This window comes from Actinomycetospora chiangmaiensis DSM 45062, assembly GCF_000379625.1.
GTDB lineage: Bacteria > Actinomycetota > Actinomycetes > Mycobacteriales > Pseudonocardiaceae > Actinomycetospora > Actinomycetospora chiangmaiensis.
Map to the genome: position 1 here is coordinate 100554 of NZ_KB903217.1, position 56122 is coordinate 156675.

Annotated in this window: 55 protein-coding genes and 2 pseudogenes (1 of these 57 running past the window's edge); 38 read left to right on the forward strand and 19 right to left on the reverse strand. The window is 74.2% G+C overall.

Going from position 1 to position 56122, the window contains the following annotated elements:
- From A3CO_RS0100590 to pknB, 7 genes are all read left to right on the forward strand, one after another.
- Window positions 1-384: FHA domain-containing protein (locus tag A3CO_RS0100590; protein WP_018330292.1), on the forward strand; the 384-nt coding region annotated here is incomplete at its 5' end.
- A gap of 10 nt (window positions 385-394) precedes the next feature.
- Complete coding sequence (locus tag A3CO_RS0100595; protein WP_018330293.1) at window positions 395-874, forward strand: FHA domain-containing protein FhaB/FipA; 480 nt, start codon at window positions 395-397, stop codon at window positions 872-874.
- A gap of 79 nt (window positions 875-953) precedes the next feature.
- A complete protein-coding gene (locus A3CO_RS0100600; protein ID WP_018330294.1) occupies window positions 954-2318 on the forward strand; it encodes a PP2C family protein-serine/threonine phosphatase in 1365 nt (454 codons plus the stop codon).
- Window positions 2318-3907 (forward strand): FtsW/RodA/SpoVE family cell cycle protein, encoded by a 1590-nt coding sequence (locus tag A3CO_RS0100605; protein WP_018330295.1) that lies wholly within the window; start codon window positions 2318-2320, stop codon window positions 3905-3907. Before A3CO_RS0100600 ends, A3CO_RS0100605 begins: the two co-directional genes overlap by 1 nt.
- Window positions 3904-5379 (forward strand): peptidoglycan D,D-transpeptidase FtsI family protein, encoded by a 1476-nt coding sequence (locus A3CO_RS0100610; RefSeq protein WP_018330296.1) that lies wholly within the window; start codon window positions 3904-3906, stop codon window positions 5377-5379. The genes A3CO_RS0100605 and A3CO_RS0100610 overlap by 4 nt, the downstream gene beginning before the upstream one ends.
- A gap of 4 nt (window positions 5380-5383) precedes the next feature.
- Window positions 5384-6805, forward strand: coding sequence for a protein kinase domain-containing protein (locus A3CO_RS39900; RefSeq protein ID WP_018330297.1), 1422 nt, complete (start codon window positions 5384-5386; stop codon window positions 6803-6805).
- Window positions 6802-8769: a Stk1 family PASTA domain-containing Ser/Thr kinase gene (gene pknB / locus A3CO_RS0100620; RefSeq protein WP_018330298.1), complete on the forward strand. Its 1968-nt coding sequence runs from the start codon at window positions 6802-6804 to the stop codon at window positions 8767-8769. Before A3CO_RS39900 ends, pknB begins: the two co-directional genes overlap by 4 nt.
- A gap of 150 nt (window positions 8770-8919) precedes the next feature.
- On the opposite strand, the gene A3CO_RS0100625 is transcribed toward pknB, so the two are convergent.
- Window positions 8920-9576 carry an aminodeoxychorismate/anthranilate synthase component II gene (locus A3CO_RS0100625; protein ID WP_018330299.1) on the reverse strand — a complete coding sequence of 219 codons (657 nt, stop codon included), beginning with the start codon at window positions 9574-9576 and terminating at the stop codon, window positions 8920-8922.
- A 101-nt stretch (window positions 9577-9677) separates the two neighbouring features.
- On the opposite strand from A3CO_RS0100625, the gene crgA reads away from it, so the two are divergent.
- Both crgA and A3CO_RS39905 read left to right on the forward strand, forming a co-directional pair.
- Window positions 9678-9935, forward strand: a complete 258-nt coding sequence (gene crgA / locus A3CO_RS0100630; RefSeq protein WP_018330300.1) for a cell division protein CrgA — start codon at window positions 9678-9680, stop codon at window positions 9933-9935.
- Between the two features lie 178 nt (window positions 9936-10113).
- Window positions 10114-10383, forward strand: a pseudogene (locus tag A3CO_RS39905) (PH domain-containing protein); the annotation flags it as partial.
- Between the two features lie 27 nt (window positions 10384-10410).
- Here A3CO_RS39905 and A3CO_RS0100640 read toward each other — a convergent pair.
- Both A3CO_RS0100640 and A3CO_RS0100645 read right to left on the reverse strand, forming a co-directional pair.
- The gene (locus A3CO_RS0100640; protein WP_018330302.1) at window positions 10411-11286 is read right to left on the reverse strand and encodes a rhomboid family intramembrane serine protease; all 876 of its coding nucleotides are present in this window, start codon (window positions 11284-11286) and stop codon (window positions 10411-10413) included.
- Between the two features lie 95 nt (window positions 11287-11381).
- The gene (locus A3CO_RS0100645) at window positions 11382-11912 is read right to left on the reverse strand and encodes a peptidylprolyl isomerase (protein ID WP_245561398.1); all 531 of its coding nucleotides are present in this window, start codon (window positions 11910-11912) and stop codon (window positions 11382-11384) included.
- 114 nt (window positions 11913-12026) lie between these two features.
- On the opposite strand from A3CO_RS0100645, the gene A3CO_RS0100650 reads away from it, so the two are divergent.
- On the forward strand, window positions 12027-12953 hold the full coding sequence (locus tag A3CO_RS0100650; RefSeq protein WP_157646899.1) for a hypothetical protein: 927 nt from the start codon (window positions 12027-12029) through the stop codon (window positions 12951-12953).
- A 34-nt stretch (window positions 12954-12987) separates the two neighbouring features.
- Here A3CO_RS0100650 and A3CO_RS29370 read toward each other — a convergent pair whose 3' ends face one another.
- Window positions 12988-14265, reverse strand: coding sequence for an alpha/beta hydrolase (locus A3CO_RS29370; protein WP_018330304.1), 1278 nt, complete (start codon window positions 14263-14265; stop codon window positions 12988-12990).
- Window positions 14262-14564 (reverse strand): type VII secretion target, encoded by a 303-nt coding sequence (locus A3CO_RS0100660; RefSeq protein ID WP_157646900.1) that lies wholly within the window; start codon window positions 14562-14564, stop codon window positions 14262-14264. Before A3CO_RS0100660 ends, A3CO_RS29370 begins: the two co-directional genes overlap by 4 nt.
- Window positions 14565-14780: 216 nt before the next feature.
- Here A3CO_RS0100660 and A3CO_RS0100665 point away from each other — a divergent pair, with 216 nt between their 5' ends.
- The 3 genes from A3CO_RS0100665 to A3CO_RS0100675 all read left to right on the forward strand — a co-directional run bounded on the left by A3CO_RS0100665 (window position 14781) and on the right by A3CO_RS0100675 (window position 16982).
- Window positions 14781-15374: a mismatch-specific DNA-glycosylase gene (locus A3CO_RS0100665; protein WP_018330306.1), complete on the forward strand. Its 594-nt coding sequence runs from the start codon at window positions 14781-14783 to the stop codon at window positions 15372-15374.
- Between the two features lie 51 nt (window positions 15375-15425).
- Window positions 15426-16718, forward strand: coding sequence for a hydroxyacid-oxoacid transhydrogenase (locus A3CO_RS0100670; RefSeq protein WP_018330307.1), 1293 nt, complete (start codon window positions 15426-15428; stop codon window positions 16716-16718).
- A 90-nt stretch (window positions 16719-16808) separates the two neighbouring features.
- Window positions 16809-16982: a hypothetical protein gene (locus A3CO_RS0100675; protein ID WP_157646901.1), complete on the forward strand. Its 174-nt coding sequence runs from the start codon at window positions 16809-16811 to the stop codon at window positions 16980-16982.
- Between the two features lie 40 nt (window positions 16983-17022).
- On the opposite strand, the gene A3CO_RS0100680 is transcribed toward A3CO_RS0100675, so the two are convergent.
- On the reverse strand, window positions 17023-18054 hold the full coding sequence (locus A3CO_RS0100680) for a zinc-dependent alcohol dehydrogenase (RefSeq protein WP_018330309.1): 1032 nt from the start codon (window positions 18052-18054) through the stop codon (window positions 17023-17025).
- Entirely contained in the window at window positions 18054-18590 is a 537-nt protein-coding gene (locus tag A3CO_RS37780) for a DinB family protein (RefSeq protein WP_018330310.1), read from the reverse strand. Before A3CO_RS37780 ends, A3CO_RS0100680 begins: the two co-directional genes overlap by 1 nt.
- 141 nt (window positions 18591-18731) lie before the next feature.
- Between A3CO_RS37780 and A3CO_RS37785 the strand changes: the two genes are divergently transcribed.
- Together A3CO_RS37785 and A3CO_RS0100695 are read left to right on the forward strand one after the other, a co-directional pair.
- A complete protein-coding gene (locus A3CO_RS37785) occupies window positions 18732-19643 on the forward strand; it encodes an SCO6745 family protein (RefSeq protein ID WP_018330311.1) in 912 nt (303 codons plus the stop codon).
- A gap of 29 nt (window positions 19644-19672) precedes the next feature.
- A complete protein-coding gene (locus A3CO_RS0100695) occupies window positions 19673-20530 on the forward strand; it encodes an SCO6745 family protein (protein WP_157646902.1) in 858 nt (285 codons plus the stop codon).
- Here A3CO_RS0100695 and A3CO_RS0100700 read toward each other — a convergent pair.
- Window positions 20527-21312, reverse strand: coding sequence for a carotenoid biosynthesis protein (locus A3CO_RS0100700; RefSeq protein ID WP_018330313.1), 786 nt, complete (start codon window positions 21310-21312; stop codon window positions 20527-20529). The two genes, A3CO_RS0100695 and A3CO_RS0100700, sit on opposite strands and share 4 nt — an antisense overlap.
- 96 nt (window positions 21313-21408) lie before the next feature.
- Here A3CO_RS0100700 and A3CO_RS0100705 point away from each other — a divergent pair, with 96 nt between their 5' ends.
- Window positions 21409-22530 (forward strand): glycosyltransferase family 2 protein, encoded by a 1122-nt coding sequence (locus A3CO_RS0100705; RefSeq protein WP_033413371.1) that lies wholly within the window; start codon window positions 21409-21411, stop codon window positions 22528-22530.
- The gene (locus A3CO_RS0100710; protein ID WP_018330315.1) at window positions 22527-24176 is read left to right on the forward strand and encodes a phytoene desaturase family protein; all 1650 of its coding nucleotides are present in this window, start codon (window positions 22527-22529) and stop codon (window positions 24174-24176) included. The genes A3CO_RS0100705 and A3CO_RS0100710 overlap by 4 nt, the downstream gene beginning before the upstream one ends.
- Here A3CO_RS0100710 and A3CO_RS40180 read toward each other — a convergent pair.
- Window positions 24160-24663, reverse strand: a pseudogene (locus A3CO_RS40180) (CDP-alcohol phosphatidyltransferase family protein); the annotation flags it as partial. The gene A3CO_RS0100710 and the pseudogene A3CO_RS40180 sit on opposite strands and share 17 nt — an antisense overlap.
- 18 nt (window positions 24664-24681) lie before the next feature.
- Between A3CO_RS40180 and A3CO_RS35165 the strand changes: the two are divergent.
- From A3CO_RS35165 to A3CO_RS35170, 8 genes are all read left to right on the forward strand, one after another.
- Window positions 24682-25554, forward strand: coding sequence for a YihY/virulence factor BrkB family protein (locus tag A3CO_RS35165; RefSeq protein WP_157646903.1), 873 nt, complete (start codon window positions 24682-24684; stop codon window positions 25552-25554).
- Entirely contained in the window at window positions 25551-26519 is a 969-nt protein-coding gene (locus A3CO_RS0100720) for an NADPH:quinone reductase (RefSeq protein ID WP_018330317.1), read from the forward strand. Before A3CO_RS35165 ends, A3CO_RS0100720 begins: the two co-directional genes overlap by 4 nt.
- Before the next feature lie 87 nt (window positions 26520-26606).
- Window positions 26607-27098, forward strand: coding sequence for a hypothetical protein (locus tag A3CO_RS0100725; protein WP_157646904.1), 492 nt, complete (start codon window positions 26607-26609; stop codon window positions 27096-27098).
- A 56-nt stretch (window positions 27099-27154) separates the two neighbouring features.
- Window positions 27155-28885 (forward strand): GMC oxidoreductase, encoded by a 1731-nt coding sequence (locus A3CO_RS0100730; protein WP_018330319.1) that lies wholly within the window; start codon window positions 27155-27157, stop codon window positions 28883-28885.
- 87 nt (window positions 28886-28972) lie between these two features.
- Complete coding sequence (gene pepE / locus A3CO_RS0100735) at window positions 28973-29674, forward strand: dipeptidase PepE (RefSeq protein WP_018330320.1); 702 nt, start codon at window positions 28973-28975, stop codon at window positions 29672-29674.
- Window positions 29644-30870, forward strand: a complete 1227-nt coding sequence (locus tag A3CO_RS29390) for an amidohydrolase family protein (protein ID WP_018330321.1) — start codon at window positions 29644-29646, stop codon at window positions 30868-30870. The genes pepE and A3CO_RS29390 overlap by 31 nt, the downstream gene beginning before the upstream one ends.
- A 20-nt stretch (window positions 30871-30890) precedes the next feature.
- A complete protein-coding gene (locus tag A3CO_RS0100745) occupies window positions 30891-33833 on the forward strand; it encodes an FAD-binding and (Fe-S)-binding domain-containing protein (RefSeq protein ID WP_018330322.1) in 2943 nt (980 codons plus the stop codon).
- Window positions 33826-34149: a DUF5313 family protein gene (locus A3CO_RS35170; RefSeq protein ID WP_157646906.1), complete on the forward strand. Its 324-nt coding sequence runs from the start codon at window positions 33826-33828 to the stop codon at window positions 34147-34149. The genes A3CO_RS0100745 and A3CO_RS35170 overlap by 8 nt, the downstream gene beginning before the upstream one ends.
- Here the strand turns inward: A3CO_RS35170 and A3CO_RS0100755 are convergent.
- Window positions 34109-34735: a TetR family transcriptional regulator gene (locus A3CO_RS0100755; protein ID WP_018330324.1), complete on the reverse strand. Its 627-nt coding sequence runs from the start codon at window positions 34733-34735 to the stop codon at window positions 34109-34111. The two genes, A3CO_RS35170 and A3CO_RS0100755, sit on opposite strands and share 41 nt — an antisense overlap.
- A 66-nt stretch (window positions 34736-34801) precedes the next feature.
- On the opposite strand from A3CO_RS0100755, the gene A3CO_RS29400 reads away from it, so the two are divergent.
- A complete protein-coding gene (locus tag A3CO_RS29400; RefSeq protein WP_018330325.1) occupies window positions 34802-36229 on the forward strand; it encodes an FAD-dependent oxidoreductase in 1428 nt (475 codons plus the stop codon).
- Here the strand turns inward: A3CO_RS29400 and A3CO_RS0100765 are convergent.
- Together A3CO_RS0100765 and A3CO_RS0100770 are read right to left on the reverse strand one after the other, a co-directional pair.
- Window positions 36190-36789 (reverse strand): GNAT family N-acetyltransferase, encoded by a 600-nt coding sequence (locus tag A3CO_RS0100765; RefSeq protein WP_018330326.1) that lies wholly within the window; start codon window positions 36787-36789, stop codon window positions 36190-36192. The genes A3CO_RS29400 and A3CO_RS0100765 overlap by 40 nt on opposite strands.
- Before the next feature lie 12 nt (window positions 36790-36801).
- Window positions 36802-38262, reverse strand: coding sequence for an alpha/beta hydrolase (locus A3CO_RS0100770; RefSeq protein ID WP_026204151.1), 1461 nt, complete (start codon window positions 38260-38262; stop codon window positions 36802-36804).
- Between the two features lie 142 nt (window positions 38263-38404).
- On the opposite strand from A3CO_RS0100770, the gene A3CO_RS40290 reads away from it, so the two are divergent.
- Window positions 38405-38980 (forward strand): GNAT family N-acetyltransferase, encoded by a 576-nt coding sequence (locus A3CO_RS40290; RefSeq protein ID WP_084681453.1) that lies wholly within the window; start codon window positions 38405-38407, stop codon window positions 38978-38980.
- Here the strand turns inward: A3CO_RS40290 and A3CO_RS35175 are convergent.
- Complete coding sequence (locus A3CO_RS35175) at window positions 38880-41342, reverse strand: HNH endonuclease signature motif containing protein (protein ID WP_051085791.1); 2463 nt, start codon at window positions 41340-41342, stop codon at window positions 38880-38882. The genes A3CO_RS40290 and A3CO_RS35175 overlap by 101 nt on opposite strands.
- 46 nt (window positions 41343-41388) lie before the next feature.
- The gene (locus A3CO_RS0100785; protein ID WP_018330329.1) at window positions 41389-42909 is read right to left on the reverse strand and encodes a glycosyltransferase family 39 protein; all 1521 of its coding nucleotides are present in this window, start codon (window positions 42907-42909) and stop codon (window positions 41389-41391) included.
- A gap of 73 nt (window positions 42910-42982) precedes the next feature.
- Between A3CO_RS0100785 and A3CO_RS0100790 the strand changes: the two genes are divergently transcribed.
- The 3 genes from A3CO_RS0100790 (at window position 42983) to A3CO_RS0100800 (ending at window position 44894) form a co-directional block, all read left to right on the forward strand.
- Window positions 42983-43753, forward strand: coding sequence for a BglII/BstYI family type II restriction endonuclease (locus A3CO_RS0100790; RefSeq protein WP_018330330.1), 771 nt, complete (start codon window positions 42983-42985; stop codon window positions 43751-43753).
- A 53-nt stretch (window positions 43754-43806) separates the two neighbouring features.
- Window positions 43807-44526, forward strand: a complete 720-nt coding sequence (locus tag A3CO_RS0100795; protein WP_245561399.1) for an MT-A70 family methyltransferase — start codon at window positions 43807-43809, stop codon at window positions 44524-44526.
- A gap of 140 nt (window positions 44527-44666) precedes the next feature.
- On the forward strand, window positions 44667-44894 hold the full coding sequence (locus A3CO_RS0100800) for a helix-turn-helix domain-containing protein (protein WP_018330332.1): 228 nt from the start codon (window positions 44667-44669) through the stop codon (window positions 44892-44894).
- A 231-nt stretch (window positions 44895-45125) separates the two neighbouring features.
- On the opposite strand, the gene A3CO_RS0100805 is transcribed toward A3CO_RS0100800, so the two are convergent.
- Window positions 45126-45641, reverse strand: coding sequence for an ester cyclase (locus A3CO_RS0100805; RefSeq protein WP_018330333.1), 516 nt, complete (start codon window positions 45639-45641; stop codon window positions 45126-45128).
- Window positions 45642-45731: 90 nt separating this feature from the next.
- Between A3CO_RS0100805 and A3CO_RS0100810 the strand changes: the two genes are divergently transcribed.
- Window positions 45732-46334, forward strand: a complete 603-nt coding sequence (locus A3CO_RS0100810) for a hypothetical protein (RefSeq protein ID WP_018330334.1) — start codon at window positions 45732-45734, stop codon at window positions 46332-46334.
- A gap of 10 nt (window positions 46335-46344) precedes the next feature.
- Here A3CO_RS0100810 and A3CO_RS0100815 read toward each other — a convergent pair whose 3' ends face one another.
- A complete protein-coding gene (locus A3CO_RS0100815; RefSeq protein ID WP_018330335.1) occupies window positions 46345-47211 on the reverse strand; it encodes an MBL fold metallo-hydrolase in 867 nt (288 codons plus the stop codon).
- 7 nt (window positions 47212-47218) lie between these two features.
- The gene (gene map / locus A3CO_RS0100820) at window positions 47219-47989 is read right to left on the reverse strand and encodes a type I methionyl aminopeptidase (protein WP_018330336.1); all 771 of its coding nucleotides are present in this window, start codon (window positions 47987-47989) and stop codon (window positions 47219-47221) included.
- A gap of 205 nt (window positions 47990-48194) precedes the next feature.
- On the opposite strand from map, the gene budC reads away from it, so the two are divergent.
- The gene (budC, locus tag A3CO_RS0100825; RefSeq protein WP_018330337.1) at window positions 48195-48959 is read left to right on the forward strand and encodes a meso-2,3-butanediol dehydrogenase; all 765 of its coding nucleotides are present in this window, start codon (window positions 48195-48197) and stop codon (window positions 48957-48959) included.
- Window positions 48960-48963: 4 nt separating this feature from the next.
- Here the strand turns inward: budC and A3CO_RS0100830 are convergent, their stop codons facing one another.
- Window positions 48964-50436, reverse strand: a complete 1473-nt coding sequence (locus A3CO_RS0100830; RefSeq protein WP_018330338.1) for a flavin-containing monooxygenase — start codon at window positions 50434-50436, stop codon at window positions 48964-48966.
- Between the two features lie 58 nt (window positions 50437-50494).
- Here A3CO_RS0100830 and A3CO_RS0100835 point away from each other — a divergent pair, with 58 nt between their 5' ends.
- Window positions 50495-50875, forward strand: a complete 381-nt coding sequence (locus A3CO_RS0100835; protein WP_018330339.1) for a thiol-disulfide oxidoreductase DCC family protein — start codon at window positions 50495-50497, stop codon at window positions 50873-50875.
- A gap of 1 nt (window position 50876) precedes the next feature.
- Here A3CO_RS0100835 and A3CO_RS29415 read toward each other — a convergent pair whose 3' ends face one another.
- Window positions 50877-52136, reverse strand: a complete 1260-nt coding sequence (locus A3CO_RS29415; protein ID WP_157646907.1) for an amidase — start codon at window positions 52134-52136, stop codon at window positions 50877-50879.
- Between the two features lie 109 nt (window positions 52137-52245).
- On the opposite strand from A3CO_RS29415, the gene A3CO_RS0100845 reads away from it, so the two are divergent.
- The 5 genes from A3CO_RS0100845 to A3CO_RS0100865 form a co-directional block, all read left to right on the forward strand.
- On the forward strand, window positions 52246-52656 hold the full coding sequence (locus A3CO_RS0100845; RefSeq protein ID WP_018330341.1) for a VOC family protein: 411 nt from the start codon (window positions 52246-52248) through the stop codon (window positions 52654-52656).
- 28 nt (window positions 52657-52684) lie between these two features.
- Window positions 52685-53839 carry an MFS transporter gene (locus A3CO_RS0100850; RefSeq protein ID WP_018330342.1) on the forward strand — a complete coding sequence of 385 codons (1155 nt, stop codon included), beginning with the start codon at window positions 52685-52687 and terminating at the stop codon, window positions 53837-53839.
- The gene (locus A3CO_RS0100855) at window positions 53839-54585 is read left to right on the forward strand and encodes an IclR family transcriptional regulator (RefSeq protein ID WP_018330343.1); all 747 of its coding nucleotides are present in this window, start codon (window positions 53839-53841) and stop codon (window positions 54583-54585) included. The genes A3CO_RS0100850 and A3CO_RS0100855 overlap by 1 nt, the downstream gene beginning before the upstream one ends.
- 67 nt (window positions 54586-54652) lie before the next feature.
- Entirely contained in the window at window positions 54653-55573 is a 921-nt protein-coding gene (locus tag A3CO_RS0100860; RefSeq protein ID WP_033413238.1) for a PDR/VanB family oxidoreductase, read from the forward strand.
- On the forward strand, window positions 55573-56122 hold the 5' end (the start) of the coding sequence (locus tag A3CO_RS0100865) for a cytochrome P450 (RefSeq protein WP_018330345.1). Its footprint extends 659 nt past the window's final position; only the first 550 of its 1209 coding nucleotides appear in the window; its start codon is at window positions 55573-55575; its stop codon lies off the right edge, out of view. The genes A3CO_RS0100860 and A3CO_RS0100865 overlap by 1 nt, the downstream gene beginning before the upstream one ends.

The window sequence follows — 56122 nt, forward strand, 5'->3', positions numbered from 1 at the left end:
TACGGCCAGCAGCAGGGGTACGACCCCTACGGCCAGCAGCAGGGTGGGTACGACCAGTACGGCCAGCAGGGCTACGGCGGCGTGCAGACCCGCCAGATGACCGCGACGCTGACGCTGGACGACGGCTCGAACCGCAGCTACCAGCTCGTGCAGGGCGCGAACGTCATCGGCCGCGGCCAGGACGCGCAGTTCCGCCTCGCCGACACCGGTGTCTCCCGCCGCCACCTCGAGATCAGCTGGGACGGCCAGCAGGCCACCCTGTCCGACCTCGGGTCCACCAACGGGACGACGGTCAACGGCACCCCGGTGCAGACCTGGCAGCTCGCCGACGGCGACACCATCCGGGTCGGACACTCGGCGCTGCTGTTCCGCGCCCAGGGCTGACGCGCGCCTCGTGCCCGAACTCGTCCTCCAGCTCACCCGGGCGGCGTTCCTCGCGCTGCTCTGGCTGTTCGTCTTCGCCGCGCTGCGGGTCGTGCGATCCGACCTGTATGCCGCGTCGGGACTACGGGCCGCGGTTCCAGGTCGACGTCCCTCCAAGGGAGGGGCGACGAAACCGGGCCGTGGTGGGGGTCGCTCGTCCGGGCCGAAGGCGCTCATCGTGACGGCGGGTGCGCTCGCCGGCACCCGTATCGCACTCGACGGGCGGCCGATCATGCTCGGTCGCGCCGACGACTCGACGCTCGTGCTCGACGACGACTACGCGTCGACCCGGCACGCCCGTATCTCCCAGTCCGGCGACGACTGGTACGTCGAGGACCTCGGGTCCACCAACGGGACCTACCTCGACCGCAACAAGGTCGCCGGCCCGACCAAGGTGCCCCCGGGCACGCCGATCCGCATCGGCAAGACCGTGATCGAGCTCCGCTCATGACCTGCGACGCCACCGTGATGACACCGCCGCCGCCCACCCGGGTGCGGGCGCTCCGTGCCCCTGAGTGCAGGATCGTCCCGTGACCCTGGTGCTGCGCTACTCCGCCCGCAGCGACCGGGGCCTGGTCCGCCAGAACAACCAGGACTCGGTCTACGCGGGCCCGCGTCTGCTCGCGCTCGCGGACGGCATGGGCGGCCACGCCGCGGGTGAGGTGGCCTCGAAGCTGGTCATCGCGGCGCTGGTGCCCCTCGACGACGACGAGCCGGGCGACGACCTGCTCGGAGAGCTCGCCGAGGCGACCGCGCAGGGCAACGACGCCATCACCGAGCTCGTCAACGAGGAGCCCGACCTCGACGGGATGGGGACCACCCTCACCGCCGTCCTGTTCGCCGGCAGCCGCCTCGGGATGGTCCACGTCGGCGACTCCCGGGCCTACCTGTTCCGCGACGGCGTCCTCACCCAGATCACGCGGGACGACACGTTCGTGCAGTCCCTGATCGACGAGGGCCGGATCACCGAGGACGAGGCCGCGAGCCACCCGCAGCGGTCGCTGCTGCTGCGCGCGCTCACCGGGCACGACGTCGAGCCGTCGCTGACGGTGCGCGAGGCGCGCGCGGGCGACCGCTACCTGCTCTGCTCGGACGGCCTCTCCGGCGTGGTCAGCGCGGAGACGATCGCCGACGCCCTCACCATCGCCGATCCCCAGAGCTGCGCCGACCGGCTGATCGAGCTCGCGCTCAAGGGCGGCGGACCGGACAACGTCACGTGCATCGTCGCGGACGTCGTCGACGTGGACTACGGCGAGCACGAGCCGATCTACGGCGGCGCCGCCGGTGACGGCCGCGCCGACCCGCCCCCGGCCGACTCGGCCGCCGCGCGTGCCTCGGCGGCCACGCTGACCCGCGCCGAGCCGTCGTCGCGCCCCGACCCGCTCGCCTCGCGCGCCGAGGCCGCCCGCGGCCATGCCCGCCCGCGCCGCGGTCGACTGGCCGTCGTCCTCGCCGTCGTCGGGGTCCTCGTGCTCGCCGGCCTGGGTCTGCTCGTCACCCGGCTGTGGATCGCCCAGCAGTACTACGTGGGGACGTCCGGCGACCAGGTCGTCATCTACCAGGGGGTCCGCGGGGACGTGCTCGGCGTGAAGCTGCAGGACGTCTCCGAGCAGACCGGGCTGAAGGTCTCCGACCTCACGCAGGTCGGGCGCACCTCGGTGCAGGGCGACTCGCTGCCCACCTCCGACCTCGACTCGGCGCACCGCACCGTGGACCGGCTGCGCACCGACGAGCTGCTGCCCGAGTGCCAGCCGCCGACACCGGTCCTGCCCACCCAGCCCGGTCAGCCGGCCACCCAGCCCGGCCAGCCGGCGGTCCCCGGCGCCCCGGTCACGGCGGCCGCCCCGTCCCCGTCCCCGCAGGTCCCGGGACGCGACTGCCGCGCGGTGCAGTAATGGCCCGCCCCGCCCAGGCCGCGTCCCGAGCCGGTCGGACCGGCGGGCCCGGCGTCGCACCCGCCGAGATGCCCGCGGACCGGACCGCGCTCCGGCCGGTCGTCGCCGCCGCCGTCTCCACCCGCCGCGGCATCGAGCTCCTGCTGCTCGCGTTCGCCGCCGTGCTCACCACGGGCGCGCTGGTGCTCGTCGAGGCCAACCAGAACCAGCAGCTCACGCTACAGCTGCTCTACCTGGGCCTCGCCTACCTCGCGCTGTTCTCCGCGGCCCACGTCGCCGTCCGGAAGTTCGCGCCGTACGCGGACCCGGTGATCCTGCCCTGCGCGGCCCTGCTCAACGGGCTGGGCCTCGTCATGATCCACCGGATCGACCTGGCACTCGCCCTGCGCGCCGCCCTGAACGGTGACCCCGCGCCGGACGCCAACGCCCTGCGCCAGATCGCCTGGCTGGCCCTCGGGCTCGCGCTCTTCGTGACCGTCCTCTGGCGCGTCCGCGACCACCGGGCGATGGCCCGCTTCGGCTACACGGTGGGCTTCGCCGGGCTGTTCCTGCTCGCCCTGCCGGCCCTGCTGCCCTCGGCGCTCTCCGAGGTCAACGGCGCGAAGATCTGGATCCGCGTCGGCGGTGTCGGCATCCAGCCCGGCGAGTTCGCCAAGATCCTCCTCACCGTCTTCTTCGCGTCCTTCCTGGTCTCCAAGCGGGACCTCTTCACGACGGCGGGCAAGCACGTCCTGGGCATGACCTTCCCGCGGCCGCGGGACCTCGCGCCGCTGCTCATCGCCTGGGTCGTCGCGATGGGCGTCCTGGTCTTCGAGTCCGACCTCGGCACCTCGTTGATGTTCTTCGGGATCGTCCTCGCGATGATCTACGTGGCCACCGAGCGGGCCTCGTGGGTGCTCATCGGCCTGGTCATCTTCGGGGCGGGCGCGCTCGCGGCCTGGACCTTCGTCGACCGCGTCCAGGTCCGGGTGGCCGCCTGGCTCGACCCGCTGTCCGACCCGTCGAACTCCACCTTCCAGGTGAGCCAGGGCCTGTTCGGCATGGCGACCGGCGGCATGCTCGGCACCGGGCTCGGGGCCGGCCGGCCCGAACTCGTGCCGCTGTCGAGCACCGACTTCATCTTCACCTCGATGGGCGAGGAGCTCGGCCTCATCGGGCTGATGGCCCTGCTGATGCTCTACTGCCTCATCGCCACGCGGGCGCTGCGGACGGCGCTGGCGGTGCGCGACACCTTCGGCAAGCTGCTCGCCGCGGGCCTCGGCTTCACCATCGCGATCCAGGTCTTCGTCGTCGCCGGCGGCGTGATCGGACTGATCCCGAACACCGGCCAGGCCGCGCCGTTCATGTCCTACGGCGGGTCGTCGCTGGTGGCGAACTACGTGCTCGTCGCGCTCGTGCTGCGGGTCTCGGACGCCGCCCGCCGGCCCGCGTCCGAGAAGGGCAGGCCCGAACCCGGCGTCGCGCCCGCCCCGCCCCGCACCCCGCTCGCGGAGGCCCACACCGAGATGGTGTCGCGCAGTGGGGTGGCGACCCCGCCCCACGGCCACAGTCCCCCCACCCCGCCACGCGGAAGGACCCGAGGAGAGTGAACACCCCGCTGCGTCGGGTCTCCCTCGTGGTCATGGGCCTGATCGTGCTGCTGCTGGGTCAGGCCACGTGGGTGCAGGTGGTCAAGGCCGACGAGTACAAGGCGAACCCCTACAACCAGCGCGTGCTGCTCGACGAGTACAACCGGCAGCGGGGCCAGATCTCCGCGGGCGGCCAGGTCCTCGCCGCGAGCGTCGCCACGGACGACCGCTTCAAGTACCTGCGGCAGTACTCCAACGGGCCGATGTACTCGCCCGTCACCGGCTACTACTCGCAGATCTACGGCACCTCAGGCATCGAGCGCTCGATGGACTCGGTGCTGAACGGCTCCGACGACCGGTTGTTCGTCCGCCGCATCTCCGACGTGGTCACCGGCCGCGCGCCCGCCGGGGGCAACGTCGCGCTGACGATCGACCCGAAGGTCCAGCAGGCCGCCTACCAGGCGATGGTGTCGCGGGGCTACCAGGGCTCGGTGGTGGCGATCCGGCCGCAGACCGGCGAGATCCTCGCGCTGGTGTCGACGCCCTCCTTCGACCCGAACCCGCTCGCGAGCCACGACGGCCAGACCCAGCGCAACGCCTGGCAGTCCTACAACCCGGACAGCGGGGACTCGCCGCTGGTCAACCGCGCGATCTCGGAGACCTATCCGCCCGGGTCGACCTTCAAGCTGGTCACCACCTCGACCGCGCTCGAGGCGAACATGATCACGCCGCAGACGCCGGTGACGGCGGAGCCGCGGATCACGCTGCCCGACAGCACCACCACGCTCGAGAACTACGACGGCGAGCGGTGCGGACCCGGACCGACGGTCGCCTTCTCCGTCGCCTTCGCGAAGTCCTGCAACGGCCCGTTCGCGCAGCTCGCCGACCAGGTCGGGGCCGACCGGCTGCGGGCCCAGGCCACGGCGTACGGCATGGAGAACCCGAACCTGACCATCCCGATGCCGGTCGCCGAGTCCGACGTGGGCGCGCTGTCCGACGGCGCGTCGCTGGCCCAGTCCGGCATCGGGCAGCGCGACGTGCGGCTCACCCCGCTGCAGAACGCGATGATCACGGCGACGATCGCGAACGGCGGCATCCCGATGCAGCCGCACGTGGTGAGCCAGATCCAAGGCCAGGACCTCTCCGTGGTCGACACCACCGAGCCCGACCGGCTCTCCCGCGCCATCTCGGGCAGCACCGCCTCGACCCTCACGCAGCTGATGATCGGCTCGGAGAACGGCGGGACGAGCGGCGGCAAGATCCCCGGTATCCAGCTCGCGTCGAAGACCGGTACCGCGGAGTGGGGGGCCTCCCCGAAGACCAACCCCCCGCACACCTGGTACGACGTGTTCGGTCCGGTGCCCGACCCGCAGGTCGCCGTCTCGGTGATCGTCGAGAAGGGCGGCAACCGCGGGGACGACGCCACCGGGTCCTCGGTGGCCGGACCGGTGGGCCGCGCGGTCGTCGCGGCGGCCCTGCAGGGAGGGAGGTAGCACCATGGCTCCGACCACGGGCACGCTCCTCGCCGACCGCTACCGGATCGGCCGGCGCATCGCGATCGGCGGCATGGGCGAGGTGTGGGAGGCCCAGGACACCCGCCTCGACCGCACCGTCGCCGTCAAGATCCTCAAGGCCGAGCTCTCCGGGGACCCCGAGTTCCTCCACCGCTTCCGCACCGAGGCGCGCACCGCCGCGTCGCTGAACAACCCGGGCGTCACCGCGGTCCACGACTACGGCGAGACCACCACCGACTGGACGACGGCGAACGGCACCATCCAGGTGCCCGTGGCCTACCTCGTCATGGAGCTGGTGCGCGGCGAGCCGCTGGCCCAGATCCTCTCGGTGCACGGCCGGCTCGGCGTGGACTACACGCTCGACATCCTCGAGCAGTCGGGCTACGCGCTCGACGCCGCGCACGAGCGCGGTCTGGTCCACCGCGACGTCAAGCCCGGCAACATCCTCGTGACCCCGTCGAACCAGGTGAAGATCACCGACTTCGGCATCGCGAAGGCCATCGACGCCGCACCGGTCACCCGGTCGGGCATGGTCATGGGCACCGCCCACTACATCGCGCCCGAACAGGCCGGTGGCGGCGACGCCGGGCCGGCCTCCGACGTCTACTCCCTCGGCGTCGTCGGCTACGAATGCCTCGCCGGCCGTCGGCCCTACCTCTCCGAGAACGCCGTGACGGTCGCGATGATGCACATCCGCGACCCGCTCCCGCCGCTCCCGCCCGACGTCCCCCCGGTGGTGCGCCAGCTCATCGAGCTGACGCTGACGAAGGACCCCCGCGGGCGCTACGCCAACGGCGGGGAGTTCGCGCGGGCCGTGGCCGCGGTGCGCCGCGGCGAGCCGGTGCCCCGCCCTGGGGCGGCCACCGCCGCGACCGAGGCGGTCAACCCGGCGACGCGCGTCGCCCCGGCCTCGACGTACGACGGACCGTCGTCGCCGCCCCCGCCGCGCCGTGACCGCTGGGGCGACGACCACCGCCCGGAGCCCGCCCGGCGCGGTCCCTGGGGGACCATCGCCGCCGTCGTCGCGGTGCTCGCCGTGCTCGGCATCCTCGCCTACGTGCTGGTGTCGAACACCGCGACGAGCGCGCCGCCGCCGGCGGTGGCCACCCCGACCACCACCACGACGACGGCCGCGCCGACCACCACCACGACCACGCGCAGCCGCAGCACGACGACCACCACCGCGGCGGGCAACACGGTCTCGGTGAGCAACATCGACTACGTCGGACGCTCCGCCTCGGTGGCCGCCGCGGCGCTGCGCGACGACGGCCTCTCCCCGACGGTGCGCACGGTCCTCGGCGGGCAACCGACCGACCCGTCGGCCTGCCGGGTGCTCTACGTCTCCCCCACCGGTGAGGTCCAGCGCGGTGACACCGTCACCGTGACCTGTCAGGAGTTCGGATGACCGCGCCCCGCCTCCTGTCCGACCGCTACGAGCTGGGGCCCGCCCTCGGCTACGGCGGCATGTCCGAGGTCCACGGTGGTCGCGACGTCCGGCTCGGCCGTGACGTGGCGATCAAGGTCCTCCGGGCCGACCTCGCCCGCGACCCGCAGTTCCAGATCCGGTTCCAGCGCGAGGGCCAGAACGCCGCCGCGCTGAACCACCCGGCCATCGTCGCGGTGTACGACACCGGCGAGACCTGGGCGGACGACGTGCCGCTGCCCTACATCGTCATGGAGTACGTGCCGGGCCGGACCCTGCGCGACATCGTGAAGACCGGCGGCCCGATGGACCCGTTCCGGGTCTGCGAGGTCGTCGCCGACGTCTGCTCCGCCCTGGACTTCTCCCACCGCCACGGGATCATCCACCGGGACGTGAAGCCCGCCAACGTCATGATCACCCCGTCCGGGGCGGTCAAGGTGATGGACTTCGGCATCGCCCGTGCCCTGTCCGACGCCCAGCAGGGGCTGACGCAGACCGCGGCCGTGATCGGCACCGCGCAGTACCTCTCGCCCGAGCAGGCCCGCGGCGAGGCCGTCGACGCCCGCTCCGACGTCTACTCCACGGGCTGCGTGCTCTTCGAGCTCCTCACCGGGCAGCCGCCGTTCACCGGCGACTCCCCGGTGGCGGTCGCCTACCAGCACGTCCGCGAGGACCCGAAGGCCCCGTCCGAGCTGAACCCGGCGGTCCCGCCGGCCCTCGACGCGATCACGCTGAAGGCGCTGGCCAAGAACCCCGTCAACCGCTACCAGACCGCGGGCGAGATGCGCGACGACCTGGTGCGGGTGCTCCAGGGCGAGCAGGTCGAGGCCCCGCTGGTGATGAGCGCCGACGAGCGGAACACGCTCATGACCGGCCCCACCCGCGCCGTCGGCCCGGCCGCGTACGCCACCGGCCCGGCGACCGAGGCCGGCGACTTCGCGGCCTGGCAGGCCGAGCAGGAGGCGGAGCGCCGCCGCCGGGGCCGGCGCCGCCTCGGCATCATCGGCGGGATCGTGGCGGTGGCCGCGGTCCTCGCGGGCCTGTTCTTCCTGTTCTCGCCGGGCAACAACCAGGTGGCCGTCCCCGACGTCACCAACCAGCCCCAGGACGTCGCGCTGCGCACGTTGACCGGCGCCGGCCTCAAGCCCAACCTCGTGCCGGTCGCCTCCGACCCCACGCAGGTGGGCACGGTGCTCGGCACCGACCCGGTCGCGGGCGCCGAGGTGGCGCCGCAGACCGTCATCGCGATGCGGGTGGGTCGCGGGCCGGACCGCGTGCAGGCCCCTGACCTCACCGGCAAGACCGCCGACCAGGCGCAACAGATCGTGCAGGCCGCCGGCCTCACGCTGACCCCCGTCCCGCAGCAGCAGCCCGTGGACGACTCCACGAAGGTCGGGAAGGTGCTCTCGCAGAACCCGACGCCGGGCACGCTCCTCGCGCCGGGCACCGCGATCCAGCTGACCGTGGGTCAGCAGCGCCAGACCATCAAGGTGCCGGACGTGACCGGCCAGCCGATCAACACCGCCCGCAGCACGCTCGAGGGCGTGGGGCTCGAGGTCACCGTCACCGGCGACACGACCGGCAACGCGACCGTGGCCTCCACCAGCCCGGCCGCCGGCACCACGGTGGCCGTCGGCTCGACGGTCACCATCACGGCCGGCGGCGACCGCGTCACCGTCCCGAGCATCGTCGGGAAGTCGCAGTCCGACGCGATCTCCACGCTCGCGGCGGCGGGCTTCAGCGGGAACCTGAAGGCGACCTCGCAGCAGGTCGACGACCCGAACCAGGACGGCAAGATCCTCAGCCAGACCCCGTCCGCCGGGAGCCAGGCCGGCAAGGGCGACACCATCCAGGTCACCGTCGGCCGCTACAACGGCGGCGGCGGGAACAACGGCGGGGGCGGCGGCGTCTTCGGCGGCGGGGGACTCTTCCCCAACGGCAACTGAGCCCTCTCGACGGCAGCTGACCTGGCCGACGGCAGCTGACCTGGCCGACGGCAGCTGACCTGGCCGACGGCAGCTGACCCCGCTGACGGCACCGGAACCACCCGACGGCACCGAGCGGCCCGGCGTTGGGACCCCGACGCCGGGCCCGGCTCAGCTCCGCGCGGGGGGAGCGGCCGCGAGGGCGAGCGCCCGCACGTCCCGCACCAGCTCGTCGACGAGGCCCTCGGCCACCGGGTGGCCGCACTCGGCCATCCACGTGGCCAGCATGCGGTGACCGTCCTCGGTGAGCACCGACTCCGGGTGGAACTGCACGCCCTGCAGCGGGAGCTCGCGGTGACGGATCGCCATGAGCACACCGTCGGCGGTCCAGCCGGTGGCCTCGAGCTCGTCGGGCAGCGAGTCCGGCCGCACCGTCAGCGAGTGGTACCGCGTGGCGGTGAACGGGTCGGGCAGCCCGGCGAGGACCCCGACGCCACGGTGGTGGACCGCGGAGGTCTTGCCGTGACGCAGCTCCGGAGCGCGCTCGACGATCCCGCCGAAGGCCTGCCCGAGCGCCTGGTGCCCGAGGCACACCCCGAGCAGCGGCGTGCGGTCGGCGGCGGCGCGGCCGATGACCTCGAGGCTCTGCCCGGCGTCGTCCGGCGTACCGGGACCGGGGCTCACGAGGACGCCGTCCACGTCGGCCGCGAGCTCGAGCACGTCCGGCGCGTCGTTGCGTCGCACCACCGGGTCGGCCCCGAGCTGGGCGAGGTACTGCACCAGGTTGTAGACGAAGCTGTCGTAGTTGTCGACGACGAGGACCCGCACGGATGCAACCCTACGTGCTCACCCCACCGGTCGAGCTCCGCTCCGCTGCGTCTCCCCACTTCGCTACCGTGGAGTCCACACTCGTCCCCAGGAGCGTTCCCGTGCCGAAGTCGAAGGTCCGCAAGAAGCCGACCTACACCCCGCCGCCGCAGGCCGCCGCCACGAAGACCGCCGGTCCGTCGCACCCGGCCTACGTCGTGATCATGCTGGCGATCGGCGTGATCGGGCTGGCGTGGCTCGTCGTGAACTACCTCGCCGGCGAGGACATCCGCTTCATGGCCGAGCTCGGTGGCTACAACTTCCTCATCGGCTTCGGCCTCGTCGTCATCTCGCTGCTGATGACCATGAAGTGGCGCTGAACTACACGGATGTCATTCGTCCCCACTGTGGACGGAGCCTGTGGACAACCCTGAGGTCGAGTGGGCCGCGCCCCGCGGCGCGGTGGCCCTCGGGCTGATCGGTGCCGTCGGGCTCCTCGCGGCGGTGTTCCTGTCCACGCTCGACGGGCCGGGTCGGCTGCTGCTCGGGGTCGCGGGGGTGGCGGTCGGGGCGGCCGCCGTCTTCGGGCTCCGCGCGCGGCCCCGGCTCGCGGCCTCCGACGACGCGCTCGCCGTCCGCGGCCTGCTCGGGACGCGGGTGTGGCCCTGGCCGCGCGTCGACGCCGTCCGCGTGGTGCGCCTGCGACGGCTGGGACTGCCCGCCGCCTACCTCGAGATCGACGCCCGCGACGACGACGGGACCGAGCGGCTGCTCGTGCTGGGGCGCCTCGAGCTCGGCGCCGATCCCGTCGACGTCGCGACGGACCTGCAGGCCCGGCGGGCGCGCGCCGGGCGCTCAGCCGCCGACGTGGCAGGCGGTGGCGGTGCAGACGACGCTGCCGAAGGAGAGGTCGCGCAGTACGACGGCGAGGACGAGGGCGACGACGATCCCCGCGGCGATCCACAGTCCGACGACCGGGCGTGACCGCGCGGGCCCGTAGGACATGCCCGCCGCGACCGCCGTGCCGACGACCAGCCCGCCGAGGTGTCCGAGCAGCGAGATGCCCGGGAACGTCAGCGAGAACACGACGTTCAGCCCGATGATCACCATCGCGGACGTCGCGGGGAGCCGCATGCGGCGCAGCAGCACCACGAGGGCGCCCATCAGCCCGAAGATGGCGCCGGACGCCCCCGCGGTCGCGGTCAGCGGCGAGCCGAACACCATCACGGCCGCCGACCCGCCGAGCAGCGACGCCCCGTAGAGCACCGAGAAGCGCAGGCGGCCCAGGGCCAGTTCGACGTCCCGCCCGATGAACCAGAGGGCGACCATGTTGAACAGCAGGTGGATCGGGCCGATGTGGAGGAAGCCCCACGTCAGGAGCCGCCACCAGTCCCCCGCGGCGACCTGCAGCGGGACGAGGGCGCCGCCGCCGAACACGGCGCCCGCCGTGTTGTCCTGGACGCTGCCGGTGTCGGCGACCGTCCAGGCGAACACGGCGACGTTGAGCGCGATGAGGGTCGGGACGACGACGGCGGTCGGCCGTCGCAGGTCCCGACCCCGCACCACGGTGCGCGCGCCCGCGGCGACGCAGTCCACGCACTGGAGCCCGACCGAGGCCTCGCGCAGACACTGCGGGCACGACGGCCGGTCGCAACGGGTGCACCGGAGCCCGGTCGGCCGATCGGGGTGGCGGACGCAGACCTGGGTGTCCGCGCCCGGAGGGGTGGTCATGCCCTCAGTGTCCCCGCCCGGTGGTGGGTGTCCGGTCACGTCGCGACCAATGACGACGCGACCTCCTACCTGGCGACCTCCTACCTGGCGATCTCCTACTTCGCGATCTCGACGGACTCGATCACGATGTCGGCGGTGGGCCGGTCGCCGGGGCCGGTGGGCGTGGCGGCGATCGAGTCGACGACGTCGCGGCTGGCCTGGTCGGCCACCTCGCCGAAGATCGTGTGCTTGCGGTTGAGCCACGTGGTGGGGGCCACGGTGATGAAGAACTGCGAGCCGTTCGTGCCGGGCCCGGCGTTCGCCATCGCGAGCAGGTACGGGCGGTCGAAGCGCAGGTCGGGGTGGAACTCGTCGGCGAACTTGTAGCCGGGGCCGCCGCGGCCGGTGCCGTCGGGGTCGCCGGTCTGCAGCATGAAGCCGGCGATCACGCGGTGGAAGATCACCCCATCGTAGAAGGGTCCGGAGGACTGGCCCTTCGCGTTCTTGGTGCTGTACTGGCCCTCGCCCGTCGCCAGCCCCACGAAGTTGGCGACGGTCTTCGGCGCCTTGTCGGGGAAGAGGTTGACGGTGATGTCGCCGTTCGAGGTGTGCAGCGTCGCGGTCGGCCCGTTCTCGGCATTCGTCACGGAGGTCATCGTGCCACCGACGGAGCAGCGGGTGTGACGCACCGGCGGGTCGGGCACTAGCAGTCAGGGGAATGGCGGCAGGATCAGCCGCCCACGAACAGTGAGGTGTCGCCGTTGAGCAGCAATACCGTGATCGGTGCCAGGGAGGACCTGGACGATCTGCGCAAGGAAGGACGCCGCGCCCGCAAGAAGGCGGCCAAGCACGCCCAGAAGGCCGCCGCACAGGCGCGCAAGGAGCGTGACAAGGCCCGCAAGCAGGGTGCGAAGAAGCGCGCCGAGGTGCGCCGCGACGTCCGCGCCGCTGCCGACCAGGCCCGCCAGCGGGTGCTCGACGCCCGTGCCGAGGCCCGCTCCCGGGCCGAGGACGCCCAGGCCGAGGCCCGCAAGCGTGCCCAGGAGGCCAAGGCGGAGACGCGCAAGCGCGCGAACAAGGCCGCGAAGGACGCGCGCAAGCAGGCGCGCTCCTACGCCAAGGACGCCCGCAAGCAGGCCAAGAGCTACGCCAAGGACGCCCGCAAGGCGCTCGAGGCCTCGCCGGTGCCCACCTCGGTCAAGGAGGCCCGCAAGGCCCTCGAGGCGTCGCCGGTGCCCACCTCGGTCAAGGAGGCCCGCAAGGCGCTCGAGGCGTCGCCGGTGCCGACGTCGGTCGGCGAGCTCCGCGACCTCGGCGAGACGGTGCGCGGCCAGCTCGAGGACGGGCTGACCACGGCCCGCCGCGAGGTGTCCCAGCGCATCGAGCCGGAACAGGACAAGAAGCGTCGTCGCTGGGGCCTCTGGATCGCCCTCGGTGTGCTCGGCGCGGGCATCGCCATCGTCGCCACGCGCAAGGCCCCGGAGCTCCCGCCCCCGCCGCCGCCCGCGCCGCGGCCGAAGCCCGCTCCGAACCCGGCCGCCGGGTCCACGAACACCCCGGCCGCGGCCGCCGGTGCCGTGCCCGACCCCGAGCAGCCCGGTGGCATCGTCCCGCCGTCCGGCCCGACGGACGCCATCACGCCCAGCTCGAACGGCTCGGCCGGCACCACCAAGCCCGCCGGCAGCTAGGACCGCCGGATCTGCCGCCCCGGTGCGCACGCCCTCACCGGGGCAGCAGGTCCCGCAACCGGTCCCCCACGCCGATCGCCCGGTCGGCGGACACGTCCTGCGGCCGCCCACCGATGACGGCCGCGACGTTGCGCGCGCTCGTCCCGCCGGCGCGCAGGTAGTCGCCGTGGCCGGTCGCGCCGGTCGTCGCGATCGGGTGAACGCCCGCCACGGTGTTCGGGTCCGGGCCGAACCACCCGGTGTCGGCCACCGCGTCGAAGCGCGCCTCGGCGACCCAGGTCGGTTGGCGTGGCAGGGGCGTCACGCCGGGCGACCCGAGCAGCACGACGTCGTCGACGGCCCGGGACGTCGCCGCGGCCTGCGCGACGACGAGCGAGCCGTACGAGTGCCCGACGGCCGTGACGTGCGCCTGCGGGGCCACCCCGTCGAGGAACGACGCCAGCCGAACCGATGCCGCGGTCGCCGCGCGCGTGCCGAGCACCGACCGGGCCGGGTCGAGCACCTCGGGCCACTGCGGGGCGTCGTAGTCGTACCAGGCCACCGCGGCCACACCCGGCCCGGTCAGAGCGCTCAGCTCGGCCGTCCGGGCCGGCAGGTCCTCCGCCCGCGCGGTGAACCCCGGCACGAACACGCCCACGTGCCGGGCGCCGTCGACGTCCCCGATCCCGATCGCCGCGCGCCCCGAGGCGGGGTCCAGGGCCAGCAGTGCGTGGTCGGCGGCGGCCGCGTCCACGGCCAGGATCCGCCCGAGGCGGGCACGGACCCCGGCGAGGCGGGCCTCCACGTCCTGCAGTCCGCCGAGGTCGCGCACCGTGTCGCGGGCGCGGGTGAGGTCGGCCAGTTCGGCCTCGGCGGCCCGGCGGGCGACGGCGAGGCGCGCACGGTTGGCCCGGTCGCGGGCCGCCGCCGGCACACCGTCGAGCGCGCCGACCAGCTCCGGGCGCTCCACGACCAGCCGTTCCCGTTCACCGGCCGTCAGGCCCGCCCACCAGTGCCCCACGGCCGCCGGGGCCGGACCGTCGGCGGCCGGTCCGACGGCGCCCGGCTCGCTGCGGGCCGCCCCGGCGAGGGCGGCGGCGAGACGGACGTCGTCGAACGGCTCCCGGGCCGCCACGTCGGTGAGGACCGCGGACAGCCGCCGGGCGCGGTCCAGCAGACCGCCGCCCCGGTCGACCAGGCGCGCGAGCTGGTCCCGCGCCGTGTCGGCGGCCGCCCCCTGCCACGCCGCCGGCAGGCGGAGGGCGAACACGGCCCGCTCCCACGCCTCGACCGCGGCCGCGAGCGCCGTGGCCACCGGGGCGAGGTCGCTCACCGCGTGCCGTCGAACAGGCGCGCCAGCTCACCGTCGGCCAGCCCGACGTCCGTGGCCGTGTCCTCCACCAACTCCTCCAGCGCGCGGGCCGCGGCGTTCCACGTGGCCGCGTCGGCCGTCCACTCGCGGGCCAGCGCCAGGGCCTGCTCGGCCGTGCGGGTGCCCGGCACGAGCCGGGCCAGGTCGCGGACCGCCGCGCTCATCGCCTCGGCCGCCGCCCCGGCGCCGTCCACGGCCCACCCGATCTCCTCGACCACGTCGCGCAGGGCGTCCGGGTCCACGGTGAATCCATCGCTCATGCCCGGGTGACGTCCCCGACGGCAGGTCCGCTCCCGTCGGTCCGCGACCCTGTGGACGACCGGGGTGCCGACTGCCGGTGGGGACGCTCGGCTGGGCCGTCCGGCGGCACCCCTGAACCGGACGAACGACCCGTTCGTGCATCAAGAGGCCACGAACGACCCGTTCGTCAGGTACGGGGTGGGTGGACGACGGCCGGGGCGGGAACGAGGGGCCACGTGGCGACCGCACGACGACGGGGACCGACCCGGGCCGAACTCGAGGCCGCGCGGGACTGGCTGCTGCCCGACGTCCTGCCGGGCGCGGACGACCCGCCGCTGCGGGTGCTGTTCTCCGGCATCAACCCGGGTCTGGTCTCGGCGTACACCGGGCACCACTTCGCCCGGCCCGGCAACCGCTTCTGGCCCGCCCTGCACGCGTCGGGGTTCACGCCGCGGCTGTTCGCCCCCGCCGAGCAGGACCTGCTGCCCGCGCTGGGCCTCGGCATCACCAACGTCGCGCCCCGTGCCACCGCCCGCGCCGACGAGCTCTCCGACGACGAGCTGCGCGCCGGCGGGGAGCGGCTGCGCGCCCTGGCCGGAGACCTCCGGCCGGCCTGGCTCGCCGTCGTCGGGGTGGTGGCCTACCGGACCGCGTTCGGGGAGCCGAGGGCCGTCGTCGGGAAGCAGGAGCGCACGATCGGGGCGAGCGGAGCGGGGGACGGTGCTGAGCCCACCCGCCTCTGGGTGCTGCCGAACCCGAGCGGGCTCAACGCGCACTACACGCCGTCGACGCTGGCGGCGGAGTTCGCCGCATTGCGGGTCCACGCCTGACGCGGCAGGGTCAGATGCCTGGATCCGCATCGTTGCGATCGGAGGGCCGCCATGACCGTCCCGCCCGTGCCCACGGAGGAGTCGATCTTCACCTGGGGAGCACCCCCGCTGAAGTTCGGTGCCGGGGCCGCCGACGAGATCGGCTTCGACCTGTCGCAGTACGGGGCGAAGCGCATTCTCCTGATCACCGACCCCGGGATGCAGCAGACCGGGCTGCCCGACCGGATCGCCGACTCGATCCGCCGGTTCGACATGACCGTCGAGATCTTCGACGGGGTGCACGTCGAGCCGACCGACGACTCGATGAACAAGGCCATCGGCTACGCCACCGAGCAGGGCCCGTGGGACGGGTTCGTCGCGGTGGGTGGCGGGTCGTCGATCGACACCGCGAAGGCGGTCAACCTGCTCACCACGTTCCCGGGTGAGCTGATGGACTACGTGAACAAGCCGGTCGGGAACGCGCAGGTCCCACCGGGCGCGCTGAAGCCGCTGATCGCGGTCCCGACGACGGCGGGGACGGGTTCCGAGTCGACCGCCATGTGCGTGCTCGACATCCTGTCGCTGCGCGTGAAGACCGGGATCAGCCACTGGCGGCTGCGCCCGACGATGGCGGTGGTCGACCCGCTGCTGACGATGACGCTGCCGCCGGAGGTCACGGCGGCGTCCGGGATGGACATCGTCTGCCACGCACTGGAGAGCTACACCGCGCGCTGGTACGCCGACTTCGACCGCAAGACGCCCGACCAGCGCGTCACCTACTGCGGCGCCAACCCGGTCTCCGACCTGTGGTGCGAGCGGTCGATGAGCCTGCTCGCGAAGTCGTTCCGCCACGCGGTGCACCGCGGGACCGACGACGTCGAGGCGCGCACCGACATGATGATGGCCGCGACGTTCGCGGGGATGGGCTTCGGCAACTCGGGCGTGCACATCCCGCACGCGAACGCCTACCCGATCGCGGGCCAGGTGAAGGACTTCCGGCCCGCCGGCTACCCGCAGGACGAGGCGATGGTGCCGCACGGGATGTCGGTGTCGTTGACGGCGCCGGAGGCGTTCCGGTTCGGGTTCTCCTCGGCCCCGGAGCGCCACCTGACCGCCGCCCGGCTGCTCGGCCCGGACGCCGAGACGCAGAACGACGCCGCCGAGCAGCTGCCGCACGTGGTGACGCAGCTGATGCGCGACATCGGCATCCCGAACGGGATCGGCGAGGTCGGGTTCGGCGAGTCCGACATCCCCGACCTCGTCGACGGCACGATGAAGCAGCAGCGTCTGCTCGCCACGTGCGCGCGGATGCCGACCGAGGACGACATCGCGGACATCTTCGCGAAGTCCATCCAGAACTGGTGAGCACCCTCCCGCGGCGGGTGGTACACCACGCGGGTCCGCGGGCGCGTGGACCTGCCTGACGTGCCACTCGCGTGGCGGGAGGAGACGGCGATGCCGGGTGCGAACGAGGGCGGCGACGAGGACGTCGCGATGCTCATGGCCCAGCACGGGGCGGCGCGCTACGCCGACCTGGAGACGATCGACCTCTGCCTCGACCGCGAGCCGACGCCCGCACCCGCCGTCGGGAAGAGCCCGGAACGCGTGAGGGGAACCCTCGAGCCATAAGAGCGCCCGAGGGTTCCCCTCACGCGGAACGGGGTGCGCGTCAGAACTCGCCCGTCGGCGACAGGATGATCTTGATCGCGCCGTCCTTGCGGTGCAGGCCGGTGTCGAGCGCCTCCGCGACGTCCTCCAGCGCGAAGCGGTGGGTGACGAGCTTGTCGAGCTGCACGCGACCGGTGTGGAGCAGCTCGAGGGCCCGCTCGTACTGCCCGAACCCGCCGTTGCCGCCGACCGCGTAGAGCGTCAGCGTCTTCATCAGCATCGGGATGATCGGCAGCGGCGGCAGGTCCTTCGCGAACCCGACCATCGCGAGCTTGCCCTTCTTGCGCAGCACGTCGAGCACGGCGCCGGCGGAGTCGGGGTAGCCCGAGGTCTCGATGACGACGTCGGCGAGCAGGCCGTCGGTGAGCTCCGAGACCGTCTCGACGAGGTCCTGCTCGCGCACGTTGATCGTGTGCGTCGCGCCCCACGCGCGGGAGATCTCGAAGACCTCGTCGCGGGCGTCGGTGACGATGAGCTTGCCGGCACCGGAGAGGGCGGCGAGGCGGGCCATGCAGAGCCCGATCGGGCCCTGGCCGAGCACGAGCACGGTGTCCCCGAGCCGGATGTTCAGCCGGTCGATCGTGTTGAGCCCGACCGCCAGCGGCTCGAGCAGGCACGCCTGCCAGGCCGGGACGTCCTCGGGGCGCGGGACGAGGTTGATCGCGGGGACCGCGACCCTCTCCGTCATGCACCCGTCCGACCAGAGGCCCATGAGCTTCTTCTTCGGGCACTCGTCGAAGTTCTTCTCCGCGCACACCGGGCAGTCCATGCACGGCAGCGACGGCTTGACCGCCACCGGGGTGCCGACCAGCGACGGGTCGACGCCCTCGCCGACCTCGGCCACGCGGCCCGCGAAGTCGTGTCCCGGGACGCGGGGGAACGGCGTCTCGATGCGGCCCTCGAGCTGGTGCACGTCCGTGCCGCACACCGACATGGCCTCGACGTCGACGATCACCCAGTCCGGGCGGACCTCGGGTTCGGGACGGTCCTGGACCTCGACCTGGCCGAGGCCGGTGAGCACCGCGGCGCGCATCAGGACGCGTCCTTCGCGCCGGCCTCGTCCTTCGCGCCGGCCTCGTCGGCGGACAGCACCTCGCGGTCGACGAGGATCTCGACCGCCTGGTCCACGTGACCGATGGCGTGGCCGAGGATCAGCGGGGTCCACTCCTCGACCGTCATCGTGCCGAGGTCGGGGATCTCCACGCTGCGCTCCAGGATCTCCGGCGGCACGTCGGGGACCACGGTGGAGATCGTGCGGCGGGTCGAGGCGAGCTGACCCAGCGCGAGCTCGACGGTGGGGGGCGGGTAGCCCTTCGCGTCGTGGCCGATCTCCTCGCGGTAGAAGAACCCGAGCTCGGGGTCGGCCAGCAGCCGGGCGAGGTCACCCGCCCAGAGGACCACCGAGACGTTGATGTGGGAGATCACCTCGGAGACGGTGAACCCGCCGTCGCGGTGGGCGCGGTGCAGGTCACCGTCGTTCAACTTCTCGACGATGCCGACGAGGCGACCCAGCGCCTCGTCGGCGTCGGCGACGGCCTTGTCGGACACGGACGGCTGGTCGTCGGCCACGGTGGGCGTCTCCTCGGGGTGTCGGGAGTCACGGTCCCGCTCGTTATACCCCCGACGGCGGGCCGTACCCGACCCGAACGGACAGGTCCCGGCTCGCGCTGCCGTCGACGGCGCCCCGTGGTGTGGGCCACAATTCGCGCCGTGGACTTCGCCGCCGCCAAAGAGGCCTTCTTCCAGCCGCGGGAGGGCGCGACCGCCCCCGCCACCGACACCCCCGCCCTGGCGCTGCGCCACGTGCTCGAGCCGCTCGCGATGGTCCACATCTGGAGCGCGCCCGCCCACGAGCACCTGCAGAAGGCGGGCCTGAACTTCCTCACCGGCTACGTCGGCGGCCGTGGCTGCACCCTCGGCGACGTGACGCCCGGCGTGGTGGCCTCCACCTTCGCCGTGTTCGAGCCGGGCCTCGCGGCCGACCTGTGGCGCCAGGCGCGGGACACCTGCAGCGTCGAGGAGCTGCTCGAGGTCCGGGTCGCCGGCGGCGGGGAGGGCCTCCGGGCGGCGCTGGCGGGTGTCGACGAGGCCGAGCTCGGCCGTGTCACCCGTCGGCTGCGCGAGGCGCTCGACGCCGGCGGACCGGGCGAGCTCGCGGGGCGGCCGCTCTACGCGAGCCTGCGCGACCAGCCCTGGCCAACCGACGCCCACACCGCGCTGTGGCACGTCGCCTCGCTCTACCGCGAGCACCGCGGCGACGCCCACCTCGGCGCCTGCGTGGCCGCCGGCGTCGACGGACTCGAGGCGAACATCCTCACCGAGCTGCGCGCCGGGTACGACCTCTACGAGTACACCGGCACCCGGGGCTGGTCCCCGGAGGCCATGGACGCGGCGTTCGCGCGCCTGGAGGCCCGCGGCCTCGTCGCGAACGGGGCGCTGACCCCGGCGGGCACGGGCCTGCGCCAGGAGATCGAGACCGCCACCGACCTCGCGCAGCAGCGGGTGGTGGACGCCCTCGCGGACGGGTTCGACGAGCTCGTCGCCACGCTCGGCTCCTGGGCCGACCGGGTCGTCGCCGCGGGCTGGTTCCCGCCGGACCCCTACAAGCGCGCGGCCGGGTGAGACGCGGACGGGCCGGGTAGGTGGAGCGGGTGCCTCCTGCGACCTCGCCCTCCCGCCGCCTCCGGGATGCCATCGAGCCGATCGCGATGGTGTACGCGCACAGCCCGGAGGCCCACGAGCAGTACGAGGCCCTGGGCCTGCGCCGGTGGCACGGCTACGTCCTCGGGCGCGCCGGGGCGCTCGGCCTGCCGCCGGCGAGCCTCGTCGTCGCCACCTTCGGGGCGTTCGAGCCGGACATGCTCACCGGCGTCTACGAGTCCGCGCTGTCGACGGCGAGCGTCCCCGACGCCCTCGCCGCGAAACTGGCCGGCGCCACCCGGTGCCTGCACCGCGTGTTCGGTGAGCCGATGCGCGACGTCGAGGAGGTCGTCGCCGTGCTCCGGGGCGGCCTCGACGAGGCGCCCCTGCTGGGGAAGCCGCTGTTCGCGGGTCACGCGGGGATGGCGTGGCCGGGCGACGCCTGGGCCCGCCTCTGGCACGCGACGAACCTGCTGCGCGAGTTCCGGGGCGACGCCCACATCGCGGCGCTCGTGTCCCACGGCATCGGGATGCTCGAGTCCAACCTGCTCACCGAGGCCTGGATCGGGATGGCGGGACGCGACTACACGCGCACCCGGTCGTGGTCCGAGGAGGCCATCGAGGAGGCGACCGCCGATCTGCTCGACCGCATGCTCATCACCCGCGAGGGCGACCGCATCCGGCTCACCGAGCGCGGCGCCGCCCTGCGCGACGACGTCGAGGACGCCACCGAGGCCGCCCTCGACCCCGTGATCGAGGGCATGGAGCACGGGCTCGACGTCGCCGTCGAGCGGTGCACCCGCTGGTCGCGCGAGATCCGCGACGCCGGGGCGTTCCCCGACGACGACGAGAAGCTGCTCGCCGGCTAGTGCGGCCGGCGGCGCCACGTGGTCACCGCGAACGGCACCGCGATCGCCCCCATCCCGACCCCGCCCACGAGCGCCGACCCGGGCAGCCCGAAGAACGCCAGGTGGCCGAGGACCGACGAGGCGTAGACCCACAGGTACAGCGCGGCCGCCGGGCCGGAGCCGGGAGCGCGCCGTCGGGCGCCGAGGGCGAGGTGCAGCGCGCCGACGACGAGGACCGACACGAGCACCCAGCCGACGTAGTTCGTCACCGGGATCCCCGGGACCAGGGGCAGGGCGGCGTGCGGCGCGAACCAGACCCAGTGGCCGGCGGCGACCATCTGCGGGTCGAGGAACAGGTCCCACGCGGCGAGGGCGAGTCCGCCGAGGACGACGACCCCGGCACCCCGCACCGCCAACGTCCGCCCGACGACGAGTGCGGGCCACGCCATCATCGCCCACGCGAGCGGGACGACCACCGGCACGCCGAGCAGCTCCGGGCCCAGGGTCCCGGTGTAGGCGTAGGCCCCGAACGGGAAGCCCGTCGCGAGCCCGACGGCCTCGGCGACGAGCCCGCCGCCGCCGGCGATCCCCACGAGGAGCAGACCCCCACGCACCCCGTGCACCCGGACCACGTCGGCCACCGACGCCCCGAAGAACACCACGACGCTGGTGACCGTCACACCCGTGAGCCACGAGGTGGGCACCAGCGGGTAGACGATCTGCACCAGCACCGCGGCGCCCACGAGCACCCAGGCCGGCAGGGCCGCCGTCGTCACCGCCGCCCGACGGGCGGTCGTCACCATGCGCTCGCCACCACGTGCCCCAGCCTCCACGCTCGCGATCCACGTCGGATCGTGGACCGCTCTGCGGCGTCGATCGGGCGTGCCTACGGTGCCGGGGTGCCCGCCGCAGGTCCGTTCTCACCCGTGCGCCTGCTCGTGACCTCGGGTTCCGCGCTCGCCGTCCTCGGGACGCTCCACCAGGTGGTCAACCACCGGCGGCTCCGCCGGCCGCCCGCCGTCCCGCCACCGGTGGGCACCCCGGTCTCGGTGCTCGTGCCCGCCCGGGACGAGGCGCCGCGGATCGCGTCCACGATCACCTCGCTGCTCGCCCAGCGGGGGGTGGCCGACCTCGAGGTCCTCGTGCTCGACGACGGCTCCACCGACGGCACCGCGGACGTCGTCGGCGCGACGGCGGTCGGCGACGCCCGGCTGCGCGTGCTGCCCGGCGTCCCCCCGCCGGCCGGGACCCTCGGCAAGCCGCACGCGTGCGCGCAGCTGGCCGCGGCCGCGCGCGGGGACGTGCTCGTCTTCGTCGACGCCGACGTCGTGCTCGCCCCCGACGCCGTCGCCGCGGCGATCGCGATGCTGCGGGACCCGGCGCCCCTGGCGCTGCTCTCGCCGTGGCCGCGGCAGGCCGTGTCCGGCCCGCTCGCGCGCCTGGTGCAGCCGCTGCTCGCCTGGTCCTGGCTCACGACGCTGCCGCTGCGCGCGGCCGAGCGCAGCCGCCGGCCCTCGATGGCGGTGGCCAACGGGCAGTTCCTCGTCGTCGAGGCGGCCGCCCTCGCCCGGGCGGGCGGCTGGCCCGCCGTCGGCGGCGCGGTGCTCGACGACATCGCGCTCGCGCGGGCGATCCGCCGCACGGGCGGGCACACCGGCGTCGGCGACGGCTCCTCGCTCGCGACCTGCCGGATGTACGACACCGGCCGCGACCTGCACGCCGGCTACCGGAAGTCGCTCTGGGCGGCGTTCGGCTCCCCGGTCGGCGCGGTCGGGGTCGCCGCCGCGCTGCTCGTCGTCTACGTGCTGCCGCCCGCCGCGGCGCTCGCCGGGTCCCGGACCGGCGCCGTCGGCTACGCGGCGGGCGTCGCCGGGCGGGTGCTGGCCGCCCGGTTCACCGCGACGAGCCGCTGGGACGCCGTCGGCCACCCGATCTCGGTGCTGACGACCCTGGCGCTGCTGGTCTCGTCCTGGACCGGACGGGTCCGGGGGACCCTGACGTGGAAAGGGCGGACGCTGTGAGCCGCGTCGTGGTCGTGGGGGCAGGCCTCGGCGGCCTCGCGACGGCGGCCCGGCTGGCCGCGGCGGGGCACGAGGTCGAGGTCCACGAGCAGGCCGACGTCGTCGGCGGGAAGCTCGGCGTCGTCGAGCGCGACGGCTTCACCTTCGACACCGGGCCCTCGCTGCTCACGCTGCCCGGCCTCCTCGAGGACCTCCTCACGACGACGGGTGGCCCCGCCGGTCTCGCTGTCGAGCGCGTCGACCCGGCCTGCGACTACACCTTCGCCGACGGCACCCGCCTGACGCTGCCGCACGACCCGGCCGAGGTCCCGGCCGCGTTCGACGCCGCTTTCGGCCCCGGGGCGGGCACGGCCTGGTCGCGGTTGCACGCCCGGTCGGAGCACCTCTGGAAGCTCGTGGGCGAGGACGTGCTCCGGCGTCCGCTGACGCTCCCCGCGCTGCTGCGGATGAGCCTCCGCCCCGGGGGCCTGCGGGCGGTGGCGCCGTGGCGCACGGTGCGCGGCCTGGCCCGCCGGGTGCTGCCCGACCCCCGGATGCGCACCTGGCTGGAGCGCTACGCGACCTACTCCGGCTCCGACCCGCGCCGGACGCCCGCCGTGCTCTCGGTGACCTCGTTCGTCGAGCAGGAGTTCGGCGCCTGGTACGTGCCCGGGGGGCTGCGCCGCATCGTCGACACCCTGCACGCGCGGTGCGTCGAGCTGGGCGTGGCGGTGCACCTGTCGTCGCCCGTCGACGAGGTGCTGGTCGAGGCCGGCCGGGCGGTCGGGGTCCGGGTGGCCGGGCGGGAGCGGCGCGCCGACGCGGTGGTGTGCAACGCCGACGCCACGGTGCTCCACGAGCGGCTGCTGCCCCGCGGCGCGGCCCCCCGGGCCCGACGACGGCTCCGGCGGGTCCCCCCGTCGAGCGCCGGGTTCGTGCTGCTGCTGGGGCTCTCCGGCCGGTCGCAGGCCGCGGCCCACCGGGTGTTCTTCCCCGCCGACTACGCCGCCGAGTTCGACGCGGTCTTCGGCCGCCGACCCCGCCCGGTCGAGGACCCGACGGTCTACGTCCACGCCCCCGACGACCCCGCGCTGCGTCCCGACGACGACTCCGAGGGGTGGTTCGTGCTGGTGAACGCCCCGGTGCACGACCCGGGGCGGGCGCGCGGCGTGGACTGGGACGCCCCCGGCCTGCGCGAGGCCTACGCGGAGCGGGTGCTCGACGTGCTCGCGGCCCGCGGGGTCGACGTCCGGCCACGGCTGCGGTTCGTCGAGGTGCTCACCCCCGCCGACCTCGAGCGCCGCACCGACTCGCCCGGCGGCGCGATCTACGGCACCGCCTCCCACGGCCCGCGGGCCGCGCTCCGGCGACCCGCCAACGCGGGGCCGCTGCCCGGCCTCCACCTCGTCGGTGGCTCGGCCCACCCCGGCGGCGGCATCCCGCTGGTGCTGATGTCGGCCGAGATCGTGGCGGGTCTCATCGGTCCGGCGGGATCTCCGGGGGGAACTCCGCCGGGATCGAGCGCCACATCCCGACGGCGAGCTGCACCAGACCCACCAGCGCCAACGCCGCCCACGTCGTCAGGAACGTCGTCCCCCAGCTCCACCCCGGGCCCGGCACCCTCGGCAGCACCGCCGCCCCCAGCACGGGGAGGGCGACGACGATGATCCGCGTCGGCCGTTCCGCCACCGTCACCGCGCCCGCCCCGGGCATGCCCACCGACTGCGCCCGCGCCCGGGCGTACTCGTGCAGCAGCGTCACGGCCGCGACCGCCACCGCGGCCGGGGCCGGTGCGCCGAGCACGACGAGCACCGCGACCAGCAGCAGGTCCCCCAGGCGGTCGCAGACGGCGTCGACGACCGCCCCGAGCGGCCGTGCCCGGTCGGCGGCCAGGGCCACCGCCCCGTCGAGCCCGTCGAGCACCCCGCCCAGCACCACCAGCACCCCGGCGAACGCCACCCACGGCGCACCCGCCGTCGCCACCAGGAGGGCTCCCGCGAACGCCAGCACCCCGGCCACCGAGAGCACGTCCGGGGGGACCCCCAGGAACGGACGCACGCAGGCCCGGACCAGCCGCAGCCAGCCGCGCACCACCGCCGACGGTGCCAGGCCGCCGTGGCGCGCCGACCACCCGGCGTCCGGATCCGCTCCCACCCGGCCAGCGTGCCACCGGTGGCCACGGTGACCACCCGACGGCAGCGCGCGGCCGGTCTCGCGCGGCAGGTCGGGCGGACCTTCCCGGTCAGCGACGTCGCCCTGTGGGCCGCCGGCGCCACCTACTTCGGCGTCATCGGGCTCGTGCCGCTGGCGCTCGCCTCGCTGTGGGCGGTCGGGCGTCTGGTCGGCGGCGACGTGCTCACGACCGCGATGGAGGCGGCGATCGGCGGCCTGCCGCCCGGCCACGGCACGCCCGAGGCGCTGCGCACGCTCACGGCCGTCGCCCTCGGGATGCCGTGGTGGAAGGCGCTGGTCGTGCTCTTCCCCGCCAGCCTCTACGGCGAGGGCCTCCGCCGGGCGTTCCGCCAGTTCGCGGACGTGCCCGACCGGCTCACCGGCTGGCGGGGGCGCGCCGGGCTGCTCGGCGTCGCGGCCGTCGCACCCTTCCTCGTCGTGGTGGTGCTGGCGGCGGCGCCCGTCGTCGGGCCGCTGTACGCCGCCGGCGGCTGGTCGCTCGTGCTCGGCGTGGTCATCGCCTTCCACGTGGTGTTCCTGACGGTGTCGCTGGCCCTCGTCGCGCTCTTCCGGTTCGTGGCGCCCGGTCGGCTCGGCGGGAAGGCGCTCTGGATCGGGGCGTTCGCCACCGGCTCGGTGCTCGCGGGCTTCCTCCAGGGCTTCGTGGTGTTCCTGGCCATCCCGATCCAGTGGTCGGCGCCGTTCGGCGGGCTGCCGATCGTGGGTGCGGTGTCGGCGCTGGCGCTGTGGCTGTTCCTGCTGCACATCCTCGTGCTCTGCGGGTTCCGCGCGACCGTCGTGCTCGACCAGGTGCTCCAGGAGCGCAGGACGGCGTCTGACGGACCCTCGGGCGGGGAAACCGGACCGTCATGAAGGCAGCCGTCTACCGCAGGACCGGGCCCGCCCGGGACGTGCTCTCCGTCGAGGAGATCGACGTCCCCGAGCCCGGTCCCGGCCAGGTCCGCGTCCGCATCACCCGCTCCGCGATCAACCCGACCGACTGGAAGAGCCGCGCCGGCCTGACCGGCGGCGAGCCCGACGGTTTCCAGATCCCGCACCAGGACGGCGCGGGCGTCGTCGACGCGGTCGGCGAGGGCGTCGAGGGCCGCGAGGTCGGCCAGCGGGTGTGGCTCCACCTGGCGGCGTTCAAGAACCGCTACGGGACCGCCGCGGAGTTCAGCGTGCTGCCCGCCGAGCGGGCCGTCCCGCTGCCTGACGACGCCTCCGACGACCTCGGCGCCTGCCTCGGCGTCCCGGCCGTCACGGCGGCGCACTGCCTGGGCGGCGACCCCGCCGCGCTCGCGGGGAAGACCGTGCTCGTGGCCGGCGGGGCGGGCGCGGTCGGCCACTTCGCGATCGGGCTGGCGAAGTACGCGGGTGCCCGGGTGGTCGCCACGGTGAGCTCGGAGTCCAAGGGCGAGCGCGCCCGCGCGGCCGGGGCGGACCTCGTCGTGAACTACCGCGAGGACGGGGCGGTCGAGAAGGTCCGCGCCTTCGCCGAGCGGGTCGACCGGATCGTCGAGGTCGCCCTCGGCGCGAACCTCGAGCTCGACCTCGCCGTCAGCGACAACACGACCATCGCCGTGTACGCCAACGAGCCGAACGACCCGACCATCCCGGTGCGGCGGCTGATGGTCTCCAACACCACGATCCGCTTCGTGCTGCTCTACAACATCACCGCCGCCGATCTGGCCGCCGACGTCGCCTGGGTGCGGGGCGCCGTGGCGGCCGGAGAGCTCACCGCGCTGGAGGCGACGACCTACCCGCTCGACGACGTCGTCGCAGCTCAGGAGGCGGTGGAGAACGGCGCGGTCGGGAAGGTCATGCTTATCCCCTAGGCCGGGAGGCGGACGCCTCCCGGGAATCGACCCCCGGGGAGGCCGTCCGTGGTCAGCCGTTCCGCACGTTTCGAGGTGATCGGAGACGTGATGCTCGCGTGGACTCCGGCGGAGAACGCCGACGACGAGGCCGCGTGGATCCGTTCGCCCGCCGCCCGTTTCGACTCCGACGGGGACCGCGCCGGGACCCGCACCTCCTGGAAGCTCGCCGTCTCGCACTCGCGGGAGAAGCGGGTCGGGCCGGGCACCGTCGGGTGGGTGCACGAGTGGAACGGGCGCGGCCGCATCGCCGCCGTCGTCGTCTTCGACTCGAACCCGTACTCGCGCACCGGCGCCGACAACGAGGCCGAGTGGTACGCCGACGGCATCCTCGGGGTCATCCCGGAGGAGCACCGGGTGCCGGCCGAGACGATCATGGCGCACCCCGACTGGAAGCCCAGCGCCCCGTACATGGGTGCCAAGGGCCGGCAGTTCAAGGACGGCGCCCCGGTCGTGCCGGGCAACGCCGTGATCCTGCGCGAGCTCGTCGACGACGAGACGGCGCGCTGGCTCGGGCTCGACCGGAGCATGGCCCACTAGAGGAGACAGCAGGTACGGGTGACCTTCCGTCACACCTACCCGCGAGTTAACGTGCGGTGGTGCGCGACCACCACCACGACGTCCTCGTCATCGGCTCCGGATTCGGCGGCAGCGTCTCGGCGCTGCGTCTGACCGAGAAGGGCTACCGGGTCGGGGTCCTCGAGGCGGGACGGCGTTTCAGCCCGGAGACGCTGCCCTCGACCTCCTGGGACGTCCGCAACTTCCTCTGGGCCCCTGCGCTGGGCTGCTACGGCATCCAACGGATCCACGTCCTGCGTGACGTCGTGGTGCTCGCGGGCGCCGGCGTCGGCGGCGGATCGCTGAACTACGCGAACACGCTCTACCAGCCGTCGTCCGAGGCCTTCTACCGCGACCCGCAGTGGGCCTCGATCACCGACTGGCGCGACGAGCTCGACCCCTTCTACGCCCAGGCCCAGCGGATGCTCGGGGTCGTCACGCAGCCGACCGTGACCCCGTCCGACCAGGTGATGCGCCAGGTCGCCCGCGAATGGGGCCGGGAGGACACCGTCACCCCGACGCGGGTCGGCGTGTACTTCGGCGAGGGGCCCGGCGTCACGGTGCCCGACCCGTTCTTCGGCGGCGCGGGGCCCGACCGCACCGGCTGCATCGAGTGCGGCGAGTGCATGACGGGCTGCCGCCACGGCGCGAAGAACACCCTCGACCAGAACTACCTCGGGCTGGCCGAACGGGCCGGCGCCCTCGTGTACCCCGAGACGACGGTGCTCTCGGTGCGCCCGCTCGCGTCCGGGTGGGAGGTCGTGACGCGACCGACCCGCGGTGGCCGACGCCGCCGGACGGTCTGGACGGCCGACCAGGTCATCTTCTCCGCCGGCACCTGGGGCACGCAGTCACTGCTGCACCGCCTGCGCGACACCGGGGTGCTGCCGAGCATCTCCGCCCGGCTCGGGCACCTGACGCGGACGAACTCCGAGGCGCTGGTCGGCGCCATGTCCCGGCGCGCGCCGCAGCGGGGCGGGCCGCGCGACTTCACGCAGGGCGTCGCGATCACGTCGTCGTGGCACCCGGACCCCGACACCCACATCGAGCCCTGCCGCTACGGCTACGGCTCGAACGCGATGGGGCTGCTCACCACGCTCATGACCGACGGCGACGGCCGGGTGCCGCGCCTGGTCAAGATGCTCGGCCAGGGCCTGCGGCACCCCCGGACGCTGCTGCGCTCGTTCGACAAGCGCCGCTGGTCGGAGCGCACCGTCATCGCGCTCGTGATGCAGTCGCTGGACAACTCGATCACCGTGCGGCGCCGCTTCGGCCGGCTGGTCTCCCGCCAGGGCCACGGCACCCCGAACCCCACGTGGATCCCGGCCGCGAACGCCACCACCCGCCGGATGGCCGAGATCATCGACGGCGACCCGGGCGGCACCTGGGGCGAGGCCGTGAACATGCCGATGACCGCGCACTTCATCGGCGGCTGCGCGATCGGGACGTCGCCGACCACCGGTGTGATCGACGCCTACCAGCGCCTCTACGGCTACGACGGCCTGCACGTGGTCGACGGGTCGGCGCTCTCGGCCAATCTCGGCGTCAACCCCTCGCTGACCATCACGGCCCAGGCCGAGCGCGCCATGGCGTTCTGGCCCAACAAGGGCGAGGCCGACCCCCGGCCGCCGCTCGGCGCGGCCTACGAGCGGCTGGAGCCGGTCGCACCGGTGCACCCCGTGGTGCCCGCGGGCGCTCCGGGCGCCCTGCGCACGGTGACGCTGCCCGTTCCCCCGGTCCCGCCCCGCACCCCGGTCGCGGGTTCCTGACGGGTCGGGCGTCCCCGGGCGAGGGGCGTTCACGGCCCGGTGGATCGAGCGACGGGGCCCCTCGCCCGACACGGGAGACTGACCGGCGTGTCCGGTGACGTGCTGCTGCTGTCCAACTCCCGCCCACCCGGCGGCTCGGAGCCGTTCACACACGCCCGCACGGTGCTGGACGACCACCTCGACGGGCGCACGGTGTGGTTCGTGCCCTACGCGCAGGCCGACCACGACGCGTACTTCCGCTGGGCCCACGACGCGCTCGGGATCGACCTGCGCCCGCTGCACCGCGAGCCCGACCCGGCGGCCACGGCTGCGGGCGCCGAGGCCGTGTTCGTCGGCGGCGGCAACACCTTCCGGCTGCTCCACGACGTGCGGCGCCTCGGCGTGCTCGACGCCCTGCGGACCAACGACGCCTGCCGCTACACCGGCAGCTCGGCCGGCACGAACCTCGCCCAGCCGACGATCATGACCACGAACGACATGCCGATCGTCGACCCCGGCGGCCTCGACGCCCTCGGGCGCGTGCCGTTCCAGGTGAACCCGCACTACCTCGACCCGGACCCCACGAGCACGCACCAGGGCGAGACCCGGGAGGAACGGATCCGGGAGTTCCACGAGCTCAACCGCGTACCCGTCGTCGGGCTGCGCGAGGGTGCGTGGCTGCACCGGACCGGCGACACGGTGACCCTCGGCGGGAACACCGCCCGGCTCTTCCGCCGCGACGAGGAGCCGGTCGAGCTCGCACCGGGTACGGACGTCTCATGGCTGCTCGCCCCCACGATCTCCTCCTGACGGACGTCCTCCCCCGCGGACACGACACCCCCGTCGACGTCCGCGTCGAGGACGGCCGCATCGCGGAGATCGGACCCGCCCTCACGGCCCCCGGGGTCACGGCGGTCGACGGTGGCGGACGCCCGGTCCTGCCCGGCCTCGTCGAACCGCACCTGCACCTCGACAAGGCGCTGCTCGGGGGCGGCGACGGCACCCTCGCGGGCGCGGTGAGCGCGACCGCCGAGGCCAAGGAGCACTTCACCCACGACGACGTCGTCGCCCGCGCCGAGGACGTCCTGCGCCGGGCCGTCCGCCACGGCACCACCCTGATCCGGACGCCCGTCGACGTCGACCCCACCGTCGGCCTCACGAGCCTCGACGCCCTGCTCGAGCTCAAGGAGCGGTGGGCGGGGGTCGTCGAGCTGCAGGTCGTGGCGTTCCCGCAGGAGGGGATCGCCGCCCGGCCCGGCACGGACGAGCTGCTGGTCGAGGCCCTGCGGCGCGGGGCGGACGTGATCGGCGGGTGCAGTTACGCCGAGGACGACGTCGAGGGCTGCCGCGAGCACGTGCGCCGGGTGTTCGACCTCGCCGCGCGCTTCGACGTCGACGTCGACGTCCACGCCGACTTCGCGGCCGGACCCGACGACCCGCGGCACACCCTCGCGACGTACGTCGCCGACGTGACCGCCGAGCGCGGCTGGGGCGGCCGGACGACGCTCGGACACGTCACGACGATGGCCGGCCTCACCGCCGACACCCGGCGCCGCATCACCGACCGGCTGGCGGAGGCCGGGGTCGGGCTCGTCGTGCTGCCGCCGACCGACCTGTACCTGCAGGGCCGGGCGGCGCCGGTGGCCGAGCTGCTCGACGCCGGGGTCGCCACCGCCCTGAGCAGCAACAACGTCCGCAACGCCTTCACCCCGTTCGGCACCGTGGACATGCTCGACGTGACCCTCCTCGCCGCACACACCCAGCCCTTCGGCACCGCGGAGGGAATCGACCGCCTGCTCGACCGGGTCACCGCCGGGGCCGCCGACATGCTGAACGTGGGCGGCCACGACCTCGCGCCCGGCAGCCGGGCGGACCTCGTCGTCCTCGACGCCCCCGGCGCGGACCACCACACCGCCCTGCTCGACCGCGTGCCCCGGCGCCTCGTGATCAGTGGCGGGCGCGTCGTGGCCGAGACCGTGACGACGGCGACCCTGCACGGGCTCTGACCGACCCCGATGATGGAGCCATGACCACCGCACCGATCCGCCCCGGAGCAGACGCGGAGCACTCCCTGCTCGCCCAGGAGCTCGCCGGAGCCGTCCGCGGATCGGTCCGGTTCGACACGGCCACGCGCGCGATGTGGTCGGCCGACTCGTCGAACTACCGGCACGTGCCGCTGGGCGTCGTGCAGCCCGTCGACGGCGACGACGTCGAGCGGGCCGTCGAGGTGGCCCGCCGCCACGGCGTGCCGCTGCTCCCCCTCGGGGCGCGGACGAGCATCTGCGGGCAGTCGGTCAACGAGGCCGTCGTCGTGGACTTCTCCCGCCACATGCGCCGGGTGCTGGAGATCGACCCGTCGTCGGGAACCGCCCGGGTGCAGCCCGGCACCGTGCTCGACGACCTGCGCGACGCCGGGAAGCCGCACGGCCTGACCTTCGGCCCGGACCCGTCGACTCACAACCGCTGCACGCTCGGCGGGATGATCGGCAACAACGCCTGCGGGTCGCACTCCGTGGCGTGGGGCAAGACGGTCGACAACGTCCGCGAGCTCGACGTCCTGCTCGCCGACGGCACCCGCATGCACGTCGGCGGCCCGATGGACGACGCCGCGATCGACGCCGCGGCGCGCCGGCCCGGCAGCGAGGGCCGCGTGTACCGCGACCTGAAGGCGCTGCGCGACCGCACCGCCGACGTCGTCCGCGCCGACACCCCGGACCTCACCCGCCGGGTGAGCGGCTACAACGTCGACCAGCTGCTGCCCGAGCACGGCTTCGACCTCGCGAAGGCACTGGTCGGGACCGAGGGCACCTGCGTGACGATCCTCGAGGCGACCGTCGACATGGTGGCCTCGCCGCCGGTGCGCGCGCTCGCCGTGCTCGGCTTCGAGGACGCCTACGCCGCCGCCGACCACGTCGTGCCCATCCGTGACCACGCGCCGCTGACGATCGAGGGCATGGACGTCGGCGTCATCGGCGCCCTGCGCGCGGCCCGGCCCGACGACCGCACCCACGAGGCGCTGCCGCGCGGCAAGGGCTGGCTCTACGTCGAGACCGGCGGCGAGACCCGCGGCGAGGCCCACGAGAAGGCCGAGGCGATCGCGAAGGAGATGGCCTGGGCGACGGTCGACGCCAAGGTCGTCAGCGAGCCGAAGGCCATGCGGGCGCTGTGGAAGATCCGCGAGGACGGGTCGGGCATCGTCACCCGCGGCCCCGGCGGCGTCGAGGCCTGGCCGGGCTGGGAGGACGCCGCGGTGCAGCCGGCCAAGTTCGGCTCGTACCTGCGGGAGTTCGACGCGCTGCTCACCAAGCACGGCCGGACCGGGGCCTACTACGGGCACTTCGGCGACGGCTGCGTGCACGTCCGCATCGACTTCCAGCTGCTCACGACGGCGGGTCTGAAGAACTTCCGCTCGTTCCTCGAGGACGCGGCGGACCTCGCCGTGGCCCACGGCGGGTCGCTCTCCGGCGAGCACGGCGACGGCCAGGCCCGCGCGGAGCTGCTCTCCCGCATGTACTCGCCGACGATGATGCAGGCGTTCTCCGACTTCAAGGCGGCGTGGGACCCGGACGGCCGGATGAACCCCCACCGCGTGGTCGACCCGCCGAAGATCGACGAGGACATCCGCGTCTTCATCGGGCAGCCGACGATCCCGACCCGCACGCAGCTGGACTTCATCCACGACGGCGCCCCGGAGACCGGGTTCGCCTCGGCCACCCGGCGCTGCATCGGCGTCGCGAAGTGCATCACCGCGAGCGGCGGCGTGATGTGCCCGAGCTACCGCGTCACCGGCGAGGAGAAGCACTCGACCCGTGGCCGCGCCCGGCTGCTGTTCGAGATGGCGTCCGGGCAGACGGTGCCCGACGGGTGGCAGTCCCAGGAGGTCGAGGACGCGCTCGACCTGTGCCTGAGCTGCAAGGGCTGCTCGCGCGACTGCCCGGTCGGCGTCGACATGGCGACCTACAAGACCGAGTTCCTCGCCCAGCACTACGCGGGGCGCGCGAAGGACCGGCCGCGGTCGCACTGGTCGATGGGGTGGCTCCCGGCGTGGCTCGCGATCACCTCGAAGGTGCCGGGCGCACCGAAGATCGCGAACGCGCTCGCGCAGCGACCGGCCCTGGCGTCGATCGCCAAGAAGGCCGGCGGCATCGCCCCGCAGCGGTCGATCCCGCCGTTCGCGCCCAAGCCGCTCCGGCGGCTGCTGGACGTCCGGAAGCACGCCGCGCGACCCGACGTCGGGAAGCGCATCCTGCTGTGGACCGACTCCTTCACCCCGGCCTTCGACCCCGAGCTCGCGATCGACGCGATCCGCGTCCTCGAGGCGCTGGGCTACCGGGTGGAGCTGCCGCAGAAGACCGTGTGCTGCGGCCTGACCTGGGTGACGACGGGGCAGGTCTCGGTCGCGCGCCAGGTCATCGAGCGGTCGCTGGAGCGCATCCGGCCATGGCTCGAGGACGGCGTGCCGATCGTGGGCCTGGAGCCCTCGTGCACCGCCGCGCTGCGCGGTGACTCCCTCAAGGTGCTGGGCCGGGATCACGACCTCGCGCAGGTGGCGTCGAAGTCGATCCGGACCTTCGCCGAGGTACTCGCGGACCACACGGAGCAGTTGGCCGAGCTGTCGGACCAGGCGCCGCGGAAGGCGCTCGTCCAGATCCACTGCCACCAGTACGCCGAGCTGGGCACCGACGCCGACCGCGCGGTGATGTCGGCGCTCGGGGTGCAGGCCGACGTGCTCGACGAGGGCTGCTGCGGGCTGGCGGGCAACTTCGGGTTCGAGGACGGGCACTACGAGGTCTCGACGGCGTGCGCGGAGCGTGGCCTGATGCCCAAGGTCCGGGAGGCCGACGCGGACACGACCGTGCTCGCCGACGGCTACTCGTGCCGGACGCAGATCCGGCAGTTGGACAACGCCGGGCACGAGCCGACCCACCTCGCGCGCCTCACCGCGCGGGCCCTGGGGCTGCGTGTCTAGACCCGGCGTCCTGCGCTGGGTCGCCTACGCGTACGGGGCGCGGCTGCCGGTGCGTTACGGGGACTGGGTGCTGCACGACCTGACGGCACGCACCTGGTTCCTGCGGGCACTCGCGCGGACCACCGTGCAGTGCGTGCCGGTGGCGCTGCTCGCGCTGCTGCCGGGCCCGGGTTGGCTGCGGGTGGCCCTGCCGTGCTTCGTGTGGTTCTCGGCGATGTTCATGGCGGCGATCTTCTCGCCGCTGATCCGGGAGAAGCGGCTCTACCAGCACGGGTTCATGCCGGAGATCGTGCTGGGTCGGGACGCGGAGCCCTGATCGGCTCGTCCGCGAGCGGGATGCCGGTCACCAGTCGGGAGAGCATGGCGTCCAGCTCGTCGAGGTAGCTCGTCGTCCGGCCGGCGTGGACCCGGGCGAGCGCTGCGTAGCGGGCCCCGACCACGACCCCGGCGAACAGCAGGACCTCGGGATCGTCGGCGGGACGCCCGATACCGCGCGACACCATGCCCGCGATCTGCTCGACGCCGAAGGAGTTCCGCTCGCGCAGGATCGCGGCGATCTCGGGGATGGTGCGCGCGAGGTCCATGCGCACCTCCTCGAGGGCGCGGGCCTCGTCGTCGAGCGAGCCGAACGCGTCGCGCACGATGATGCGGACCGCCTCGATCAGGGGCGTCCCGACCGGGAGCTCCGCCGCGACGCGCTCCATCACGGGGTCGACGTCGTCGAGCAGGACGACGTCCTCCTTCGTCGGGAAGTAGCGGAAGAACGTGCTGCGGCTGACGTCGGCCGCCGCCGCGATGTCGTCGACGGTGGTCGCGGCGTACCCCTGGTCGCGGAAGAGCCGCAGCGCGTGCCGCTGCAGCTCCGCGCGCGTGCGCTCCTTCTTCCGCTCCCGCAGCCCCATGGGTGTGATTGTGGCACGAGAATTCTTTTGACACTGAGTCTCACTTGAGGCGTAGTGTCACGTGGCATGGACGACGTGATCGTGGTGGGAGCGGGGCCGACCGGACTGACGGCGGCGGTCGACCTGGCGCGGCGGGGGGTGTCGGTCCGCGTGCTCGACGGGCTGGACGGCCCGCACCGCGGGTCGCGGGGCAAGGGCATGCAGCCGCGGACACTGGAGCTGCTCGACCAGCTCGGCGTCGCCGACCGCCTCGTGTCCCTGGGGGTCTTCGACCTGCCCTTCCGGCACCACCGGGCAGACGGGACGGTCCGCGACACCCCCCGCAACCCGGACCTCGACGCCGCGACCGCGGACCCGACGACGCCGTGGCGCACCTCGATGCTCATCCCGCAGTGGCGCACGGAGCAGGTCCTGCGCGAGCGGCTGGCCGAGGAGGGGGTCGAGGTCTCCTTCGGCACGCGGGTCGCGTCGCTGTCGCAGGACGAGGAGGGCGTCGAGGTCGTTCTCGACGACGGATCGCGCCTGCGGTCCGCGTGGCTGATCGGCGCGGACGGCGGGTCGAGCACCGTCCGCCGCCAGCTCGGCGTCGGTTTCCTCGGCGAGACCCACGAGGAGGTGCGGCTGCTGCTCGGGGACGCCGAGATCGACGGGCTCGACCGCGACCACTGGCACCAGTGGGCCGCCGACGGCCCCCTGGCCGGCACCGGCGCGGTGTTCTTCGCGCTCTGCCCGCTGCCCGCGACCACGACGTGGCAGATCCAGATCGCGCACACCGACCCGGAGCGGCACGCCACGCCGGAGCTGCTCACCGAGCTCGTCGAGTCCCTGGGCCCACGCGTCCACGTCCGCCGGGTGGAGGTCGCCTCCGACTGGCGGCTCAACGTGCGGATGGTCGACAAGTACCAGGTCGGGCGGGTGTTCCTCGCCGGCGACGCCGCCCACGTGCACTCGCCCGCCGGCGGGATGGGCATGAACACCGGGATCGGCGACGCGATCAACCTCGGCTGGAAGCTCGCCGCCGTGGTGCACGGCGCGGACCCGGCCCTGCTCGACTCCTACACCGCCGAGCGGCTCCCGGTCGCCGCCCACGTGCTCGGGCTCTCCGGCGAGCTCACCGGCCGCCAGTTCTGGTCACGCACCTCCGAGCAGCTCCGGGACACCCGCGGCCTCGGCATCACCTACCGGACCGTTTCCGACGCCGGGTCCGGCCCGGTCGCGGGCGACCGCGCCCCGGACGCGCCCCTCGTCGACGGGTCGACGCTCTTCGTGCGCCGACGGGCCGCGGACTGGACCGTGCTCGCGTTCGGCGGGGTGGTGGACGGGGTCGACGCTCCCTCCGACCTCCCCGGCGGCAGCGTGCAGGTGCTCGACGCCGACGCACTGGCCGCCGACGGGACCCTGCGGGAGGCCTACGGCGCGGACGACGGGACCGTGGTCGTCATCCGGCCGGACGGTTACGTGTGGTCGCGCAGTGCGGCCGCCGTGTCCGTCTGAGCACCGGGCCACGGGCCGGGCGGGTCCGCGTCGGCCTGCTCGTGGGTGCGGGTGTCGTAGGCGACGAGGCCACGGCGCTCGTAGTTCCGGCGGGCGTGGGGGCCGTCGAGCGTGCAGGTGTGGAGCCAGACCCGGCGGACGGGCGGCAGCTCCGGCCACCGGGTGTCGAGCCGCCACGCCTCGGTGAGGGCCCGGGTCAGCAGGTGGCCGCCGAAGCGGCGGCCGATCGCGTGCGGCAGGAGCCCGAACGACTCGATCTCGACCTCCGTGCCGTCGTCGACCGGGCGGCCCCTGAGTTCGGCGTAGCCCGCCGGGGTGCCGCGGTGGTGGGCCACCCAGGTCTCGAACCCCGGCTGCGTGAGGTGGTCGTACCACTGGTTCCACGTGAAGCCGAGCTTGTCGGTCCACGACCAGGGACCACCCACCGCCGTGTAGAGGAACCGGGAGAACTCCGGGGACGGGATCTCGGCCCGGACGACCTCGAGTGACTCGACGGGCTCGACGGCGGGTCGGAGCTGCTCGGGGGCGGTCTGCTCGAGGTAGGTCGTGGTGACGAGCACGGCGTCAGCTCATCACGTGAACGGCACCGCCCCGGGGTCGGGCGGGCAGACGGCGCCCTCGGCCGGGAGCCGGGTGGGGTCGAGGAGGTACGCGGCGGCCGCGTCCGTGGCGCAGCGGCTCGGGAGGTCGAGGGTGGTGTGCCCGAACCCGTCGACCACGAGGACCCGGGCCCGCGACAGCTGCGCGGCGGTGGCCCGGGCGTTCGCGAGCGGGGTCTCCGGGTCGTAGCGCGCGTTGATGACCAGTGCCGGGGCCGGCAGCGACGCGTTCCAGGGACCGAGATAGCGATCGGGGTCGATCGCCGGCCAGTCGACACACGCCGCCGTGTTGAGCGCGACCGGGACCCCGAACAGCGGGTGCGCAGCCTGCTCGGCGGGCAGGAGGGCGGTCATCTGCTCGGCGATCGGCGTGACCACGTCGGTGCACTGGACCGCGAGGAAGGCAGGCGAGTGCGGTGGTGCGCCCGCGGCGAGGTCGGGCACCGGCGGGACCACACCCGACGTCGGGAAGGCGCGGGCGAGCCCGTCGAGGCGACCGCCCGACTCGAGGGCGGTGCTCACCCGTTCCGCGAGCTGCGCCGACGTGGCCGTGCGGGTCGCGGTCCCGACGGCGGCCGCGATGCGACCCGCGGGATCGGGGTTCGCGGCGCAGCGCGGGCCGGCGGCGGCGCAGGCCGCTTCCACGGCGTCGAGGGCCTCGTCGCGGGCCTGGGCGACGTGGGCCCGGACGTCGACCGGCCGGGTGGGGTCGGCCGGACCGGCGTTGGCGGCGAGGTCGAGCGCGCCGTCGACCACGAGTGCCCGCAGCCGTCCGGGGAACAGGTTCGCGTAGGTGGCGCCGAGGTAGGTGCCGTAGGAGTAGCCGTAGATGCTGATCGTCCGCTCGCCGAGGGCGCGGCGCAGCAGGTCGAGGTCGCGGGCGGCGTTCGCGGTCGACAGGTGGCGCAGGAGCTCGCCCGAACCGGCCACGCAAGCCTGACCGATCGCCCGCGCCGAGGCCCAGAAACCGACGGGGTCGGACAGCGGCGACCCGGTCGGCTGCGCGGGCTCGCCGTCCGCCAGCCCGCACCGCACCTGGTCGACCCCGCGAGGTTGGAGGGCGAGGACGTCGAGGCGCGCACGGACGCCGTCGAACCGGCCGACGAGCCGCCGCAGGCTCGACGTCCCGGGCGTGCCCGGACCGCCGTAGTTCACGGCGACCGTGCCGATCCGGAGCGCCGGGTCGAGCGCCGGCAGACGGACGACGTCGAGGGCGATCGTCGGGCCGGTCGGGTTCCGGTAGTCCAAGGGCACCGTGAACGTCGAGCACTGGAACGCACCGCAGGGGCGCCAGTCCAGGCGAGGGACGGCGACGGTGTCGGTCGGCAGGGGTGCAGCCGACGACGGCGCCGGGGTGGGGCCGGGCCGTGCTCCGACCGGGCCCGAGCACGCCGCGAGCAGCAGGACCACGACGAACCACAGGCGCGTGCGCATCACGGGGAGTCGTAGCACGGGTTCCGAGTGGGGTGGGCCTGTCGCCGTGGCTCGGCCTGTCGGTTGTCTGTCGAGGTCGGAGGGGCTCGGCCGACGTCCGGGCGCTTTTTTCCTCGGTCGGCCCGTTCCTAGGCTGCCGGTCATGCGGATCCGGCGCGCGACTCCCGACGATCTCGACGACCTGCTCGGGCTCGCGTCGGCCCTGTTCGCCGAGGACGGCGGCTCCCGGGACCCGGACACGGACGTCGACTGGCCGCGCACCCATGGCCGTCCCTACTACGCCGGCCTGGTGCGCGATCCCCGGTCGCTGGTTCTCCTCGTCGAGACGGACCAGGGCATCGTCGGGTTCGTGAGCGGTCGGCTGGCCGATCACGACGTCCTCAGGCCCGGAGTCGTCGGCGCGGAACTGGAGAGCATGTTCGTGACCGCTGCCTGGCGGTCCCGAGGTGCGGGCCGCGCTCTCGCCGAGCACTTCCGGCGATGGGCCTCGAGCATGGCGCCACGGAAACTACGGTCACCGCTCACGCCCGGAACGTCGCCGCTCTGCGCTTCTACCGGGCGCAGGGCTTCGACGATCACAAGGTCGTTCTCCATCGGCCGCTTCTGGCATCGGGTGGCTAGAAGGGCGGGTCGCTGTCGTGGGGGTCGGGCGGCTGGTGGTGCTGTTGGCGTCTCCGGTTGTCGAGGTCGTGCAGGGTCGCTCGCTGAGCGTCGGTGAGGTGGCCGTGGCGGTCGGTTCTGGGCCGCCAGGGTGTCGGGATGCGGGGTTCGCCGCGGGTGTCGGTGATGCCGTGGTCGTANNGGTGGCGCGNGACGGGGTGTAGCGGNCGGTAGGGGTCGGGGTCGACGGTGTGGCGGGTGCCGGTCGGGGCGGTCCACACGAATCGGCCGGGGCGGGTCTGGTGCACGGTCCAGCCGGAGCGCGGGTCGTGTTTGCGCAGGTGGTCCCCGACGGAGAGGGCGCCGAGGTTGTCGGCCTGGGTGGGGCCACCGAGGGTGTGGTCGTGGGTGTGGTCGATCGCGCAGGCCACGGCGGGCACGGTGCACATCGGGAAGCGGCAGGTGTGGTCGCGGGCGTGGATCCAGCGGGTCAGCTCGGCGCCGGGGAACCGGTGATTGGCCTCCGCGGTGGTTCTCGCGGGATGGTCTTCGGCGGGGCGTTCCCTCGCGGCGGTGAGTACTCGTCGGGTGCGGTGGGCGAGTTCGGCCCAGATCCCGATCAGCTGCTGCTCGGGGTCGAGGGTGGCGTCGAGGGTCTCGACCTCGGTGGTGGTGGCGGTGAGTTCGACGACCTGGCGGCGGTATCTCGGGTCGGCGCCGGCCTGGTGCGGTGGTTTCACGAGCAGGACGTGCTCGAGGTCGCCGGTGGTGTCGTCGTAGACGTGGACGCGCCATTGGGCGGTGGTGCGGGTCCAGGCGGCGCGGTAGGTGTCCCAGCCGGTGAGGGTGCCGGGGCCGAGGCGGCCGTGGGCGCGCTGCNGCCCGAGCGCACAGGCCAGGGTGGTGCGCAGCGTGGCGGGGGTGAACACCAGCCCGCGCTCAGTCGACCGCGCGGCCAGGCTCGGCGACGGCTCGGCGGACGGGACCCGTGGGTCGGGCTGGTCCGGGGGTGGCGGGTCGGGTTCGGGGTCCCCGGGGCGCCAGCCCGGTGGTGATCCCGGCGCCGTCAGCGCCTCCGCGCTCTGCGTGCTCTGCGTGCTCTGCGTGCTCGGCGTGCTCTGCGTGCTCTGCGTGCTCTGCGTGCCACTGTGTTCGGGGGTCACGTCGGGTTGCTCGTCCGCCTCGTCCGTCACGCGGCGGGTGTCAGGGCCACAACCGCTGCCGCGGGCACCGGGAAGGCTGTCGTGGTCGGTGCGGTCGATGCCCGGGCCGCCGTCGTCGGAGGGGTCATCGCCGGAGGGGTCATCGCCGGCGGGGCCATCGTTCGGGCCATCGTCGCCGGGGCCGCCGCCGTCGTCCGGCCTGCTGTCGTCCGGCCTGTTGTCGTCCGGCCTGCTGTCCGGCCCGTCGTCCGGCCCGTCGTCCGGCCCGTCGTCCGGCCCGCTGTCCGGCCCGCTGTCCGGCCCGCTGTCCGGCCCGTCGTCCGGCCTGCCGTCGTCCGGCCCGCCGTCGCCAGGGCCGCCGTCGCCAGGGCCGCCGTCGCCAGGGCCGCCGTCCGAGGTGTCGTTCGGGTCGTCGTCCGGGCGGGCGTCGGAGGGGCCGTCGTCGGGGCCGTCGCCGTCCGGGCCGTCGTCGTCGAGGTCGACGGGGTCGTCGAGGTCAGGCTCGCCGGAGCCGGGCGTGGGCGTCAGGTCGAACACGACCTGCTCGAGCACCGCGAGGTCGCCCTCCCCGCCGGGGCAGCCGTGCAACAGGCGCAGGTACACCTGCGCCTGCACCTTCGCCGCCCCCACCGACGCACCGATCGCTTTCAGCTGCTCCAGGGCGACATCGGCGATCGCGACGATCCGCTCGAACGCCGGCACCGCCATCCCCGGATCCAGATCCAACCCGTGGATCTCCGCCGCCCCCGACGGCGCGATCCGCGTCGACACCCGCGAGCGGGCCACCGCCGCATCCCGCCGGTTCGATGCCCCCAACGGATCCACGTCCGCCACCGCCGCCGCGACCCGCTGCCCCAACTCCCACAANCCCAGCCTCGGCGCCGCCTCGATCAGGGCGTCGACCACCACCGAGGCCTGCTCATCAGTCACATCGCGCAGCCCGACGACGAACACCGCCACCTTCGCCTGCTCCACGCGGCCTTCACACATCGCCGCCCCCAACCGGGGGAGGCGGTCCAGGGCCCCGGCCGCGGTCTCCAACCGGGAGGCGGCCATCGTCACCGACCACCCCAACGCCGCCGCGATCACCCGCGGGTCCGGCTCCGGCCAGCGCTCGGTCACGTCCGCCCGCGCCCGGGCCGTCTCCAACATCCAGCACGCCCGACGCCACTCGTCGTGCACCAACCGCGCCTGCCAGGCGACCAGCCCGGCCTCGCACTCCTGGCCAGGAGCGTCNCGCGGGTCGGAGAACGGCACCGGCGGCAGCGGGGTGTCGAACACCCCGTCGCCCACCGGGAACACCGTCTCCGTCGTCATGATCCGAACTGTAGTTCGAACCCCCGACAGTCACGGTCCACGCAGGTCAGGCCAGGTTCCGCAGCTCCGGCCACGCCTGCGCCCACGGGCGGGAGGGGGTGCAGCGGGCGAGGAGCACGCGGTCGTTCACCGGTGCCACGTGCGGCCCGACGTACGTCGGCAACGGCACCAACCGACGGCAGAAGCGCGGCGCCCACTTCACGTCGCCCACGAGCAGTGCGTCCGCCGACCCCGGCGGCACGTCGAAGTACCCGAACCCTCGGTGCGTCGAGTAGACCGGCGTCGGCAGCCCGTACCGGGGGCCCTCGTACTCCAACGCGCTCGCGTACCAGTAGGAGTAGGCCACGACGACCGTCCCCGGCGGCAGCTGGTGCCACTGCCGAGCGACGCCGGCCGCGAAGTCGGGCCAACCGGTCTGGCCCATCGTCTCGAACTCGGTCGGCGCCCGCCACGATGCCGGACCGAACGGCAGCACCCACAGGACCGTCATCACGGCCGACACGAGGACAACGGCCGGGTGGAGGGTCCACCGCCACCACCCCCGTCGTCGGGAACGGGGCAGCGAGCAGGCCGCGACCGCTCCCGCCGCGATGAGCACCGCGTAGAGCCCGGACAGGTAGTACGGCCGTCCCCCCGACGCCAGCAGCACGACCGTGACCAGCACCGACGCCCACCCGATCGCCCGCCACGGCCGCAGCGGCGGGTACCGGAGCAGGGCCCACCCGCCGAGCAGGAGCAACACCGCGCCCGGCACGACTCCGGCGTAGTAGAGGGCGCGCGGCAGGAACTGCCACCGGTCGCCGAACAGCGACGACTCGCCGGCCACGACCGATCCCATCCGCAGCTGGGGCCAGCCGTGGCCGGCCTGCCAGACGAGGGTCGGGATCGTCGAGGCCACGGCGAGACCCGCGCCGACCCACAGCCACGGCCGTTGGAACAGCCGCCGCGGCCCGGCGATCGCGACGCCGACGGCCAGGCCGGCCAGCAGCACGACGATCAGCACCTTGTCGAACAGCGCCACCGCGACGACGAGCCCCAGCCAGCCCAGCAGCCGGTCGTCGGCCGTCCCCTCCCGGTCCTGACGCACCCACCGCACGACCAGCCAGAGCGCCACCGCCCAGCAGACGGGGTCGACGGTCGAGGTGGCGAGGAGGTGACCGGTCGCGAGCAGGTAGGGGCTGATCGCGGTGACCGCGGTGGCGAGCACCTGGGCGCGCCGACCCCCGCCGAACTCCCTGGCGATGAGCGCGGCGACGACGGTGCCGGCGGCGGTCAGGAGGGTCGCCGGGAGACGCAGGACGACGAGGTTGCCGGGCGCGAGGTGATCGAGCAGCGCCGCGAGGAGCGGGAGCAGCGGCGGCTGGTCGGCGTACCCGAGGCTCGGCCGGGCGCCCGCGGAGAGGAAGTAGTACTCGTCCCCGAACCGGCCGTACCGCGCGGACACCGCTCCGAGCAGGAGCGCGACCCCGGCAGCGATGAGGAGCACCGGTCGTCGGGCGAACGGCGCCGTCGGCGGGGCGACGGTGAGCGGGGGCAGCGCCAGGCCGCGGGCAGGCGTCGTCGTCATTGCGCCGCCTCCACAGGTTCCCCGCGTGTCCGGGGGAACGTAGCGGGTGGTCCACCTGGGAGACTGACCGACCGTGGAGCTCACGCACAGCTGGTCGCTGGCCGGCGGATCACTGGGCGTGCTCGCGGACCTGGCCGGGCGCTACGAGCTCCGCGAGACCCGCAACGCCGCGGCGATCCTCGCGGCGACCGCGCCGGAGGAGTTCGGCGAGCTCTGCACCATGCTCTCCGCGTTCGCCCTGACCACGGTGGATCTCATCGAGGCCGGAGGGAACGAGTCGAAGCTGGCCGCGCGGCTCAACACCGACTTCCGCTCCCGCGGCTGGCGCGAGGGGCGCGTCGACACCGTCGTGCGCTCGGTGCTCCAGGTCCAGCCGTGGGCCCCGGCCGGCGAGCACGAGGTCGTCGAGCGGACCGACGAGGTGCGCAACGAGGGCTACAAGGTCGACAACGTCAAGGGGCGGGTCGCGCTCGACGTCGAGTGGAACGCCAAGGACGGCAACCTCGACCGCGACATCGGCGCCTACCGCAGCCTCTACGACGCCGGCCTCATCGACGGCGCAGTGCTCCTCACCCGCACCCACGACGACCTCCGCGACCTGGCCCGACGCCTCTCCCGCGCGGCCGGCCAGTCCGACGAGCAGGTCCGCAGCCGGTTCTCCACCTCCACGACGACCCACCTGGGCAAGCTGGAGTCGCGCATGACCCGCGGGGACGCCGGCGGGTGCCCGCTCCTCGCGGTCGCGATCAGTGCCCGCTGCTGGGTTCCCGACGCCGGGTCGGTGCCGGCTGCGTGGCCCGGCCTCCGGTCGGACCAGCCGGTGCTCGAGGGCTGGTCCGGATGAGCCCGCACGACGACGGGCCGAGGCTGTCGGACCCCCTCGCTACGGTGCCGCTCGTGACCGCCCCGCCACTCGATCCCCTGTCCGCGACGCCGCCGGCCCCCCCGGTGCGTCGCGCCCGCCGCGCCGACCCGTTGCGGGCCGACGTGGCGCCGGTCGAGACGGTGCCGCTGCCGACGGTCGAGGGCGGTTGGCCCTGCGTCTACGCCGACCCGCCGTGGCGGTTCACCAACCGCACGGGGAAGGTCGCGCCCGAGCACCGTCGGCTCGACCGGTACGACACGATGACCGCCCCCGAGATCGCGGCGCTGCCGGTTGCCGACGTGGTGGCCGACAACGCGCACCTCTACCTCTGGGTGCCGAACGCCCTGCTCCCCGAGGGGCTCGCGGTGATGCAGGGCTGGGGCTTCCGCTACGTCTCGAACCTGGTGTGGGCGAAGCGCCGCAAGGACGGCGGGCCGGACGGTCGGGGGGTCGGGTTCTACTTCCGCAACGTCACCGAGCTGATCCTCTTCGGGGTCCGGGGCTCGATGCGCACGCTCCCGCCCGCGCGGCGGCAGGTGAACATGATCGAGACCGTGAAGCGTGAGCACTCACGCAAGCCCGACGAGGCCTACGACCTGATCGAGGAGTGCTCGCCGGGGCCCTACCTGGAGATGTTCGCGCGCTACCCGCGGCCGGGATGGACGGTGTGGGGCGCGGAGTCGGCCGACGACGTGACCCCCCGCGGCCGCCAGTACCCGGCCTACCGCTCGGCCCCGGAGTCGCCGAGCTGACACAAACCTGACACAAAGCGTCACTCCAACGCGCTAAGGGTGACCACGTTCCGTCGTTCGGACGCCAATTTCGACCGCTCGCCCGCCGATCATGAGCAAGTTCTGGCGTTCGGCCAGTACTCTCGGTGAGAATGCGGCGCATGACGAAGACCCCCGACCTGGCGCGCAACCAGCGGGTGACCGGCCCCGAGCGCGAGAAGTTGTCCGGCGAGCTCCTGAAGCGGTACCAGAAGGGCGCGAGCATCCGCGAGATCTGCGCCGACACCGGCTACAGCATCGGGCGGGTCCGCCGGTTGCTCGTCGACGCCGGTGTCGAGTTCCGGGGTCGTGGCGGCACGCACGGGCGAGCGCGCAAGAAGGCTGAGTAGCCACTCGGCCATAGCTCAGGCGCCGGGCCCTCGATGCCGGGCCCTCGATGCCGGGCCCTCGATGCCGGGCCCTCGATGCCGGGCCCTCGATGCCGGGCCCTCGATGCCGGGCCCCTCAGCGCCGGGCCCCTCAGCGCCGGGCCCCTCAGCGCCGGGCCCCTCAGCGCCGGGCCCCTCAGCGCCGGGCCCCTCAGCGCCGGGCCCGTCAGCGCCGGGTTCTCCGCCGCGTCCTCAGCGCCGGAGTCGGGTCAGCAGGTTGAAGCCGTACTTCAGCCCGACGTCGAGCCGCGAGCCGTCCGCGGGCAGCAGCCCGAGCTGCCGCGCGAGCTGCATCTGGTCGAAGATGACGAAGTTCGACGCGATCTTCCCGTCGCGCACCGTGAAGTGGTCGACGCCGTCGAGGTCCAGGCGCGCCCCGGTCGGCTCGACGCCCTCGAGCGCGGCACCGGTGTGGGTCCCGGTGAGGGTCCACCGCACGAACACGTCCTCGCCCTGCTCGGCCATCGCCTGCATCGTGAAGGTGACGTCCGGGACCGCCGCGAACAGCCACTCGAAGTAGCCCTCGATCTCCGCGGCACCGCGGTAGGTGGCGGTGGGCATCCGCTCGCGCGTCTCGTCGGTCCACACCGCGCGGAGCGGGGCCGCGTGGTGGGTGTTGAGCACGTCGAAGGTCCAGCGCACGACCTCGCCGGGCGTGGCGTCGGAGCCGGGCGGGGTGGGGGCGGGCGGACCGGCGCTGGGCGACATGGGAGCGAACCTAGGACCCGGACCGCACCCGCGCGCGGCGGCCGCCCGCCCGAGGGGTACCCCGGCCGCGGAGTGGGCACCTGCGCGCCCATGAGCTCCCAGACCCTCGCCCAGTGGGTGTCCGCCATCGGCAGCGCCGGTTCGCTCCTCGGCTTCGCCGCGTACGTCTGGATCATGCTGCTCAACCGCAAGGACCAGGTCGAGGTGCGGCAGGAGCAGCAGGCGCAGGGGGTCACGGCGTGGCTGGACGACGGCGCCCGGCACGACCGCGACGGGGGCACGGGAGACGGAGCGGAGCGGAGCTCGACCGGCGGGTACGTGCTCTGCGTGCACAACGGCGGGGACTCGCCGGTGTTCAACGTGCGGTGCCTGTTCTCGCTGCCGTCGAGCGACGACCAGCACGCAGTCCGGCTGGCCCTGCTGCCGCCGCGCCACGACGTGGTGCGGTCGTTGCCGTTCGGGTCGGACGAGGTGTCGCGGGAGGAGCTGTACTCGGCGCCGGCGGTCCCGGAGATGCGCTTCACCGACTCCCACGGCACCCACTGGGGCCGTGACGGGCACGGGCAGCTGCACCGGGTGGAGAACCGCGGGGTGCGTCGGCGCCCGGAGCACCGGTCGGACGAGGACACCGGCCGGGACGACGCCGACTGGGAGTCCGCGCACCGGGAGCGGGCCGGCGCGAGACGCTCCTGAGGAGCCGGGGTCAGGGCACGGCCGGCAGGTACACCGAGCACTGGTCGAAGACCGCCTCGCGCACCGCGTCGCCCTCGCAGTCGCGGGCGGGGCGGACCTCGACGGTGGGGTCGCCCGTGACGAGCCGGTCGAAGGCGACGGCGACGTCGTGCAGGTACCGCGGCTCGGCCACCCCGCGCCCGAAGTGCGACATCGCGACCAGCGACACGTCGCCCGACAGCGCGGCGAGCCGGGCGGTCGACGCGGCGAAGGCGGGTAGGTCGCACTCGGGCGCCTGGGCGTAGATCGGCCCGGTGTTGACGGTGTCGCCCGCGAACAGGACCCCGTCGCGGTCGTCGAGCAGGCAGAGGGAGTCCGGGCTGTGCCCGGGGGTGTGCAGCACGGTGAGGGTGCGGCCGCCGAGGTCGATCGTGTCGCCGTCGTGCAGCGGCGCGGGAACGGGTCCCGACGGCGGGCCGGGCTCGACCCAGCGCTCCACGCCGTCGGGCAGCGGGCGGGGGTCGGAGTCGGCGGAGAGCAGGTGGAAGTACCGGGCATCCAGGTCGCGGTAGGCCGCGGCGGCGTCGAGCACCTCCCGCATCCACCGGAGGTAGGACGCCCGCTCGGACGCGGCCACACCCGACGTCGGGAACGGGGAGGCCGCGACCCGGGAGAACTCGGCGTTGCCGCCGACGTGGTCGAGGTGGGCGTGGGTGTTCACGACGTCCACGGGCAGGTCGCAGACGGCCTCGACCACCGGGCGGATCGGCACGATCCCGAGACCGGTGTCGACGAGGACGGCCCGGTCGCGTCCCGCGACCAGCCACGAGTTCACGTGGGAGGGCTCCGCGACCAGCCACACGTCCCGGGCGACCGGACGGACGTGGAACCAGCTCATGGCCGGCCTACAGCTCGGTGAGGACCCGCGGCCCGTCCGGCGTGATCGCCACCGTGTGCTCGACGTGCGCGGCGCGGCTGCCGTCGGCGGTGCGCAGCGTCCAGCCGTCGGGGTCGTGGCGGTAGTCGTCCCCGCCGCCGCGGTGCAGCATCGGCTCGATCGCGATGACGAGGCCGGGCTGCAGCTTCATCCCCTTCCCCCGCTTGCCCTCGTTGGGGACGTGCGGCTGCTCGTGCATCGCGCGCCCGATCCCGTGGCCGCCGTGGTCGGCGAGCATCCCGTAGCCCTGCGGCCGGGCGACCCCGGCGATCGCGGCGCCGACGTCGCCGAGCGTGTTGCCCTTCCTGGCGGCCGCGATCCCGGCGTGCAGCGCCCGCTCGGTGGTGTCGATGAGCGCCAGGTCGCCCGGGTCGGCGTGGCCCACGACATAGCTCACGGCCGCGTCCCCGCACCAGCCCTCGACGAAGGCGCCGATGTCGATGCTGACGAGGTCACCGTCGACGAGGCGGTAGGAGCCCGGGATGGCGTGGACGACGGCGTCGTTGACGCTCGCGCAGATGACGCCCGGGTAGGGCGAGGGCGCGAACCGCGGGTGGTAGTCGAGGAACGCGGGCTTGGCGCCGTGGTCGTTCATCACGTCGTGCGCGACGGTGTCGAGCTCCTTGAGCGTCACGCCCGGTGCGCTCGCCGTCCGCACCGCGTCCAGGCAGCGTGCGACGACCCGGCCGGCCTCGCGCATCAGCTCGATCTCGGCGGGCGTCTTCAGCTCGATGGTCACGCGTCGTCTCACCGGCGCGACAGTAGCCCGCGATCGGTACCCCGGCCCGAATCACATCGATGTCGTTCGTCCACAGTGTGGATGGAGCCTGTGGATCGAATGACACGACTGTCATTCGATCCCCACTGTGGACAACCCCTGGGGACAACCCGGGTGTGTCCGGCGCCCGCGTTCGGTCCCGGCCACCCCGGGGGACCCCGCCGGCATGGGTCGCTTCACCGGCAAGGTCGTCATCGTCACGGGCGGGGGCTCCGGGATCGGCGCGGCCGCCGCGCACCGGTTCGCCGCCGACGGCGCCACCGTCGTCATCGCCGGCCGCTCGCAGGACAAGCTCGACAAGACCGTGGCCGACGCGCCGGCGGGGTCCACGATCGTCGCGAAGGCCTGCGACACCTCCGACCAGGACGCGGTCACGCACCTCGTCGACGAGGTCGCCCGCGAGCACGGTCGCCTCGACACGCTCGTGAACAACGCGGCGATCGCCCGTCCGGGCACCGTCGCCGAACTCGACGCCGACACCTGGCGCGAGGTCATGGCCACGGACGTCGACGGCGTCTTCTACGCCTCGAAGGCCGCGATCGACCACCTCAAGGCCACCCGCGGCAGCATCGTCAACGTCGGCTCCGTGTCGGGCCTCGGCGGCGACTGGGGCATGGCCGCCTACAACGCCGCCAAGGGCGCGGTGGTCAACCTGACCAACGCCATGGCGCTCGACCACGGGCCCGACGGCGTCCGCGTGAACGCCGTGCACCCCTCGCTCACCGCCACCGACATGAGCGAGGGGATCCGGGAGGACGACGAGGTCATGGACAAGTTCCGCGACCGGATCCCGTTCGGCCGCCCCGCGGAGCCCGCCGAGGTCGGCGACGTCATCGCCTTCCTGGCCAGCGACGACGCGCGCTTCGTCTCCGGCGCCCACGTGCCCGTCGACGGCGGGCTCGGCGCCTCGAACGGCCAGCCCCGGATGTGAGCGGTCAGCCCGACACCTTCTGCTCGCCGGGCTCCAGCCACACGTACTCGGACGGGTCGATCGCCTCGGTCGCCTTCTCGTACTCGAGCATGTAGCCCGGCCAGTTGGTGATGATCCGGCCGGTCTCGTCGCGGTACCAGGAGTCGCACGCCTGCCAGGCCGTGCCCTCGAACCGCGCCTGCACCTCGGCGTCGGAGGCCGCCTCCACCTCGGGGCGGACCTCCGCCGCCGCCGCACCGCGGCGGTCGGCCTCCTGCAGCGCCGTCCGCACGTAGCGGGCCTGCGACTCGAGGTAGACGATGATCGAGCCGCCCGACGTGTTCGTGTTCGGGCCGTACATGACGAACAGGTTGGGGAAGCCGGGCACGGTCATCCCCAGGTGGGCGTGGGGGCCGCCGGCCCACTCCTCGCGCAGCGAGCGCCCGTCCCGGCCGTGGACCTCCATGGGGAACATGAAGCTCGTCGTCCGGAAGCCCGTGCCCCAGATGATGGTGTCGACCTCGTGCAGCCGCCCGTCCTTCGTGCGGACTCCCGTGGCCTCGATCCGCTCCACGGAGTCGGTGACGACCTCGACGTTGTCGCGCTGCAACGCCGGCAGCCAGTAGGAGCTGAACAGCACCCGCTTGCACCCGAAGGTGTAGTCGGGCCAGACCTTGCGGCGGACCTCCGGGTCGCGCAGCTGGTGACGCATGAAGATCTGCGCCTTCAGCCGGAGCACCGGCCCGACGGTCCGCGGGTGACGGATCGAGGCGGTCAGCGACTCCAGGTAGAGCCGCTTGAGGCCCCACCGCCGCAGGCGCTGCACCCCGGGCACCTTGATGAGGCGCTGCACGGAGCGCGGATAGGGCAGGTTCTTGCGCGGCAGGAACCAGTTCCCGGTCCGCTGGAAGACCGACAGCTTCCCGACGACGGGTGCGATGGCCGGCACGAACTGGACGGCGCTCGCGCCCGTGCCGATCACGGCGACCTTCCGGCCCGTGAGGTCGTGGTCGTGGTCCCAGGCCGCGGAGTGGAACTCCGTCCCGGCGAAGTCCTCCCGGCCGGGGATCGCCGGGATCGACGGCTGGGCGAGCTGGCCGGTCGCGATGACGACGGCGTCGGCCGTGTACTCGTCGCCCTGCTCGGTCTCGACGCGCCAGAGGGTGGCCTCGTCGTCCCAGCGACAGGCCGTGACCTTCGTGTTCGGCCGCACGAGCCCGTCCACCGAGTGCTCGCGCGCGACGGCGCGGAGGTACTCGAGGATCTCCTCCTGCGGGGAGCAGAGCCGCGACCACGACCGCTGCTGCGCGAACGAGTACGAGTACAGGTGGCTCGGGACGTCACAGGCCGCACCGGGGTAGGTGTTCGCGAGCCAGGTACCGCCGATGCCGGGAGCGGCATCCAGGATGGTGACGTCGGTGTAGCCGTGGGCGCGCAGCTCGATGGCCGCCCCGATCCCGCCGAATCCCGCTCCGATGACGACGACGCGTCTGCCCATGTGGTCGAGCTCCTTGCTCCGCCTACGGCCGTGGTGGCGGGACCGTACGCTAGCAGTCATGGCTGACGGTTTACTCGTTTTCGACGGCCGGTGCGGATTCTGCACGCGCAGCGTCGGCTGGGTCCGCGCGCTGGACCGGCGCGGGCGGATCGAGCTGCGGCCCTACCAGGAGCCCGGCGTGCCCGAGTCGATCGGCACCGACGCCGCCACGTGCAGCGAGGCGGTGCAGTGGCAGGGCCCGGACGGGGTGCGCCTCGCCGGGGCGGCCGCGGTCAACGCGGTGCTCGACACCGTCACCGGCACCCGGCTCCCCTCGACGGTGTACCGCGCGACGGCGGGTCTGCAGGAGCGGGCCTACCAGTGGGTCGCCGACCACCGCGGCCGCTTCCCGGGCATGACGCCGTACTGCGAGTCGCACCCGTCCGAGTGCGCCGGCTGACTCACCCTGCCAGGGCCCGCTGCACCTGTCCCGCCACCGACATCAGCAGCGCGTCCCGGCCCGGCGCCGCCGCCAGCTGCACCGCGGCCGGGAGGGACGCCCCGGCGTCCACGGGCAGCGTGACGGCGGGCTGGCCGGTGTGGTTGTACAGCGGGGTGTGCCCGTAGAACCGGCCCATCGAGGTCAGGGTCACGAGCCCGTTCCGGTCGACGGAACCCCAGCGGTCGACCAGCGGTGCCGTCCCCCGCATCGTGGGCGTGAGCAGCACATCGACGTCGTCGAGCTGGTCGAGCAGCCGGTCGCCGAGCCGCTCCCCGTGGGCGACCGCCGCCGCCACGGCTGCCTCGGGCAGCAGCGAACCCGCCCGGACCAGGTCGCGGATCCGCGGCTCCAGCCGCTCCGGGTGATCGGCGGTCGCGGCCGCGTCCGCGAGCCCCCGCAACATCCGGGTCACGACGGCGAGCGCCGCCGTCTGGGCCCGGTCGGTCCGCATCCGAACCGGGACGACCCGGTGCCCCGCCGCGGCGAGCCGATCGGCGACGAGCCGGACCGCGCCGCCCACGTACGGGTCGAGCCGTTCCGGCGGCGCCAGCGGCAGCGGGTCGACGGCCACGCCCACCCGTAACCGCCCGGGATCGACGTCCAGGGCCGCGCGCAAGGAGGTGCCGAACGACCCGACGGCGTCGTAGAAGGAAGCCGCGAGGGCGAGCTCGCGGGTGAGGCAGCCCGTCGTCGAGAGCCCGCGCCACCCGCCCGAGCCGGGCATCGTCCCCGTCGTCGGCTTGAAGCCGGGCAGCCCGCAGCAGGCGGCCGGGATGCGGATGGAGCCGGCGCCGTCGCTGGCCGTCGCGAGGTCCACGACGCCCGCCGCGACGGCCGCCGCCGACCCGCCCGAGGAGCCGCCGGGGGTGTGCCCGAGAGCGAGCGGGTTGCGGGTGACGCCGTGGGCGGCCGAGTCGGTGACGCCGAACGCGGCGAGCTCGGGCAGCGTCGTGCGCCCAATCGGCACCATCCCGGCCGCGCGGATGGCCGCCGCGAACGCGTCGTCGGCCGCACCCGCCGTCGTGAAGGCGCGGCTGCCCCAGCCGGTCACCTCCCCGGCGACGCCGACGTCGTCCTTGAGCGCGATCGGCAGCCCGCGCAGGGGTGGCCCGCCGCCGGTGGCGGGGGACGGGTCGTCGTCGATCGCGACGAAGGCGTTCAGCGCGCGCGCCTCGTGGGCTCGCTGGATCGCCGCGGCGACCGGATCGGGGGCGGACACCCGCGGCACGCTAGTGCCCGGCGACGCCCGTGGTGCCGGTCGAGGCGGACCCGGCGACCACACGCCGTCCGGCGCCCACGACCGACTGTGACGTGGGTAACATCGGTGTATGGGTATCCACCTCAACCCCTACCTGCACTTCGCCGACTCCGCCCGGGCCGCGATGGAGTTCTACCGCGACGTCCTCGGCGGGACGCTGAACGTGATGACCTTCGGCGACATGGGCTCGGACGGCCCCGAGGCCCGCCAGGTGATGCACGCGCAGCTCGAGACCGAGCAGGGCATCGTCCTGATGGCCTCGGACACCCCGCCCGGGATGGACCGTCCGTCCGGGTCCTCGGTCTCCGTGAGCCTCTCCGGCGACGACGGTGACCGGCTCCGCCGGTGGTTCGAGCAGCTGTCGGCCGAGGGCACCGTCTCCGTCCCCCTCGAGAAGCAGATGTGGGGTGACGAGTTCGGGCAGTGCACCGACCGGTTCGGCGTGACCTGGCTGGTCAACATCGCCCAGCCGCAGGGCTGAGACCCGCCGCTCCTGGTGTGATGGGCGCGTGAGCGAGTCGCGTGGTGCGATCCTGCCGCTCTACGCGGCCGGGTTCGTCACCGCCTTCGGCTCGCACGGGATCGCGGCCAACCTGGGGTTCACGGGAGACCTCGGCGGCCAGCTCGTCACCCTCGGCATCCTGCTCGCGCTCTACGACGGCGCGGAGATCGTGCTCAAGCCCGTGTTCGGCGCGCTCGCCGACCGCGTGGGCCTGCGCCCGGTGCTGCTCGGGGGCCTCTTCGGCTTCGCCCTGGCCTCGGCCGCCTTCGTGCTGGTGGGCAACCCGGCCCTGCTCGGCCTCGCCCGCTTCGCCCAGGGTGCGGCCGCGGCCGCGTTCTCCCCCTCGGCGGGCGCCCTCATCGGCCGGATCTCCCCCACGACGGGCCAGGGCCGCGCGTTCGGCGGGTACGGCGCCTGGAAGGGTCTCGGGTACACGGCGGGACCGCTGCTCGGCGGGGTGCTGGTCGCGGCCGGCGGCTACCCGCTGCTCTTCACCGTCCTCACAGTGCTCGCGATCGCCGTCTTCGTGTGGGCCGTGATCATCGTCCCCGACCTGCCCCCGCTCCCCCGGCGCCGCCAGGGGCTCGGGCAGGCGTTGCGCGGCCTGACCGACCCGGGTTTCCTCCCCCCGACCCTGGCGCTGGCCGCCGGCGCCGCCGCCCTGTCCTGCGGCGTCGGCTTCCTGCCGCTGGTCGGGGTGACCGACGGACTCTCCCCCGTCGTGACGGGCGCGGCGGTCTCGGTGCTCGCCGTGGTCGCGGCGATCACCCAGCCCGTCGTCGGGCGGGTCCGCGACGCGGGCCGGCTCGCCGACCGCACCGCCCTCGTCGTCGGGACCCTCCTGACCGCGGTCGGGCTCGCCGTCCCCGCCGTCGTCGGGCACCTGGTGGGCCTGCTGGTCGCGGCGGCCGTCATCGGTGTCGGCACCGCCGTCATCACCCCGGTGGCGTTCGCGGTCCTCGCGGCGTGGAGCCCGCCCGAGCGCATCGGGCAGACGATGGGCTCGGCCGAGATCGGACGTGAGATCGGAGAGGCGGGCGGCCCGTTCCTCACCGGCGTGCTCGCCGCCGCGCTCGGGCTCGGGGGCGGGTTCCTGGGGATCGCCGTGCTGGTCGCGCTCACCGCGGCGGGGGGCCTGCAGGTCCGCCGGCGCGCGGCGTGATGGCGCGTTCCGACTCCGGCGAATCGGTGCTGGAGCGCGTGCTGCGCGTCCTCGAGTGCTTCACCCCCGAGACGCCCGCCCTGTCCGTCACCGCCATCGCCCACCGCGCGGACCTGCCCCCGACGACCGCGTCCCGGCTGGTCGCGGACCTCGTCGGGCACGGCCTGCTCGTCCGCGACGGCGCCCGGCTGCGCGTGGGGACGCGGCTGTGGGAGCTCGGCGCGCGGGCGTCGTCGACGCTCTCGCTGCGCGAGACCGCCATGCCGGTGCTCGAGGACCTGCACCGGGCCGTCGGCCACCACGCCCAGCTCGGGGTCCTCGACGGCGACGAGGTGCTCTTCGTCGAGCGGCTCTCGGCGGAACACGCGGTGATCAACCTGACCCGGATCGCCGCCCGGCTCCCGCTGCACGTCTCGTCCTCGGGCCTCGTCCTGCTCGCGGCCGCCTCGACGACTCTCCAGGAGCGGGTCCTCGCCCGCCCGCTGGCCGGTTTCACGCGGAACACGATCACCGACGCCCGGGTGCTGCGCGCCCGCCTCGCCGAGGTCCGCGACCGCGGCGTCGCGCTCTGCCCCGGCTACGTCCACCCCGACGCCACCGGGGTCGCGGTGCCGGTCCGCGACCACGCGGGACACGTGGTCGCGGCGGTCTCGGTCGTGGTGCCGAACGACGGCGAGGCCGCGCGCACGGTGCCCGCGCTGACGGAGGCGGCGCGGCGCATCCGGGCCCGCCTCGACCCTTCGTGACGGCAGGTCCGCCCATTCAACGGGCGGGCGCTTCCGGCCCACCGGCGCGGGGCCGCACCCTTCCGCCATGAGCTCGCTGGTGGTGACCGCCAAGGACGTCGTCGCCGACGGCGTCGTCGCCCTGACCCTCGCCCGGCCCGACGGCGGGCGGCTCCCGGACTGGACGCCCGGCGCCCACGTCGACCTGACCTTCGACTCCGGGGCCACGCGGCAGTACTCGCTCTGCGGGGACCGGTGGGACCCGGCGTCGTACCGGGTGGCGGTGCTGCGCGAGCCGGACGGCCGGGGCGGCTCGCGCCACGTGCACGACGTGCTGCAGGTGGGGGACCGGGTCGGGCTCGGCGGGCCCCGCAACCACTTCCCGCTCGTGCCTGCCCCGCGGTACCGCTTCGTGGCCGGTGGCATCGGCGTCACCCCGCTGCTGCCGATGATCGCCGCGGCGCGGGTGCTCGGCGCGGACTGGACGCTGCTCTACGGCGGCCGGCGACGGGCCTCGATGGCGTTCCTCGACGAACTCCCGCCGGAGCACACCACGGTCGTCCCGCAGGACGAGCAGGGCCTGCTGCCGCTCGCGTCGTGGCTCGGTTCCCCCGACGCCGACACGGTGGTCTACGCCTGCGGTCCGGAGCCGCTCCTCGCGGCCGTCGCGGCGGTCGTCCCGGCCGATCGGCTGCGCGTCGAGCGGTTCACCACCACCGAGGTCGCCGCCCCCGTCCGCGAGGACCCCTTCACCGTCGAGCTGGCGCGGACCGGCGTCACGCTCACCGTCGACGCCTCGCTCTCCGTCCTCGAGGCCGCGCGGCGGGCCGGTGCCACGACGCTGTCCTCGTGCGAGCGCGGCACCTGCGGGACGTGCGAGACGACCGTGCTCGCGGGTGTCCCCGACCATCGCGACCAGGTCCTCGCCGACCACGAGCGGGCCGCCGGCGACTGCATGTTGCCGTGCGTCTCGCGTGCCGCCTCCGACCACCTCGTCCTGGACCTGTGATGACCGCTGCCGATCTCGCCCCCGTCTCCCACGTCGACCCGTTCGCCGTCGAGGTCCTCACCGACCCGCTGCCGTTCCAGGCCGCGCTGCGCGACGCCGGCGCCGTCGTCCACCTCGCCGCCCACGACCTCTACGCCATGGGCCGCTACGCCGAGGTCCGCGCGGCCCTCACCGACTGGCAGCGGTTCTGCTCGTCGGCCGGGGTCGGACTGTCGAACTTCCGCACCGAGCCCCCGTGGCGCCCGCCGTCGTTGCTGCTCGAGGCGGATCCGCCCCACCACGACGCCCCCCGTCGTGTCCTCGCCGCGATCCTCGGGCCGCGCGCGCTGCGCCGGTGGCGCGACCGGTGGTTCGCCGCGGCGGTCGAGCACGTCGACGCGCTGCTCGGGACCGGTGGCCGCCCCGTCGAGGTCGACGGGATGGCCGCGCTCGCCGAGGCGTTCCCGCTGCGGGTGTTCCCGGACGCGGTGGGCATCGCCCGGGAGGGCCGGGAACACCTCCTGCCCTACGGCGAGTACCTGTTCAACGCGTTCGGGCCGCACAACGAGC

Coding starts and splice junctions, on each gene's coding strand:
- A3CO_RS0100605 (WP_018330295.1), top strand. CDS start 2,318: ATGGCCCGCCCCGCCCAGGCCGCGTCCCGAGCCGGTCGGACCGGCGGG.
- A3CO_RS0100785 (WP_018330329.1), bottom strand. CDS start 42,909: ATGACGACGACGCCTGCCCGCGGCCTGGCGCTGCCCCCGCTCACCGTC.
- A3CO_RS0100680 (WP_018330309.1), bottom strand. CDS start 18,054: ATGCGCGCCGCGGTGCTCACCGGCCTCGGCCAGGTCGAGGTCCAGGAC.
- A3CO_RS0100830 (WP_018330338.1), bottom strand. CDS start 50,436: ATGGGCAGACGCGTCGTCGTCATCGGAGCGGGATTCGGCGGGATCGGG.
- A3CO_RS0100855 (WP_018330343.1), top strand. CDS start 53,839: ATGGCGCGTTCCGACTCCGGCGAATCGGTGCTGGAGCGCGTGCTGCGC.
- A3CO_RS0100675 (WP_157646901.1), top strand. CDS start 16,809: ATGCCGGGTGCGAACGAGGGCGGCGACGAGGACGTCGCGATGCTCATG.
- A3CO_RS0100860 (WP_033413238.1), top strand. CDS start 54,653: ATGAGCTCGCTGGTGGTGACCGCCAAGGACGTCGTCGCCGACGGCGTC.
- A3CO_RS0100660 (WP_157646900.1), bottom strand. CDS start 14,564: ATGAGCGATGGATTCACCGTGGACCCGGACGCCCTGCGCGACGTGGTC.
- A3CO_RS0100835 (WP_018330339.1), top strand. CDS start 50,495: ATGGCTGACGGTTTACTCGTTTTCGACGGCCGGTGCGGATTCTGCACG.
- A3CO_RS0100755 (WP_018330324.1), bottom strand. CDS start 34,735: ATGGGGCTGCGGGAGCGGAAGAAGGAGCGCACGCGCGCGGAGCTGCAG.
- budC (WP_018330337.1), top strand. CDS start 48,195: ATGGGTCGCTTCACCGGCAAGGTCGTCATCGTCACGGGCGGGGGCTCC.
- A3CO_RS0100845 (WP_018330341.1), top strand. CDS start 52,246: ATGGGTATCCACCTCAACCCCTACCTGCACTTCGCCGACTCCGCCCGG.
- pknB (WP_018330298.1), top strand. CDS start 6,802: ATGACCGCGCCCCGCCTCCTGTCCGACCGCTACGAGCTGGGGCCCGCC.
- A3CO_RS0100805 (WP_018330333.1), bottom strand. CDS start 45,641: ATGTCGCCCAGCGCCGGTCCGCCCGCCCCCACCCCGCCCGGCTCCGAC.
- A3CO_RS0100770 (WP_026204151.1), bottom strand. CDS start 38,262: ATGCGCACGCGCCTGTGGTTCGTCGTGGTCCTGCTGCTCGCGGCGTGC.
- A3CO_RS0100640 (WP_018330302.1), bottom strand. CDS start 11,286: ATGACCACCCCTCCGGGCGCGGACACCCAGGTCTGCGTCCGCCACCCC.
- A3CO_RS40290 (WP_084681453.1), top strand. CDS start 38,405: ATGCGGATCCGGCGCGCGACTCCCGACGATCTCGACGACCTGCTCGGG.
- A3CO_RS39900 (WP_018330297.1), top strand. CDS start 5,384: ATGGCTCCGACCACGGGCACGCTCCTCGCCGACCGCTACCGGATCGGC.
- A3CO_RS0100800 (WP_018330332.1), top strand. CDS start 44,667: ATGACGAAGACCCCCGACCTGGCGCGCAACCAGCGGGTGACCGGCCCC.
- A3CO_RS0100815 (WP_018330335.1), bottom strand. CDS start 47,211: ATGAGCTGGTTCCACGTCCGTCCGGTCGCCCGGGACGTGTGGCTGGTC.
- A3CO_RS29400 (WP_018330325.1), top strand. CDS start 34,802: ATGGACGACGTGATCGTGGTGGGAGCGGGGCCGACCGGACTGACGGCG.
- A3CO_RS0100810 (WP_018330334.1), top strand. CDS start 45,732: ATGAGCTCCCAGACCCTCGCCCAGTGGGTGTCCGCCATCGGCAGCGCC.
- A3CO_RS0100720 (WP_018330317.1), top strand. CDS start 25,551: ATGAAGGCAGCCGTCTACCGCAGGACCGGGCCCGCCCGGGACGTGCTC.
- A3CO_RS0100745 (WP_018330322.1), top strand. CDS start 30,891: ATGACCACCGCACCGATCCGCCCCGGAGCAGACGCGGAGCACTCCCTG.
- A3CO_RS0100700 (WP_018330313.1), bottom strand. CDS start 21,312: ATGGTGACGACCGCCCGTCGGGCGGCGGTGACGACGGCGGCCCTGCCG.
- A3CO_RS29390 (WP_018330321.1), top strand. CDS start 29,644: ATGGCTGCTCGCCCCCACGATCTCCTCCTGACGGACGTCCTCCCCCGC.
- A3CO_RS0100670 (WP_018330307.1), top strand. CDS start 15,426: ATGACCGTCCCGCCCGTGCCCACGGAGGAGTCGATCTTCACCTGGGGA.